This window comes from Virgibacillus proomii (genome assembly GCF_900162615.1).
In the GTDB taxonomy this organism is placed as follows: Bacteria; Bacillota; Bacilli; order Bacillales; family Amphibacillaceae; genus Virgibacillus; species Virgibacillus proomii.
Map to the genome: position 1 here is coordinate 980,416 of NZ_FUFN01000010.1, position 57,671 is coordinate 1,038,086.

General features: G+C 36.9%; 42 protein-coding genes and 1 riboswitch (2 of these 43 only partly in view). Of the genes, 34 read left to right on the forward strand and 8 right to left on the reverse strand.

Going from position 1 to position 57,671, the window contains the following annotated elements:
- The 7 genes from hutU to BN1066_RS12375 all read left to right on the forward strand — a co-directional run.
- Positions 1-899 carry the 3' portion of a urocanate hydratase gene (hutU, locus tag BN1066_RS12345; RefSeq protein ID WP_077319794.1) on the forward strand. The gene continues 760 nt to the left of window position 1, outside the view, so only the last 899 of its 1,659 coding nucleotides appear in the window; its start codon lies beyond the left edge, outside the window; the stop codon is at positions 897-899.
- Positions 900-1,071: 172 nt separating this feature from the next.
- Positions 1,072-2,028 carry a formimidoylglutamase gene (gene hutG, locus BN1066_RS12350; RefSeq protein WP_077319795.1) on the forward strand — a complete coding sequence of 319 codons (957 nt, stop codon included), beginning with the start codon at positions 1,072-1,074 and terminating at the stop codon, positions 2,026-2,028.
- Between the two features lie 30 nt (positions 2,029-2,058).
- Positions 2,059-3,357, forward strand: a complete 1,299-nt coding sequence (gene hutI, locus BN1066_RS12355) for an imidazolonepropionase (protein WP_077319796.1) — start codon at positions 2,059-2,061, stop codon at positions 3,355-3,357.
- A gap of 229 nt (positions 3,358-3,586) precedes the next feature.
- Complete coding sequence (gene hutP / locus BN1066_RS12360; RefSeq protein WP_077319797.1) at positions 3,587-4,021, forward strand: histidine utilization transcription antiterminator HutP; 435 nt, start codon at positions 3,587-3,589, stop codon at positions 4,019-4,021.
- Positions 4,022-4,435: 414 nt separating this feature from the next.
- Entirely contained in the window at positions 4,436-5,917 is a 1,482-nt protein-coding gene (gene hutH, locus BN1066_RS12365; protein WP_077319798.1) for a histidine ammonia-lyase, read from the forward strand.
- 689 nt (positions 5,918-6,606) lie between these two features.
- Positions 6,607-7,590: an NAD(P)H-dependent flavin oxidoreductase gene (locus BN1066_RS12370; protein WP_077319799.1), complete on the forward strand. Its 984-nt coding sequence runs from the start codon at positions 6,607-6,609 to the stop codon at positions 7,588-7,590.
- A 27-nt stretch (positions 7,591-7,617) separates the two neighbouring features.
- Positions 7,618-9,207 carry a long-chain-fatty-acid--CoA ligase gene (locus tag BN1066_RS12375; RefSeq protein ID WP_077319800.1) on the forward strand — a complete coding sequence of 530 codons (1,590 nt, stop codon included), beginning with the start codon at positions 7,618-7,620 and terminating at the stop codon, positions 9,205-9,207.
- A gap of 77 nt (positions 9,208-9,284) precedes the next feature.
- Here BN1066_RS12375 and gltC read toward each other — a convergent pair whose 3' ends face one another.
- A complete protein-coding gene (gene gltC, locus BN1066_RS12380; RefSeq protein ID WP_077319801.1) occupies positions 9,285-10,190 on the reverse strand; it encodes a glutamate biosynthesis transcriptional regulator GltC in 906 nt (301 codons plus the stop codon).
- A 171-nt stretch (positions 10,191-10,361) separates the two neighbouring features.
- Between gltC and gdhA the strand changes: the two genes are divergently transcribed.
- Positions 10,362-11,744 (forward strand): NADP-specific glutamate dehydrogenase, encoded by a 1,383-nt coding sequence (gdhA, locus tag BN1066_RS12385; RefSeq protein ID WP_077319802.1) that lies wholly within the window; start codon positions 10,362-10,364, stop codon positions 11,742-11,744.
- 643 nt (positions 11,745-12,387) lie between these two features.
- Complete coding sequence (locus tag BN1066_RS12390) at positions 12,388-13,566, forward strand: M20 family metallopeptidase (RefSeq protein WP_077319803.1); 1,179 nt, start codon at positions 12,388-12,390, stop codon at positions 13,564-13,566.
- 530 nt (positions 13,567-14,096) lie between these two features.
- Here BN1066_RS12390 and BN1066_RS12395 read toward each other — a convergent pair.
- Positions 14,097-14,864, reverse strand: coding sequence for a tyrosine-protein phosphatase (locus BN1066_RS12395; protein WP_077319804.1), 768 nt, complete (start codon positions 14,862-14,864; stop codon positions 14,097-14,099).
- 1,001 nt (positions 14,865-15,865) lie between these two features.
- Between BN1066_RS12395 and BN1066_RS12400 the strand changes: the two genes are divergently transcribed.
- From BN1066_RS12400 to BN1066_RS12415, 4 genes are all read left to right on the forward strand, one after another.
- The gene (locus BN1066_RS12400; RefSeq protein WP_245799779.1) at positions 15,866-17,635 is read left to right on the forward strand and encodes a sigma 54-interacting transcriptional regulator; all 1,770 of its coding nucleotides are present in this window, start codon (positions 15,866-15,868) and stop codon (positions 17,633-17,635) included.
- A gap of 1,275 nt (positions 17,636-18,910) precedes the next feature.
- Positions 18,911-20,578 carry an acyl-CoA dehydrogenase family protein gene (locus tag BN1066_RS12405; RefSeq protein ID WP_077319805.1) on the forward strand — a complete coding sequence of 556 codons (1,668 nt, stop codon included), beginning with the start codon at positions 18,911-18,913 and terminating at the stop codon, positions 20,576-20,578.
- A gap of 14 nt (positions 20,579-20,592) precedes the next feature.
- A complete protein-coding gene (locus BN1066_RS12410; RefSeq protein WP_077319806.1) occupies positions 20,593-21,489 on the forward strand; it encodes an NAD(P)-dependent oxidoreductase in 897 nt (298 codons plus the stop codon).
- The gene (locus BN1066_RS12415; RefSeq protein ID WP_077319807.1) at positions 21,486-22,946 is read left to right on the forward strand and encodes a CoA-acylating methylmalonate-semialdehyde dehydrogenase; all 1,461 of its coding nucleotides are present in this window, start codon (positions 21,486-21,488) and stop codon (positions 22,944-22,946) included. Before BN1066_RS12410 ends, BN1066_RS12415 begins: the two co-directional genes overlap by 4 nt.
- Positions 22,947-23,473: 527 nt before the next feature.
- On the opposite strand, the gene BN1066_RS19875 is transcribed toward BN1066_RS12415, so the two are convergent.
- From BN1066_RS19875 to BN1066_RS12430, 4 genes are all read right to left on the reverse strand, one after another.
- Complete coding sequence (locus BN1066_RS19875; protein WP_143695807.1) at positions 23,474-24,520, reverse strand: enoyl-CoA hydratase/isomerase family protein; 1,047 nt, start codon at positions 24,518-24,520, stop codon at positions 23,474-23,476.
- Between the two features lie 15 nt (positions 24,521-24,535).
- Positions 24,536-25,321, reverse strand: a complete 786-nt coding sequence (locus BN1066_RS19880; protein ID WP_143695809.1) for an enoyl-CoA hydratase-related protein — start codon at positions 25,319-25,321, stop codon at positions 24,536-24,538.
- Positions 25,322-25,976: 655 nt separating this feature from the next.
- Positions 25,977-26,192 (reverse strand): YkvS family protein, encoded by a 216-nt coding sequence (locus tag BN1066_RS12425; protein ID WP_077319808.1) that lies wholly within the window; start codon positions 26,190-26,192, stop codon positions 25,977-25,979.
- 29 nt (positions 26,193-26,221) lie between these two features.
- A complete protein-coding gene (locus BN1066_RS12430; protein ID WP_179104384.1) occupies positions 26,222-26,689 on the reverse strand; it encodes a MerR family transcriptional regulator in 468 nt (155 codons plus the stop codon).
- A 981-nt stretch (positions 26,690-27,670) separates the two neighbouring features.
- Here BN1066_RS12430 and BN1066_RS12435 point away from each other — a divergent pair.
- From BN1066_RS12435 to BN1066_RS12445, 3 genes are all read left to right on the forward strand, one after another.
- Complete coding sequence (locus BN1066_RS12435; RefSeq protein ID WP_077319810.1) at positions 27,671-28,576, forward strand: hydroxymethylglutaryl-CoA lyase; 906 nt, start codon at positions 27,671-27,673, stop codon at positions 28,574-28,576.
- A gap of 1,258 nt (positions 28,577-29,834) precedes the next feature.
- On the forward strand, positions 29,835-31,508 hold the full coding sequence (locus tag BN1066_RS12440; protein WP_077319811.1) for a glycoside hydrolase family 13 protein: 1,674 nt from the start codon (positions 29,835-29,837) through the stop codon (positions 31,506-31,508).
- A gap of 458 nt (positions 31,509-31,966) precedes the next feature.
- Entirely contained in the window at positions 31,967-32,512 is a 546-nt protein-coding gene (locus BN1066_RS12445; protein ID WP_281250290.1) for a helix-turn-helix domain-containing protein, read from the forward strand.
- Positions 32,513-32,709: 197 nt separating this feature from the next.
- Here BN1066_RS12445 and BN1066_RS12450 read toward each other — a convergent pair whose 3' ends face one another.
- Positions 32,710-33,255 (reverse strand): helix-turn-helix domain-containing protein, encoded by a 546-nt coding sequence (locus tag BN1066_RS12450; protein WP_077319813.1) that lies wholly within the window; start codon positions 33,253-33,255, stop codon positions 32,710-32,712.
- A 523-nt stretch (positions 33,256-33,778) separates the two neighbouring features.
- On the opposite strand from BN1066_RS12450, the gene pruA reads away from it, so the two are divergent.
- The 17 genes from pruA (at position 33,779) to BN1066_RS12535 (ending at position 54,288) form a co-directional block, all read left to right on the forward strand.
- Positions 33,779-35,326 (forward strand): L-glutamate gamma-semialdehyde dehydrogenase, encoded by a 1,548-nt coding sequence (pruA, locus tag BN1066_RS12455; RefSeq protein ID WP_077319814.1) that lies wholly within the window; start codon positions 33,779-33,781, stop codon positions 35,324-35,326.
- 372 nt (positions 35,327-35,698) lie between these two features.
- Positions 35,699-36,622 (forward strand): proline dehydrogenase family protein, encoded by a 924-nt coding sequence (locus BN1066_RS12460; protein WP_077319815.1) that lies wholly within the window; start codon positions 35,699-35,701, stop codon positions 36,620-36,622.
- Between the two features lie 32 nt (positions 36,623-36,654).
- Complete coding sequence (locus tag BN1066_RS12465) at positions 36,655-37,629, forward strand: ornithine cyclodeaminase family protein (protein ID WP_077321458.1); 975 nt, start codon at positions 36,655-36,657, stop codon at positions 37,627-37,629.
- Between the two features lie 660 nt (positions 37,630-38,289).
- Positions 38,290-38,394, forward strand: a riboswitch (SAM riboswitch).
- A 249-nt stretch (positions 38,395-38,643) separates the two neighbouring features.
- Positions 38,644-40,008: an LLM class flavin-dependent oxidoreductase gene (locus BN1066_RS12470; protein WP_077319816.1), complete on the forward strand. Its 1,365-nt coding sequence runs from the start codon at positions 38,644-38,646 to the stop codon at positions 40,006-40,008.
- A gap of 918 nt (positions 40,009-40,926) precedes the next feature.
- Complete coding sequence (locus BN1066_RS12475) at positions 40,927-41,964, forward strand: lactonase family protein (RefSeq protein ID WP_077319817.1); 1,038 nt, start codon at positions 40,927-40,929, stop codon at positions 41,962-41,964.
- Between the two features lie 621 nt (positions 41,965-42,585).
- Complete coding sequence (locus BN1066_RS12485) at positions 42,586-44,232, forward strand: thiamine pyrophosphate-binding protein (protein ID WP_077319819.1); 1,647 nt, start codon at positions 42,586-42,588, stop codon at positions 44,230-44,232.
- Positions 44,233-44,302: 70 nt separating this feature from the next.
- Complete coding sequence (locus BN1066_RS12490; RefSeq protein ID WP_077319820.1) at positions 44,303-44,683, forward strand: carboxymuconolactone decarboxylase family protein; 381 nt, start codon at positions 44,303-44,305, stop codon at positions 44,681-44,683.
- The gene (locus BN1066_RS12495) at positions 44,676-45,056 is read left to right on the forward strand and encodes a hypothetical protein (RefSeq protein ID WP_077319821.1); all 381 of its coding nucleotides are present in this window, start codon (positions 44,676-44,678) and stop codon (positions 45,054-45,056) included. Before BN1066_RS12490 ends, BN1066_RS12495 begins: the two co-directional genes overlap by 8 nt.
- Positions 45,057-45,068: 12 nt before the next feature.
- Positions 45,069-46,319, forward strand: coding sequence for a methyl-accepting chemotaxis protein (locus tag BN1066_RS12500; RefSeq protein WP_077319822.1), 1,251 nt, complete (start codon positions 45,069-45,071; stop codon positions 46,317-46,319).
- Between the two features lie 236 nt (positions 46,320-46,555).
- Positions 46,556-46,753, forward strand: a complete 198-nt coding sequence (locus BN1066_RS19890; protein WP_143695811.1) for a hypothetical protein — start codon at positions 46,556-46,558, stop codon at positions 46,751-46,753.
- Between the two features lie 437 nt (positions 46,754-47,190).
- The gene (locus BN1066_RS12505) at positions 47,191-49,302 is read left to right on the forward strand and encodes a BglG family transcription antiterminator (RefSeq protein ID WP_179104385.1); all 2,112 of its coding nucleotides are present in this window, start codon (positions 47,191-47,193) and stop codon (positions 49,300-49,302) included.
- 28 nt (positions 49,303-49,330) lie between these two features.
- Positions 49,331-49,771 carry a PTS sugar transporter subunit IIA gene (locus BN1066_RS12510; RefSeq protein ID WP_077319824.1) on the forward strand — a complete coding sequence of 147 codons (441 nt, stop codon included), beginning with the start codon at positions 49,331-49,333 and terminating at the stop codon, positions 49,769-49,771.
- 3 nt (positions 49,772-49,774) lie between these two features.
- Entirely contained in the window at positions 49,775-50,050 is a 276-nt protein-coding gene (locus BN1066_RS12515) for a PTS sugar transporter subunit IIB (RefSeq protein WP_077319825.1), read from the forward strand.
- 184 nt (positions 50,051-50,234) lie between these two features.
- A complete protein-coding gene (locus BN1066_RS12520) occupies positions 50,235-51,530 on the forward strand; it encodes a PTS ascorbate transporter subunit IIC (RefSeq protein ID WP_077319826.1) in 1,296 nt (431 codons plus the stop codon).
- 116 nt (positions 51,531-51,646) lie between these two features.
- Positions 51,647-52,639 carry a phosphotriesterase family protein gene (locus tag BN1066_RS12525; RefSeq protein ID WP_077319827.1) on the forward strand — a complete coding sequence of 331 codons (993 nt, stop codon included), beginning with the start codon at positions 51,647-51,649 and terminating at the stop codon, positions 52,637-52,639.
- 119 nt (positions 52,640-52,758) lie between these two features.
- Entirely contained in the window at positions 52,759-53,481 is a 723-nt protein-coding gene (locus tag BN1066_RS12530; RefSeq protein ID WP_077319828.1) for a creatininase family protein, read from the forward strand.
- A gap of 78 nt (positions 53,482-53,559) precedes the next feature.
- Entirely contained in the window at positions 53,560-54,288 is a 729-nt protein-coding gene (locus BN1066_RS12535; RefSeq protein WP_077319829.1) for an SIS domain-containing protein, read from the forward strand.
- Positions 54,289-55,294: 1,006 nt separating this feature from the next.
- Here the strand turns inward: BN1066_RS12535 and BN1066_RS12540 are convergent.
- Positions 55,295-56,116: a YitT family protein gene (locus BN1066_RS12540; RefSeq protein WP_179104451.1), complete on the reverse strand. Its 822-nt coding sequence runs from the start codon at positions 56,114-56,116 to the stop codon at positions 55,295-55,297.
- Between the two features lie 1,474 nt (positions 56,117-57,590).
- Between BN1066_RS12540 and BN1066_RS12545 the strand changes: the two genes are divergently transcribed.
- On the forward strand, positions 57,591-57,671 hold the start of the coding sequence (locus tag BN1066_RS12545) for an MBL fold metallo-hydrolase (RefSeq protein ID WP_077319831.1). 651 nt of this gene lie beyond the right edge of the window; 81 of the gene's 732 nt are visible here — the first part of the coding sequence; the start codon lies at positions 57,591-57,593; its stop codon lies beyond the right edge, outside the window.

The window sequence follows — 57,671 nt, forward strand, 5'->3', positions numbered from 1 at the left end:
CTGCTATCGTAACAGATCAGACAAGTGCTCATGACCCGTTAAATGGTTACGTTCCCAATGGAATGAGCTTTGAAGAGGCTCTTATATTGAGAAAAACAGACCCAAAAACTTATGAGGAAAAAGCGAAAGCGGCTATGGCTATTCATGTTCAAGCCATGCTCGATTTTCAAGCAGCTGGGGCGGAAGTTTTTGATTATGGTAACAATATTCGGGCTTATGCGAAAGAAATGGGCGTAGACAATGCCTTTGATTTTCCTGGCTTTGTACCAGCCTATATACGTCCATTATTTTGTGAAGGAAAGGGACCTTTCCGATGGGTAGCACTTTCTGGAGACCCGGAGGACATTTACCAAACAGACCGTTTAGTAACAGAGATGTTTGCAGCAGATGAATCTTTAGTTAATTGGATTGATATGGCGCAAAAAATGATCAAGTGGCAAGGACTCCCTGCGCGTATTTGCTGGTTAGGCTATGGTGACCGTCACCGTTTTGCGTTGGCAGTAAATAAACTTGTTGCTTCTGGAGTTATTAAGGCTCCAATTGTTTTCGGTCGAGATCATCTTGATTCAGGCTCTGTCGCTTCTCCAAATCGAGAAACGGAAGGGATGAAGGACGGCAGTGATGCTGTTTCGGATTGGCCGATATTAAATGCACTTGTCAATACAGCAGGAGGAGCAAGTTGGGTAAGTGTTCACCACGGAGGCGGTGTAGGAATGGGATATTCCCAGCATGCCGGACAAGTGGTTGTTGCTGATGGAACGAATGAAGCAGCAGAAAAAATAAATCGAGTTTTGATTACTGACCCTGGTATGGGAGTTGCACGTCATGTCGATGCCGGGTACGAAATTGCCGTAGAAACAGCAAAAAAGAAGGGGATTCATATTCCCATGATGGAATAGGATGTTAACTTGCTTGTTAATCATAGGCTTCTATAGTTCTGTTACATGAAATGTCCATTTGTGCAAGAATAAGGATGCATAAAAAAGATGAGGTTAAAGTTCAACACGGTATGCAGAAGGACGCCATTTGCTTTAGATAGTACATCATAATTAGAAATAAGGTGGTTTTATTATGTATACTCCAGCGAAAAAGCAATTATGGTCAGGGAGGATAGATCATGAAACGAACCCAGCTAATTTTCGATTTCATCAAGTTGTCCAACTAAAAAATATGGATGAATGGAAGGAATACAATGAGCTACAAAGGGAATTTTCTCTTATTGGTTTTGCTTCGGATGAGGGGGTTAGACGAAATAAGGGACGGCAAGGTGCAGCAAAAGCTCCAGATAAAATTCGCTCGATGTTAGCTAACTTACCTTACCACATGAATAATTTGGGATTCATAGATATTGGTAATGTAAATTGCATAAATCGGGATTTAGAAGCAGCACAAGTAGAACTCGGAAACTATATTGCCCAATTACTAAAAAAACATTGCGCTCCTGTCATTGTTGGAGGAGGTCATGAAACTTTATTTGGTCATTATTTAGGTGTACGTGAGTATATAAAGGAAGATGCTAAGTTAGGTATTATTAATATCGATGCTCATTTTGATTTGCGAGATGATGATCCTCCTTCTTCTGGTACGATGTTTAGACAAATTTTGGAACATGATAAGCAGGCAGGTTACTTATGTATAGGTATTCAGCCATGGGGAAATACAGCTGCACTTTTTCAAGACGCAGCCCAATATGGTTGTACGTATATTCTCGCTGAAAATGTAACAATGGATGACAAAACGTATCAAGTTATTGATTCATTTGCCAAGCAATATGATTATATGATGTTAACGATATGTATGGATGTGCTCGCCTCTTCTTCAGCACCAGGTGTTAGTGCTCCAAGCCCATTTGGATTGGAACCAAAAACAGTTCGTGATTTAATCCGTTTTATAACAGCCAAGCAGAATTTACTTAGCTTTGATATTTCTGAGGTAAACCCTGAATTTGACGAAAATGATAAGACAGTTAGGCTGGCCGCTTATTTAATTGCTGAAGTGATGCAGGGAATTAGTAAGCAATGGCTATGATTCATGCTAAAAATAAAGGAGCGTAAAAACATGACGAATATATTATTTATCAAACATGCAGCCCAGTTAATTACGATGCGTGGACATACAAAAAGACCGGCAAAAGGATCAGCTATGCGAGAGTTAAGTATTATGGAGGATGGTAGCATACTTTCGCATGATGGAAAAATAGTGGCTGTTGGAAAAACTGCAGAAATACAAAAAAACTATCCTGAACTGATTGAAAATGCAACCGAGATTGATGCAACTAATAAAATAGTAACACCTGGTTTAATTGATCCTCATACACATTTAGTACATGCAGGGACAAGAGAGAATGAATATGCCATGCGCTTAAATGGAAAAACGTATATGGATATTATGAATGCTGGAGGCGGCATTCATGCGACAACAAGAGCGACCCAAATGGCAGGATTTGCACAACTATATGAAGAATCAAGGCAAAGGCTGGATACATTTTTATTGCATGGGGTAACTACAATCGAAGCGAAAAGTGGTTATGGACTGACGACTGAGCATGAAATAAAACAATTAGAAGTAGCAAAAAAATTACATGAAGATCATGCAGTAGACATCGTGTCGACGTTTATGGGAGCACATGCAATCCCTGTATCGGACAAAGATGACCCTGAAGTTTTTATCGATAAGGTAATTCATGAAATGCTTCCTGAAGTAGCCAAGCGAAAACTTGCTAAATTTAACGATGTTTTTTGTGAACGAGGGGTCTTTACACCAGAGCAATCCAAACGTATTTTGGAAGCAGGCAAAAAACATGGACTGCTTCCTAAAATTCATGCTGATGAAATTGAGTCATATGGTGGGGCTGAAATTGCAGCTGAGGTTAATGCTATTTCTGCAGATCATCTGTTAAAGGCATCAGAGAAAGGAATCAAACAGATGGCAGATAAAGAGGTGATTGGTGTTTTACTTCCGGGAACTGCATTTTTCCTTATGGCTGAATATGCTCAAGCACGGAAAATGATCGATAATGGTGTTGCTGTTGCATTGTCAACCGATGCAAATCCAGGTTCGTCCCCGACGCTGTCATTACCATTTATTATGAATTTAGGCTGTTTAAACATGGGAATGACACCGGAAGAAGTCTTAATAGCTACAACGATAAATGCTGCGCATGCCATTGATTGCGCTCAAGAAGTTGGTAGTCTGGAAGTCGGGAAAAAAGCAGATATTACCATATTTAATGTTCCTAACTATTTAATTTTATCCTATCAATATGGTATGAATCATGTAGATACAGTGATTAAAAATGGTTGTGTAGTTGTAAAAAATAGACAACTAGTAGAGGAACAAAGCAAAAGTAAAGTCTAAAATAGATTGATGAAATAGAAAAGAGTTCGCAATGCTTCAAAAAACAAATATAAATTACGTATGATCGGGTATTGTTTTACTAAGAATAATGAAATTAGTCAAGCTGTATATATATGGTGTGATTGTATCCTGTAGTTCATTTGTAGATTGACGAAGATGCTTTCATATACGTATACTACAATTAGTTATTAGTTTATTAGAAAATGAATGCGGAGTAGGGGCTGAAACAATGACAAAAAGGCGGATAGGTAAGATCGCTATGTTATTTGCTATGCTTAACGAACAGGAGCGTGTAGCTTTCCCTAAACTATTTCAAGAGGTACAAATATGTGAGGGAAAGGTTGGGTCAATGGATATGCAAAAGGTTATTTCAGCTGTAGAAACTGCTGTAAAGCGCAGTGGGTTGATTAACGAAGAGATTTATCGAGAAACTCATGCACTTTATCACGCCATTTTGGAAGCGCTTGAAGGCGTGATGAGAGGACAGTGGGCAATTGGTGACATGATGCGTACAGTAGGGCTTCGCTTTGCTGTCATACGTGGAAACCCTTATTCTAATGAAGCAGAAGGTGAATGGTTAGCGGTTGCATTTTATGGAACAATTGGAGCTCCGATAAAGGGACTGGAACATGAAGCTATAGGTTTAGGCGTCAATCATATTTAAAACATTACCTATCGATATTAGTCAATAGGAGGTGATGATGGCTATTTTGCATGCCATTATTGCCTCCTTTTTATATGTTCAGGTAACAATATTAGTTTTTATATGCCGGTTATTTTTTACACTATGGAAAGTATAAAACTTTTAGGATTTATCCCGCATGTAAGGTGCCGTAAGTTTCCCACTTCAAGTCCTGAGTTCGTGCAAAGGGTCAAAGTGGGAGAAAACGGCACCTAAATGCCCGATTGGTTCAAGGGCCTTTAGGTCATACCTTTAAGGTACTAACATTCCGTGTAAAAAGCATTCCACGGAATGAAGTTTCACTTTATCGTATAAGAAAAACTACAGCTTTCGCTAAAGACTGGCGACAAGCCAAGTTTTTCTAAACGATAAATTACAATGGTAAGGGGGAGACTTATGGTTGAATTAACAGGAGCTTCTTTAACGATGCAACAAATTGCTAGAGTTTGTCTAAAAAAAGAAGGGCTAACTATTTCTCAACAAAGTATGAATCGTGTCAGAAAGAGCAGAGCCGCTGTAGAAGGAATTGTTTCAGATAAACAAACCATCTATGGAATAAATACAGGTTTTGGCAAGTTTAGTGATGTTATCATCAATAATGAAAATGTCGCAGAACTTCAGCTTCATCTTATTCGTTCACACGCATGTGGTGTAGGAGAGCCATTTTCGGAGTTGATCTCAAGAGCAATGCTGCTGTTACGGCTGAATACCCTTATTAAAGGGTATTCAGGTGTTCGTCCAGAACTTATAGAACTGTTATTGGAATTGATTAATAAACAGGTTCATCCTGTTATCCCTCAGCAAGGATCTTTAGGAGCATCAGGTGATTTAGCTCCATTAGCTCATTTAGCATTAGTAATGGTAGGGGAAGGAAAGGTGTTCGGGCCATCAGGGGAACATATAGATACAGAAAAAGTTTTCAACGAAAAGGGGATAAAGTCAATTGAATTACAAGCTAAGGAAGGGCTCGCTTTAATAAACGGAACACAGGCTATGGGTGCTGTAGGGGTTATCGGTTATTTAGAAGCAGAAAGGCTTGCCTATGACAGTGAATGGATTGCATCAATGACGATGGAGGGGCTTGAAGGAATTATTGATGCACTTCATCCTGCAGTTCATGAAGCAAGAGGATACCCACAGCAAATGGCTGTAGCAAAACGGATGATAGAATGGTTAGAAGGGAGTCAATTGGTTACACGTCAAGGAGAAAAACGGGTACAAGACGCATATGCGCTACGCTGTATCCCACAAGTACACGGAGCTATCTGGCAAGTGCTCGATTATGTTAAAGAAAAGTTAGAGATAGAGGCTAATGCAGCAACAGATAACCCGTTAATCTTGCAAGACGGAGATTTGATTATATCTAGTGGTAATTTTCATGGAGAGCCAATTGCTTTTGCAATGGATTTTTTGAAAATTGGAATGGCAGAACTTGCAAATATTTCGGAACGTAGAGTGGAAAGACTAGTAAATCCACAATTAAATGATTTACCCCCATTCTTAAGTCCGGAACCAGGGTTACAATCTGGTGCTATGATTATGCAATATGCAGCGGCATCCCTTGTATCAGAAAATAAGACACTCGCCCACCCCGCAAGTGTTGATTCTATACCTTCTTCCGGAAATCAGGAAGACCATGTAAGTATGGGTACCGTTGGTGCAAGACATGCACATTTGATTATCCAAAATACAAGGTATGTTCTAGCTATCGAATGTATATGTGCCCTACAGGCTGTGGAATATAGAGGGATAGATAAAATGTCACCAATGCTAAAAAAGAAATGGATGGAGTTCCGTGAAATCGTACCAAGTATTACAACAGATAGAGTCTTCTCAAAAGATATTCAACAAGTCTCAACGTATTTAAGTAACTATTAAATGCCCATTTAAATTTATTCGGTTGATCAATAAAAACGAATTAATCCATATGAAAACGTATTTCAAAAAGATCTATATTTCACTTGATGAAACTTGACAATTACAAAAGTAATTATTAGAATTGTCAGTAATTATACTAGGGGTTTAATATGTAAAACTGGTAAATTTAAATCGATAATCATATTATTGAAAACGCTCGCTATATAAGGCGCTTCGTTTCTTACACTATAAGAAAGTATAAAACTTAAGGCTTTTATAGTATAAGAGAAACGAAGCTTTCGCCATAAAGACTTGGCGACAAGCCTAGTTTTTCTAATCCCCAGTATAAGTTGATAGTAAGGGTCAGACCATAATACTAGTCGAAGGAGAACTTACTGACAGCAATGTTGGCAACATCTTTTTTTAGAGGAGGATGGGAAATCTCAATTCATTAACCTTATTGTCTTTGTGAAAACAGAATAGTTAAGAGTTGAGAAGGAGAGAAGTTTCTATTTATTTATCCCGCATGTAAGGTGCCGTAAGTTTCTCCCAATAAGAGTTAAAGGAACATGGAGAAGTGTGAGAAAACGGTACCTAAATGTCCGATCGGTTCAAGGGCCTTCAGGTCATACTTTTAAGGTACTAACATTCCGTGTTCCACGGACTGAAGTTTTACTTTATCTAACTTAATGTATAAAGGAGCATTGTAAATGTCAAATGAAGCTGTGCAAAAAATGAAAGAAACGATGCGTTTACCTGTAATTATGGCACCAATGTTTTTAATTTCTAATCCAAAAATGGTTACAGCAGCCTGTTCCTCTGGAATCATTGGAACATTCCCGGCATTAAATGCAAGAACAGGAGAAGTATTAGAAGAATGGATGGCACAAATCAATGCAGAGCTAGAGAAAATAAAAAGAGAAAATCCCAATAAGCAGCTTGCTCCATGGGGAATAAATTTTATTACTCATCGCTCTAACAAGCGCTATACGGAGGATTTAAAACTAATTGAAAAATATAAGCCGCCAATCGTCATTACATCTTTAGGCGATCCTAGTCCTGTGGTAAAGATAGCCCATGAATATGGCGGCATCGTATTTTCTGATGTTATTGATATTAAATTTGCTAAAAAAGCAATTGAAAAAGGAACAGACGGGTTAGTATTGGTGGCCAGTGGTGCTGGCGGACATGCAGGAATATTAAACCCGATTTCGTTTGTTCACGAAGTACGGTCTTTCTTTTCCGGACCACTTATTTTAGCTGGGGGTATGTCAAAAGGGGAGGATATTTTAGCAGCTGAAATCCTAGGGACGGATTTTGTTTATATGGGTACGAGATTTATCCCGTCCATGGAGAGTTCAGCCTCAAAAGAGTATAAACAGACGATTATTGATTCTTCTATTAAAGATATTATTTATACAGATGCTTTTAGCGGAATACATGCAAATTATTTAATTCCCAGTATTGTAAAAGCCGGGTTAGACCCAACAAACTTAGAGAAAAAGCAAGAAATTGATTTTAATAAATTAAATACAGAAGTGAAGGCTTGGAAGGATATTTGGGGAGCGGGACAAGGAATTGGACCTATTACTCATGTGCAATCAATAGAGGAGATCGTTGCTGAACTAGAGGAAGCGTATCAGCGTGCTCAGATGAAAATAGTAAAACAACAGCATGCTTTTTCAAATAATTAATATTGAACAAACAAAGGGGCAGATGGTATGCATTATCCACTTACACCAATAGATTGGAAACGTCGGGCAATGAAATATTATCCGAACAAAACGGCAGTTATCGATGAAGAAAAAACATTTACGTATAAGCAATTTGGAGAAAGAGTTGATCGACTATCAAGAGCATTAATGAAAGCAGGAATTAGAAAAGGGGATCATGTAGCAGTTATGCTTCCTAATACGCATTATATGCTGGAATGCTTTTATGGAATCTGTCAGATGGGCGCGGTAATGGTTCCAATGAATTATCGTATTTCATCAGCTGATATGGAATACATTATTAATCATAGTGATGCAAAACTACTAATTGTTGATGCGGCATTTACACCTTCCATTGAAGAGATTACTGCTAATTTAAATCTGGAGGAAATAGTTATTGTAGCGGTTCCGGGTTATGAAAGCAAGATTCAAGGAATTGATTATGAAAACTTTATCAAGCATGTCGAGCCTGCTCCATTTTCAATAATGGAAATAAATGAAAATCAGCTTATAACAATTAATTACACAAGTGGAACAACATCAAAACCTAAAGGCGTTATGCAAACACATCGCAGTAATTATTTAAATGCGGCAGATTTTATGTTTCATTTGCGTGTCCATCATGAAGATGTTTATCTACATACACTTCCATTGTTTCATGTAAATGGGTGGGGAGGTGTTTGGGCGATTACTGCTGTTGGTGGAGTTCATGTTTGTTTGCGGAAAGTAGATCCAAAAGTCATATTAAATTTATTTGAACGACATCATATTTCACTTTTATGTGGAGCACCAATAGTCATTAATATGCTAGTGAATGACCCGAAAGTAAATGAAACAAACATTAAGGTTAAATCCAGGATGGCGACTGCTGGATCACCTCCGTCAGCGGCAGTAATTCAAAAGGCTCAAGAGCTGCTGGGTCTGGATATTATCCATATTTATGGACTTACCGAAACCTCACCATTTATTCTTTATAATGAATGGAAATCGGATTTTGATCAACTATCACAGGAAGAACAAGCAACATTAAAAGCGAGACAAGGAATTGAACTTGCTTTTAATGGGGAAACAAAGGTTATTGGTCAGGATGGTCAAGAGGTAGCTTGGAATGGCGAAGAACTTGGGGAAATTGTAACTCGAGGTAATGTCGTAATGAAAGGATATTATAAAGATGAAGAGCAAACGAAAGCTGCAATGAAGGATGGGTGGTTCCACACAGGAGACTTAGCAGTTACTCATCCAGACGGCTATATTGAAATTCGTGATCGAGCAAAGGATATCATTATTTCCGGAGGAGAAAACATATCTTCAACAGAAATAGAAGGGGTGTTATATAAACATTCGGCAGTTTTGGAGACGGCTGTTATAGCAATTCCCGATGATAGATGGGGGGAGGTACCGTTAGCGATTATTGTTTTAAAGCCGGAAAGTACGGTAACAGAATCGGAAATTATAGCGTTCTGCCGGGCGAATATGGCGCATTTTAAAGCGCCAAAGGCAGTTAAATTTGTTGGGGAACTTCCGAAGACTGCTACAGGGAAATTGCAAAAGTTTCGTTTAAGGAAGATGTATTGGGATAGTGAAAAACGTGTTAACTAATGTTTAGAAGGTATCATAAATGAATGATTTTTAAAGTTGCTAAGCCTTCCGTTCATGCTAATGGGAGGCTTATTTTCTTAGTCGCTAAAATGATTTAATCTAGAAAAGAAATCCAGTAAAAATTGATGAAATATTTCTTCGGTGGGTAATAGCTTACGATGTGTAGGTGTGATTACTCCAACAGTGCGAGTGATGGTATTGTCTGACAGTGGTACGTTTACAGTGGAACGGGGAACATTATCGATCACTGTAACTTCCGGCATCAAGGCAATCCCCAGTCCAGCTGAAACTAATCCTTTTAGTGCATCTGTATCATCTCCTTCAAAACCAACCTTCGGAGTAAATCCATGTGAAGCACAGGCTTTTTCTACAATCTCTCTTAACACAAACCCCTCTGGAAGCATGATAAACGGATCATCCTTTAATTCCCTAAGCCCAATAGAAGGCTTGTTAGCTAGTGGATGATGAAGCGGTAAAAGTGCTACCATATTTTCCGTGAATAGAATTTTTCGTCTAAATTTTTCGTCTGCCTTAGGTAATGGACCTAATAATGCCAAATTGAAATCGCCATTAATTACTCCTTGGATTAAATCTGGATAGAGTGCTTGTTTTAATTGAAATTTTGCTTCAGGATAATAAATACGGAATGCGTGAATGGCAGTGGGCATCGTGTGGGAAGCCAGACTGATAGGATATGCAATTCGAATCGTTCCCTTTTTCGGATCTAAGTATTCTTCCACTTCTCTTGTTGCGTCATCAATAACGTTCATTGCTTGCTTCATTCGTTCAAAGAAGATTTTTCCTATCGGTGTTAATTTAACCCTTCTGCTTTCTCGGATAAATAAATCAGCACCTAATTCATTTTCTAAATTGGCAATTTGTCTACTAACAGAGGATTGGGCAACATGCAGTGCATTTGCGGCCTCTGTAACGTGTTCTCTTGTAGCAACTTCCATAAAATAACGTATTTGGCGAATCTCCATTTTCCCCTCTCCTTTCCTAATCATGCGTTTAACGCATTAATTCTATCGTTTCTTTATATTGATTCGATACTTTGTTTAATTATAAAATATTCTTTAATAGGAAATCCACTAAATTTTAATTGTTCGCTAAATATTTTCATTATTTAAATGACACAAAAGGGATGACGAAAAATGAAAACTGTTGAAAAAATGGAGTTTAGCTATCTGCAACAGGCAAAGGATTATGTAGATGAAGTATATGAAATGGTTAAGAAGCGTAATCCTGATCAGGTAGAGTTTCAACAAGCAGTAAAAGAAGTGTTTGATTCTCTTATACCTGTTTTAGCCAAGCATCCAAATTATATGCAACAAGCAATTCTTGAACGCATGGTAGAGCCGGAAAGAACGATTACATTTCGTGTTCCTTGGGTGGATGATAAAGGAAAGGTACGGGTAAATCGTGGCTATCGTGTGCAGTTTAGTAGTGCACTTGGCCCATATAAAGGTGGTATAAGATTCCATCCAACTGTAAATGAGAGCATTATTAAATTTTTGGGCTTTGAGCAAACATTTAAGAATTCCTTAACCGGTCAACCAATTGGCGGAGCAAAAGGTGGAGCGGATTTTGACCCAAAAGGGAAATCGGAAATGGAAATTATGCGCTTTACGCAGAGTTTCATGACAGAACTTAGCAAACATATTGGTCCAGACCTAGATGTGCCAGCTGGTGATATCGGTGTTGGTGCTAAGGAAATAGGCTATATGTTTGGTCAGTATAAAAAGTTGCGTGGAGCCTATGAAGCAGGAGTCTTAACAGGAAAAGGAATTGGATATGGCGGCAGCTTAGCTCGTAAAGAAGCAACAGGCTATGGAACTGCTTATTTTATGGATGCCATGTTCAAAGACAACGGATTAAGCTTAGATGGCTGTAAAGTGATTGTATCAGGTTCAGGAAATGTATCGATTTATGCAATGGAAAAAATGGTGGAATTAGGCGCGAATGTTATTGCCTGCAGTGACTCGGACGGATATATCTATGATGAAAATGGTATCTATTTGGAGACTGTTAAACGTTTAAAAGAAGAAGAACAAGGGAGAATTAGAGAATACATCAAAGAGCACCCTCATGCTATGTTTAAAGAAGGCTGCTCCGGCATCTGGGAAATACCATGTGATATTGCATTACCTTGCGCTACTCAGAACGAAATAGATGACAGTGCAGCAAGGCTCCTTGTTGCGAATGGTGTTAAGGCTGTTGGTGAAGGTGCAAACATGCCTACAACTCTAGAAGCTATTGAGATTTTCTTGGAAAATAATATTTTATTTGCTCCGGCAAAGGCCGTAAACGCTGGAGGAGTAGCTGTCTCTGCTTTAGAGATGGCACAAAATAGCGCGCGTTTAGCTTGGTCCTTTGAAGAGGTAGATAGTAAGCTGTATGAGATTATGAATAATATCTACACTACTTCTACCAAAGCAGCAGAAGATTATGGTCAACCTGGAAATCTAGTACTTGGTGCAAATATCGCTGGATTTATAAAAGTCGCAGATGCGATGATTGCTCAGGGCATTATTTAAGCTTGAGATTTTTTATCCCGCATTAAGGTGCCGTAAGTTTCTCACTTCAAGTCCTGAGTTCGTGCAAAGAGTCAAAGCGGGAGAAAACGGCACCTAAATGGCCCGATTGGTTCAAGGGCCTTTTAGGTCATACCCTTGTGGTACTAACATTTCTTTGGAAAAAGCATTCCAAGAAATGAAGTTTCACTTTATTGAATGATTATGGTTATTTTTGGTAAATAAATAATTTAGTGTAAACAAGGATCTCTTAAAAGGTCCTTGTTTATTTATACTATCGAGAAATTATATCCATTCTCACAATGGGATACTTTTTTTCGAAAGTAGCTTTGTCTTTTAGCTTAAGCTTCTCAAGTTGTAGCAAACTTCAATCTTCTTTCTACGATAATTTAACATCATCTCGAATCTAAAGGAAGGCCGACTAAAAGCAGATTTGCCGCTTTTAGTCGGCATACCCCTATTGCAGAGGCATGTTTCCTTTATCCCGGATGCTAGGTAATTGCATTGCTAAAATGCTCTATTGATTAAACTAGTATTTCGTGGAAGAACATGTTAGAAAAAAGTTCCACGTATGTCATTTTGCTATTTTATTTTTTTCAGATTATATTATGATATTCATTAAAATATAAAAAAGGGGACGGATTGCATGGACAAATTATTTAGTCAGTTGGATGCTGTTTATAATGAAATGGTAGAAATTCGTCGTTATCTTCACCAGTATCCGGAACTATCATTCCAAGAAACAAAGACAGCTGCCTATATTGCAGATTATCATACTGCATTGGGTCATAAAGTCAAAACAAATGTTGGTGGAAATGGAGTTTTAGCTTATTTAAAAGGAGAAAGACCAGGTCCGACGATTGCTTTACGGGCAGACTTTGATGCTTTACCAATTCAGGAAAAAACGGATGTCCCATACAAATCAAAAAATGATGGTGTTATGCACGCATGTGGTCATGATGGACATACAGCCACATTGTTAGGACTTGCTAAAGTATTAAATGGAATGCAGGAGGAATTAGTAGGAACGATTGTTTTTCTGCATCAGCATGCTGAAGAACTTCCACCTGGAGGCGCTATTTCCATGATTGAAGCTGGTTGCTTAGATGGTGTCGATGTTATCTTTGGAACACATTTACAGGCACAATTACCACTTGGAACAATTGTTTACCGAACCGGAGCTTTGCAAGCTGCAGCAGATCGATTTGATATTATGATTAAAGGTGCTGGGGGGCATGGGGCTGCTCCACATCATACAATAGATAGCATTGTGGTTGGTAGCCAACTGATTAATAGCCTTCAGCAAATTGTTAGTAGAAAAGTAGATCCGCTTGATGCAGCAGTCGTTTCTGTTTGTAATTTTATTGCTAAGAATCCATATAATGTTATTGCTGATACTGCTCAATTAACAGGAACGGTACGAACATTGAATGAAGGAACACGTAATTCCATTGAAGAAGAAATGGAACGTATTGTTAAAGGGACATGTGAAGCTTCTGGGGCTGAATATGAATTTACGTATTCTAGAGGTTATCCTACGCTCGTTAATCACCAAAGGGAAACGGAATTTGTTGCAAATGTTGCTAAGCAAGTCCCTGGTATAAAAGAAGTTATGGAAACGCCTCCAGTAATGGGTGGGGAGGATTATGCTTATTACTTACAACATGTAAAGGGGACATTTTTCTTTACTGGTGGAAAGAACCCTAGCCTAGACAAGGCATTTCCACATCACCACCCTAAATTTGATTTCGATGAACGTGCATTGTTACATGCTGCCAAAGTATTGGGAGCCGCGACATTAAAATACATGCAACAATATTCATAGCTGGAAGTTTGATAGGATCTTGAATGAGGCTTTTATCGAGTCCTTTAAGGAGGCAAGCGAGTACGAGTCATTTATTTTTTTAAAAGGTAGCTTCGTCTTGCCTAGATTAAATCGTTCGTGCTACTAGCAAACTTCAATCTTCTTCCAGTGTAAGTCAACATTGGCTCGAATCTAAAGGAAGGCGACTAAAAGCGGGCTTGCTGCTAAGACGTGGGCATACCCCAGGGGCATGTTTTCTTTATCCCGAATGGAAGGAGCCGTACTCCTCTCATTTGAAATCTTTGCTTATTATTTTGGATCTTGATGAGAGAAGCGGCTCCTAAATTCCCGATTCGTTCAGGTCGACAGGACAAGGGAAGCTTCCTGAATAAGCATTACGGTTTTCTAAGGATGCCTGCAAACTTAGCCTTTGATCTTCTATTTTAAGAGAAAAGTACTCCCTTAAATGAAGGTTCACGTTATCTCTCGTCAGAAAATCTCCGGTTTACGTCACGAACCTAGCACTTCTAACTCTCGTTTATCCTGCTAACTTATACAAGCAGGTGTGCTTTTAACATCTCTACATCGTTTTTAGTAAAACCGATTGCCTCTTTAACATACTGATCTACAGAACCAAATTGTGATTTGATTTCATCAAAAAATGCTTGTAAATATTCACGACGAGCTTCTAACATAGCTTGGATTAAAGCCTTGTCTGCCTGAATTTTTTCAACTTGCAGGTTGGTTTTCAATGCATCTATGAATTGATTGGTGAATAAATAGTCTTGAAAAATAAGTTTTTCCGGTACATCTAACATATGAAGAGTTAATGCGGCAGTAACGCCAGTTCGATCTTTTCCAGCCATACAGTGGAAAAGAATTGGGGCTTGCGGATTTTCTAGTAATGTTGTTAAGATACTTTTATAGACGGGGACATTTTTGGTTACCTTTCGATAAAGTTGAATTAAAACTTGTCCAGGATCTTCTTCTTGTTGAAAGGAGAAGTCGGCTAAATCTTTTGGACTACGAATTGCATCTCTATCAATTTCAATTAATGGCAAATGCCTGTTTGTTACTTCTGGTATTTTAGGAGTTGGATGTTTTTTAGCCTCATCCGAACCGCGAAGATCAAAGATTGTCCGTATTCCAATTTTTTTTAAGGTTATTATATCATTTTGAGTTAAATTCTGTAAGTTCCCAGAGCGAAATAATATACCACTTTTGACTTTTCGCCCTGATTTCGTTTCGTATCCCCCTAAGTCACGAAAGTTAAAACTTCCTTCTAAATCGATCGTTTGTACCAACTGTCTCTGATTCATTTTTTCTCCCTGCCTTTTACTTATTTTTGAGAATAGATATCTGTTTTTATCTCGAATCTAAGGTTCCATAAGTCTTCCACTTGGGGTATAGAGAATAGATCGTTCTTGTCTAAAAACCGATATCTGCTTCTACTTGGAGAATATCTTTTTGAGTAGTTTCGTCTAGCTTATCCTCTCAAGCGTTTGAGTCTTCATTCTACTTTTTATTAGTAAAACCCTCATTGAATGAAGTTCCCCTTTAACGTTCTTGGATATTTTCTATCTGTATTGTCCGTATGATTATGGTAAAAGTCAAGTGAATAATAAAAAGTCCAGCATCAGCTGATGATTTTGGAGTTTGCTGGTTTGTTAAGATGTCATGAAACAGTTAAGTCAACATGCGAAAACTGTAATGTCCAGGTTCTAAGTAAACATCTTCATAAATGGCGCTTCTGAAAACGCGGTAATAAATAGTAAATGTAAAATGAATGTTTACCTATTTAGGTACAACGAAGCAGTCTCCTGTATGAAGTTCTTGGAGACTCTCTAACTAGGAAAACCATATCCGTTTTTGATTTTTCATATCATTGATTTCTTGTTTACTTTTATTTTTAGTTTTTGTTTTACTATTTCCATGATTACCCTTTCGTTTTTAAACTTCCCAATACTTTAAAAAGATGTACAAATCGCGAGGCTGTTTGCGAACAAATAATAATAATGCTATAATTCAGAAAAATACTCTTTGTTTCCATTATTGAAACGGCATAGCAAATAGTAACCTAGTTTTTAATTAGTGCATCACTTACGAGGCATTCTAATGGAGTGATTAACCAAAAATGAAAAGGGTTACATAAAATGCAAATATGTGTTGGAGTCGACCAATGCTTTATTTGTAGTCCAAAAAATTATCAAACGTATTGCTGATTTAAATGTGTAACTGATGATTTACATTGACTTGAGCTTCTTCGTTTTTTGAGCTGCACTTATATGGCTGACTTAATGTGATAATGGAGGGGTATGGAGTGGAGAAAACAAATTATACTGTTGCTACATGGATGAATAAAAGCCCAATTACTATTCAACCATCAATGCGGATAAAAGATGCTTTAACTATTCTCTGTCAGTATAAAAAGAATGAACTTCCCGTTGTAGAAGAAGGACGTGTACATGGAATTTTACGTATTTATGATGTGATCGCCAGCCTTGATAAGACTTCCGGGGATAATTCCATTACCGCCATGATGAAAAGTGATTATACAACCGTTTTTGCTGATTATGTAATGGAGGATATTACTCATCTCCCCGTGTATATTGTTGACAGGCAAAGTGGAAAAATGATAGGTGAACTTTCAGAAGTAGAAATGCTAACTTTTCAAAAGTGGATCATGCAAGAATTAAATGATAAAAGCGAGGCTAGTCAATGGTATGAGCTGACATTTGATACTGCATATGAGGGATTAACGGTAGTAAATGAAAAAGGTGTTATCCAACTTTTTAATCAAGCGTATAGTCGCTATGTTGGTGTACCTAAAGAAGAGGCAGTTGGTCGATTAGCAGAAGAAGTAATTGAAAACACCAGATTACCAGTCGTGTTAAAGACAGGAGTTCCTGAACGTAGCCAAGCACATCGTCTTCAAGGTCAAAATTTGGTTGTCCATCGTATTCCTATTTGGAAGGATAATAAAGTAATTGGTGCAGCAGGAATTCTTGTCTATGAAGGTACTTCAGAAATATACCAAGCAATGAAGCGAATGGAAAAATTAGATGGTAAACACATATTAGACAGCAAGGTTACTTTACCAGATATAGAAGAAAACCAAATCCATTTTGAGGATATTTTAGGGGAAAGTCCTACAATTTCTCAGGCCAAAAAGATTGCCCGAAAGGCAGCTGACTCTAATGCGACCGTCCTTATAACTGGAGAAAGTGGTGTAGGAAAGGAACAATTTGCAAAAGCAATTCATTATGGAGGAATGACAAAAGCAGGACCATTTATCAGTGTAAATTGTGCAGCTATTCCAGATGGATTGATGGAATCTGAACTATTTGGATATACGAAAGGATCGTTTACAGGAGCTGATAAGGAGGGTAAGCCAGGGAAGTTTGAACTGGCACATAATGGAACTATTTTTCTAGATGAGATTGGTGATATGCCTTTAAATATGCAGGCAAAAATATTGCGGGTTTTACAAGATAAGAAAATAGTAAGAATTGGTGGAAATAAGTCCATATCCGTTAATTTTCGACTGATCAGTGCGACGAATAAAGATTTAAAGCAGCTGGTACGTAATGGAGATTTTCGGGAAGATCTATATTATCGGTTATACGTGATCCCTATTCATATCCCGCCACTTCGCGAGCGAAAGGAAGACCTACCTATTCTGATTGCTCATAAGCTCGAATCATTAGCTAAGATTTATGGAATGAAAGAGAAAACGATAGATCAAAAACTGTTAAAACTTATGAGAAATCATCATTGGTCGGGAAATATTCGCGAACTTATGAACGTGTTGGAACGCTTGTTTGTTTTAACAGATAGTGATCATATCTCTCTGAGGGACTTGCCAGATTTGGTGCAAGTTTCGGCTTATCAGGATACTGCGGATGTAAAACTAAATCATATAAAAAGAAAGAAGCAGCTGATGGATGAAGTCTCTAAGGAAGAAGAGGAAATTATTGAGCAAACGTTGAGACAGGTAAACGGAAATAAGTCACAAGCTGCTAGATTATTAGGTGTCTCTCGATCCACCCTTTACAATAAACTATCGCGGTATAAAAACAAAAAGGCTTAGAAGTTAAGCAAAAATATTTTAAATAGCCGGTGCATTAGAGGAAAGGGAAGATGCAAAATGAATACATCAATTAAAAAGCCGAATGTGAAACATGCAATGCTATAGCTAAGATTTGTACTTTAGGCTGGAAACAAATAGTACAAGGAAAGTTGAATGAAGAGTATCAATATAAGAATATTGTCTATTGATATAATAAAGAATAGGTTTCTTCCGACATATAATTAGGAAAGTATTTCTATATAGTATTACATAATTCACAGGTTATCGGAGTCATTGGCGGTGGATTTACAGAAGATAAAAAAGCGTAAATATTCGTTCTTTATCCCGCATGTAAGGTACCGTAAGTTTCCCACTTCAAGATCTGAGTTCGTTCAAAGGGCTAAGTGGAAGAAAACGGCACCTAAATGCCCGATTCGTTCAACTAACATTCAGTAGGAGATGGAAGAAAAATCCTACTGAATGAAGTTTCACTTTATGTAGATGAAAAATGCCGATATAAAGGAATTGGAAGCAGACTGCTGTGGGCGCTTACTACATAGCAATCATCAGGCGGCGCAGATGAACAATGGGTTTCGTACAAGAGGGCAATCAGTGGGAAATCCGTTCTTTAAAGCCAGAGGATTTAAGCATCGATTCAAGCAAACTAGGATAACCGACACAAATGAAAAACAGGTATATTTACATTATTGTCGGCAGACTTCATAATGCGTATCTAAACTTTATTCCTTTGTTTTTCTTCGCTAGAAATGCAAGTTGGTAAAAGGTTTTTCTTATATTCGATAGGGGATTTTGTTCCACATGTAACTAGCAGGAAGACTTCCTCCATGCTACGAGGTGAACCATAGGAAGGGTAAGTGGAAGATTCAACTGCAAGTCAAATGTCCGATTCTGTTCATTCTAACAAGTAGAGGGGATAAAAAGAATCATAAAGTGAATGTCAATCAGTGGATAATCGCGCCGTAATGAAAAGAACAGAAAACTGATTAGTTAAGTCACTTGCTACTTTGTAAATTGTCAATCTTCAATTGGCTAATACTTGTTTAACTGTATGGACAATTAAACAAATTCTTTCTTGCGTTTAATAGATAGTAATTCCAAATTTCAGGAGTGAAAAAACAGAAAGAGATGGATAAATTTCCTTTATCCATTTTCCTTGAGAATCAAAGGAGACCTCATGAATGAAGTGAACTAGCATGGTCTTTCACATCTATTTTGTGCAATATTAAATAGTTGGTATGATTTTTGCAATGTCATTTGTATTAAGGGGGGATAGATATGAAAAGGTTGGATAAGCGTAATAAAAGCTTTATTTTTCCTAGTAAGCAACACTTATTACAAATGGATTATTCTAATGAATTTCGTGAGGAAGAACAGCTCATTGCAAAAACGATTGAAAAATTTGTAGAAGAGCAAGTAAATCCCAACTTGGATAAGCTAGAAGCCTATGATTATGAAGTAGCGAAGGAATTATTCCGTTCCACTGGTGATCTTGGACTTTTAGGTGCTGATGTTCCGGAAGCTTATGGTGGGTTGGAAATGGGAAAACGAACTGCAGGACTTATTGCAGAAAAAATGGGGTACGGAAGTTCATTTAGTGTTTCTTTTAATATTCATACGGGAGTAGGGACATTACCTTTTGTTTATTTTGGAACAGAACAGCAAAAAAAGCGTTATCTACCGAAGTTGACTACTGGTGAATGGGTAGGTGCCTATGCGCTAACGGAACCAAATGCAGGTTCTGATGCACTTCATGCAAAAACAACTGCCAAAAAAACAAATGGCAAATGGGTATTAAACGGTGAGAAACAATGGATAACAAATGCACATATCGCAAGTGTATATGTTGTTTTTGCTAATACAACAGAAGGGATAACTACTTTTATTGTAGAAAGGGATCAACCTGGTGTTTCAATAGGACCAGAAGAAAAGAAACTAGGAATTAAAGGTTCGTCAACAGCAACGCTTATTTTAGAAGATGTTGAACTTACGGAGGAAGACATATTAGGGGAAATTGGGAAAGGTCATCGAATCGCACTAAATATACTTAATTTGGCACGTCTAAAGCTTGCTTTTGCTAATATCGGAACATCTAAGCAATCTCTGGCCATTGCTGTTCAATATGGAAAGGAGCGCAAACAATTTAATCAGGAAATTGTTCAATTTGGTATGATTCAAGAGAAACTGGCAAATATGGCTGTAGCAATTTATGGAGCAGAAAGTACTGCTTATTATACTGCCAGCATCCTAGATGGCATTAACGTAGAATCGCCATCACAGATTGTTCAAGTACTGGCTAATTATGCGATGGATTGTTCTATTAATAAAGTAAAGGCGTCAGAGACATTGGACTATTGCATTGATGAGGCTGTTCAAATTCATGGTGGCTATGGTTATATGCAAGAATATGAGGTTGAACGCATATACCGTGATTCTAGAATTAACCGAATTTTTGAGGGAACAAATGAAATTAACCGTTTGACAATTACAAAATCATTTTTAAAACAATATGTAAACGCACCTGAGCTTATAGGACAATCAGAAAAGATCAATAACGTATTTATTCGCTATTCACATCAGCTATTAAACTCCATTATGAATGCGCTTACGAAACGATTTGATTTAACAAAACTAAATCAATTTTATTTACATGGGCTTGCCAATATCCTTGAAGAGCTTTATGTCATAAAAGCTGGAGAGATTGCCGTAAATGCAGATAAGCAGCCATTAACCGTTAAGTTATTTGATGTTTTATGTGAAGAAGGCTATATGCGAATAGAAAATCAAGCGATTGTTTTGCTTTCATCGATTTATGGGTTAGAGAATAGTTCTAAGCAAGAGATGATTCAAGGGATTCGCTCTTTACCAGTGATGTATTCTAATTTATTTGAAAAAAAGCAGGAAATAGCAACTGAAATCATTGCGAAAAGTGGTTATTTTCAATGATATGGGGGGATAAAATGGCGAAAATAGGTTTTATTGGTTTAGGAAATATGGGATTTCCAATGGCAACCGGTCTTTTAAAAGAAGGGGTTGATGTTATTGGTTATGACATAAGTGAGTCGACACTTATTGCTTTTAAAAAGCAAGGAGGAGAGATTTCAACATCGATTGCAAATGTGATTGCAGCGAGTGATGTGATTATGACTAGTTTACCATCTGAGAAAGCTGTAGAAGACGTATATTTAGGAGAAGATGGGCTCATTGAAAATGGCGATCATACTAAAATTTTTATTGATACGAGCACTGTTTCTCCTAAGCTGAATCAAAAACTGGAAGAGGCTTGTCATAAACAGGCGATACCTTTTTTAGCTGCGCCAGTAAGCGGTGGTGTGATTGGCGCAGAAAAGCAAACGCTGACCGTTATGGTTGGAGGAAAACGAGAGGTTTACGAGCAAGCATTATCCATCTTCAAGATAATTGGGGAAAATATCTTTCACGTAAATGAACAAATTGATAGTGGAACAACCGTGAAAATAATTAATAACTTATTAATTGGATTTTATACTGCAGGGGTTAGTGAGGCGCTTCATATTGCGAATAAGAAAAACATAGATTTAGATGACCTTTTTTCCATGCTCAGTGTCAGCTATGGTCAAAGCCGTATTTACGAACGTAATTACAAAACATTTATCGCCAACAATAATTATAAACCAGGCTTTTCCTTAAAGCTCCTGCGGAAAGATTTAGAATTTGCGATGGATGTTGCTGAAAAAAACCAGCTCGACTTACCAATTAGCCAGAAATTACTTTCCCTATATAAAGAAGTGGAAAAGGAAGGTTTTGGAGATAAAGATATGGCGGTACTTTATGAACGCGTACAAAAACAATCAGAATTGAAGGAGGCTTCTAAATGATATCTCAAGAAGTAAAAAGGATAAAAAACTTTATTGGTAATAAGTGGGTGGAATCAACTGGAACGAAAACATTAGATGTTCCAAATCCAGCGACTGGGGAAGTCATTGCACAGGTAGTGTTATCCGAAAAAGAAGATGTTGATCAAGCAGTAGCTGCGGCAAAATCTGCATTTCCAGATTGGGCAGCTGTTCCGGTTCCTAATCGAACGCGTTTGTTGTTTACGTATCTTCAGTTACTTAACCAACATCGAGAAGAATTAGCAAAAATTATTACGCTTGAAAATGGCAAATCGTTCCGAGATGCTGATGGAGAGGTTCAACGTGGGATTGAAGTAGTAGAACTAGCAACTTCGACACCAAACTTAATGATGGGAGATGCCTTGCCCAGCATCGCCAGTGGAATTGATGGTTCGATTTGGCGCTATCCGCTAGGTGTTGTTGCTGGGATCACCCCATTTAATTTTCCAATGATGGTTCCATTGTGGATGTTCCCATTAGCGATTGCTTGTGGGAATACATTTGTGTTAAAAACATCAGAACGAACGCCGGTATTAGCAGAACGATTAGTTGAATTATTCTATCAATCTGGGTTTCCGGATGGGGTGCTTAATCTGGTTCATGGTGGAAAAGAAGTAGTTAATCGGATGTTAGAACATCCGGATATAGAAGCTATTTCATTTGTTGGATCAGAACCTGTTGCAAAGCATGTATATCAAACGGGTACAACTCATGGCAAGCGTGTTCAGGCACTTGCAGGGGCCAAAAACCATGCGATTGTTATGGATGATTGCAACATAGAAAAAACGGTACAAGGTGTAATCGGTGCTGCCTTTGGAAGCAGTGGTGAGCGTTGTATGGCTTGTTCCGTTGTAGCAGTTATAGATGAAATAGCTGATGACTTTATTAGTTTATTGACAGAAGAAACAAAACAGTTAAAAGTTGGCGATGGAATGGATGAGACAGCATTTGTTGGTCCACTTATTCGTAAGTCACATAAAGAAAGAGTAATCAGCTACATTGATAAAGGAGTAGAAGAGGGAGCGGACTTATTAGTTGATGGTCGTCATATTGAAGACGAAGTGCGAGATGGATATTATGTAGGTGCAACGATCTTTGATCATGTAACCCCGAATATGACGATTTGGCAGGATGAAATTTTTGCTCCTGTGTTGAGTATTGTACGCATTAAAGATTTAGAAGCAGGAATAGCATTAACAAATCAGTCAACGTTTGCAAATGGTGCGGTTATTTACACGTCAAGTGGTCGTCATGCACAAACATTCCGTGAACAGATCGATGCAGGCATGATAGGTGTAAACGTTAATGTTCCTGCGCCAATGGCATTTTTTGCATTTGCTGGGAATAAAGCTTCATTTTACGGTGATTTAGGTACGAATGGAAAAGATGGAGTGCAATTTTATACGAGAAAAAAGGTAGTAACCGAACGCTGGTTCTAAACAAAAAGAGACTGGGACATAACTAAAACAGTTGGTTAAAAAACGAACAATAAATCGTCCTTATGTATACGCTAGTTTTTAGCGTAGTCAACATATGTAGACTCATCGGAAATAGCTCAAGCTGAAGATCCCGCAGGAAAGCGATTTTTGCTTTCCGAGGAAGCTTAGGAGAATATGTTGACGTAGCGAGGGTAGGAATTTTTTAACACAAACAAACCGAACAATTATAAATGAATTGTTCGGTTTTTGCTATTTCGTATTTGCTTATGTCCCAGCCCCTTTTTTACAACGTTCATTTTAGAAAAACTTGGCTTGTCGCCAAGACTTTAGCGAAAGCTATCGTTTTTCATATAGGATAAAGTGAAACTTCATTCCGTGGAATGCTTTTTACACGGAATGTTAGTTGAACGAATCGGGCATTTAGGAGCCGTTTTCTCCGACTTAGCCCCTTTGTACGAACTCAGGACTTGAAGTGGGAAACTTACGGCACCTTACATGCGGGATAAACCCTAAAATTTTATACTTTTCTATAGTATAAAAAAGGATTTAATAAGTGAATCTGGAACATCAGCCAATTGCTGATACTTGTAAACTGGTTGTTTATCTTTATCAATGACTACTGATCGAACACCTTCATAAAAGTCATCCGACTTTAAAAAGTTGCGGGCAATAATGAAGTCGGTATCCAAGCATGCTCTAAATGATTTATTTTTGCCTTTAATTAGCTGGGCTAATGTCACTTTTAAGGAAACAGGTGATTTCTCCAATATGGTTTCTTTTGTTTTTTGAGCAAATTCACTATGGTCAGAAGCAAGAGATTCAATAATTTGCTCAACCGTTTCATGGGAAAAATGTTTATCGATTAGTGCCTGATTAACTTGTAAAATCCCGTTATCATCATGTTCACTTGTATATTTCTTAAGTAATTCGTCAAGTTTTTGATGAACGTTTGACTCTTCTGTCCAATTCATGCTTTTGAGTTCAGCCTGAAATGGTTCAAATTGACTGCTATTCATATAAACATCTGCTGCCTTTGCGTATAGAACATCGCTAGCGGTTATAATGCTCGATGTAAGTGCTAAATAACGTCCAGTGAAACCAGGAGCCTGATTTAGGAAATAGGCTGCTCCGACATCGGGGAAAAAACCGATATTCATTTCCGGCATTGCCCATTTTGTCTTTTCAGTGACGATGCGATGACTAGCACCATAGGATAGTCCTACACCTCCACCCATCACAATACCATCTAAATAGGCAATGATTGGCTTTGAGAAGTTTGCTATAAACGCGTCAGTATCATATTCTTTTTTAAAAAATTCCATCGCTTTGTTAAATGCATCTGGATTTTCTTTTGCTTGATATAATGTTTTTATATCGCCTCCAGCACAGAATCCCTTTGGTCCTTCTCCTTTTAGAATAATAACGGAGACAGAAGGATCTTGTTCCCATTCTTTTAGTTTATTATGGATAGGGGAAAGCATGTCATAGGTCAATGAATTAATAGCTTTTGGTCTGTTTAACTTAATGGTGGCAATACCCTGGTTGTGAACCGAAAATAATACGTTTGTCATCAATATGCCTCCTATGTACTATTTATGACGAAACTGGGGCTTACGTTTTTCGACGAAAGCCTGCACGCCTTCTTTTGCATCAGATGTTAAAAATAACTCGCCAAATATTTCATTTTCTCTTTTTAATCCATCAGAAATAGATTGATAGTATCCTTGAACAACACTCTCTACGGCACGGGTAATACTTTGCATACTATTTCCTTCAATAAATGAGCTGGCAATGGTAATAGCTGTAGACATGAGCTCATCAGCGGAAACGGTTAGCTGAACAATGCCAAGTTCAAATGCCTTTTGACTGTCAATATGTTTACCTGTCAGAATTAATTCTAATGCTGTAGCAATACTAGTTATACGGGATAAGCGCTGTGTGCCGCCAAACGAAGGGACAAGTCCGAGTTTAACTTCTGGAAGACCGAGTGTAGCCTTGTCGGAAGCGATTCGATAATGACACCCCATTGCAACTTCCAATCCGCCACCTAATGCCGGTCCGTTAATGGCGGCGATGACCGGTTTTGTCATTGCTTCTAACTCATTGCATAAATTTTGTCCTGCTTTAGACATCTCAAATCCTTTATTATAATCACCCATAGCAGGAACAAATTCCTTAATATTCGCTCCAGCAGCAAAAAATCTTCCTGCACCGGTTAGGATAATCGCATGTACTTCTGAGTTATCTTGTAACTGTTTGAGTACTTCTCTCATTTCTGTAATCATTGCTGAAGATAATGCATTCGCTGGTGGAGAATCCATTGTTAATATAGCTACATTTTTTTTGTAAGTAAGCGTGAGGTGATTCAACTCCATAAGACAATCCTCCTTGACGTTTATAGTTAGTCTACTTTCATTAATGCAAATAAGATGCCAAAGTAAATTACTGTAATAGATATGTGAAACTTTGAACAATTTTTCATTCCCGTTGAGCTTAAACTGAACTAATTAGGGGTTCTTTCCATCGCTCAGTTCCATATCTTGTTTAATTTATGAGTGTTGTGAGATGGAAAAAATCGGGAAATAAAAAAACATCATGTATAACTGTCTATACAATTATACATGATGTTGGCATCCTTCAACAATAAGGAATAGCTCATTACATCTCCACTATTTATTTTTGGAGATTTTTATATGGATTATGTGTTGTGAATTGCTTATAGGCTGTTCCAAAAGCCCAACTATTCTATAGCTGGCAAAGCCTCCGAGAATTTGGATACCCAGCTGTGCTTGTGTTTCGCGCACAGCAGGACAAGAAAAGCTTCGGAAGCGACACATCGCACGAAGAAAAAGCGCATTTCTTTTTTGAGGACAAGAAAAGCTTCGGAAGCGACACATCGCAATTTTTCAAGAATCAGGAACAACCCAATAGCAACATCGAAATTTTCAAGACAAGGAACAAATTTTTCAACGACATTGCGATCTTAGCAACTTTGTCCCTTTTTATCCACTTTTTGAAACGTATTTATAGTTATGAATATTTTTCAACGATACGATAATTTTTATGGGCTACGACAGTAGTAGGAAAACTATGGTTTAATTTAGATGAGTTACGAGATTTTGAGATGTCTACAATAGTACTTCTTTTGCAATGAGATGGCAAAACCTCTCCTTGAAGTAACACATTTTCTTTCTTAAATTCTATTATATCTCCTGGTTTAGCTTTTTTTGAATCAGGTTTAAACATATTTATTCCTCCTTAAGAAATCTGTGCACTCAGTTAATTTCATCATTTTTTTGGTTTCTTTGTAGCCATTCCATTTGTTTTTTCATTTTATTTATTTCTTGAATTTGTTCAGATTGTTTTTGTTTTAGTACTTGAAATGATTGTTCTAATTTAGCGATATTAGCTACTGTTAATCCTAAGGTTTGCATAATTGTACGAATGTTTTCGTTATAATATTCCTGATCTACTTCTTCTTTGTGAGTGTCCTTCGTACTGCATTCTACTATGATTGGAAAATGTCCATTAGCCAACCGCTCTGCAATATCATGCTGCTTGTAATGCTTGCTTTTACAAACCTTAATAAATTTTAAAACATCAATAGCCTCGGGAAGATAATAATTGTCTTCCTCATCTTGTACTTTTGGTACATACATATTGAATTCTTTAATCCAAGCAGCCGCGGTGGATGGTGGAATACCAACGATATGTGATAACCCCTGAAGGTTAAGTAATTCCACTTCTTTCACCTATCTTTCTGTGGTAGTCTAAAATACAATTTCTACCTGTACTAGGAACTACACTATTATCTTAACTAATTAACATGGGAATAGTATGTGAAAAATGTGGAATAAATAAGTAATTTAGATCCTGAATTCTACTAATTTAAAGAAAATTATTCCGACATAACGAGGTGGACTTCCTGATTTTTCGTAGATATTTATTCTGTATGTAATTGGCGGTAAGATCTGCCTTTCCATGCTACGAGGAGAACCCTAGGAGGATAAGTGGAGAATTCAACTGCAATTTAATGTCCGATACCGTTGAGAGCATTTAGGTCATACCCTTGCATAACAATCTGGGGGATAAAAGAAAACCACTATTAAAGATTCACTTTACGTTATAAACATGTTTTCTGAGATTTAGAATTATCGGAATTCCTTGTCTTTCTCATGTTAAATCAAAACATTTATGACTTTAAAGGAAGTATTTATGGCACATGCATCGGTAAATTGGAATGGATAACATCATAACCATCTGTAACTGCTTTAAAGATATTGCATTGTAACAAAAAACATCGTCTACAAAAAACTCCCCATCTTAATGGCTCCCCGTTTAACTATACAATCTTGTAATATCTAAAAGGGCGTTCATTCAGGTTACTACAAAGATGAATTCGGAAACGACAGATTCTAACGATCGTCTTATGGTTGACTATATCCGAATTTTTATAATATACTTAATTCAACAATGTTGAATTGGGTGAAACTAAATGGAATGCGGTAAGTATCTTATTTAATTAGTAAAATAGGACGTTTAAAACAAAAGCAGGATAAGAAGTTCGATGAATCTTACCTTTGCTTAAATGAGTAAACAAAATCGGAGTAGTTATCATATTTATATTGAAAGCGCATTCCTAAAAGAAAGCAGCGGAGAATTTGTTCCGTTGTATTTTCTATTAATTAGCATCTGTTCATATGAATTGAAAAGGAGGAAACGATATGCATTATCCAAGCTTTATTCATTTAAAAGAAGTAGGCCCGAGAGATGGGTTGCAAAATGAAAGTATTTTTATTGATACAGATGATAAGGTAAAATGGATTGATATGCTATCAGATTCCGGGGTCGGTGAAATTGAATATTCTTCGTTTGTTCACCCGAAATGGATTCCTGCACTTAAAGATGCTCAAGAAGTTGGTAAAAAAATTAAACGAAATCCTAATGTTCGTTATTCTGCACTTGTACCAAATCTGAAAGGGCTAGAGCGTGCTTTAGAAGCTGGAATAGATGGGGCATCTGTATTTATGTCGGTAAGTGAGACACATAATCGGAAAAACATTAATAAATCAGTTGATGAAACGTATCCTATTTTAAGAGAAGTGATCAGTGAAGCTAAGTCGGTTGATAAATTTGTTACTGGATATGTATCGACTGTTTTTGATTGTCCTTATGAGGGAAGGATTAACCCGGAACAAGTTATTCGTGTTTGTGATGAGCTATTTGCAGTTGGGGTTGATTTTATTTCGTTGGGGGATACGATCGGGTCTGCAGTTCCCTCTCAAGTAGAAGCACTATTAGAACCTGTTTTAATCCGCTATGATTCGGATAAAATTATTATGCACTTTCATGATACAAGGGGAATGGCAATTGCAAATATATTAACGAGCTTAAATTATGGAATAACCCGTTTTGATAGCGCAGTTGGCGGATTAGGCGGTTGTCCATATGCAAAAGGTGCAGCAGGAAATGTAGCTACTAATGATGTACTGTATTTATTGCACGGTTTGGGGATTAAAACAGGGGTGCAAGAAGATAAGATGCAGCAAGCTGCTTTGTGTATTCAAGATAAGCTCGGCAAGCAGCTTCCTAGTAAAGCACTTGCTTATCACTATAAAAAAACAGTATAAAGTTAGATCAAAAGGTATGAAGTCGTGAAAACAATACGATTTTATCCTTTTTCCATTGTAAAGATAATTCCGTTTCTGCCCAGTGGATGTCTTTTTTGTACTATAGGAAAGTATAAAATTTTTATGGTTTATCCCGCATGTAAGTTGCCGTAAGACTCCCACTTCAAAATCTTGAGTTGATGCAAAAGGTCTAAGTGGGAGAAAACGGCACCTAAATGCCCGATTCGTTTAAGGGCCTTTAGGTCATACCCCCTGAGGTACTAACATTCAGTAGGAGATGGAAGAAAACTCCTACTGAATGAAGTTTCACTTTATCGTATAAGAAAAACGATAGCTTTCGCCATAAAGACTTGCGACAAGCTAAGTCTTTCTAAAAAGTAGCTTCGTCGTCTAGCTAAAGCGCTTATGCTGTTAGCAAAGTTCGATCTCCTTCCTATGAAGTCAACCTCCACCTCTCTCGTATCTTGAATGCAAGATCTGTATTTCTTCTACTTCAAACATCAATCCATTTCATGTCCTTCATATAAGCGCAACTAGGCAGTAACTGACCAAGGGCTTAACGAGTATGTTTTTTCCTGAGAGGGAAGCTGAATGATAAACAAATTTTGATTGGCTTAATAATAAGTGTTGACCTATCTTACATTCTACTATATGATTGTAATGCAATCGTTTGCGCAAAGAGGCTCGTTAGTTTTTAATTTGTTGGAAATAAAAAAACACATATAAGTAACTAGGATCATATTTAAACTACTATATACTTATGGAAAAGCAGCTTTGTAAAATATAGAAAACGATTGCACTAATTATTACCTTGCAGGAAGTAAGTCAATCTATTGCAGCAGATAATGTAGATGGGAATTTAAAGACAGATAATATATATTTTTTCTTCAGGAAAAATCACAGGAATTAGGATCCACTTATGAATTTATATGGGCTTATTCTTATATTGCTTACGATCATGTTGAAGAAGGAATTGCACTATTAATAAGACTCATTTTACGGCAGTCCATGTGAGAATAGAGATCTTTGGTAGACTCGGAAAGCTGTACGGATGACAATTATTTTTAAAAGAAAAATAGCGAGCCTTTATTCCTGTCATATAGGATGGTGAAGGGATGACGAAGAGCCTTTTCAAATACAAATGGATAGTCGCAATTAATAATTAAGCGAATTGTTAATTTATTAAATCTGCATATAGTTAACGAATAAAACAGCATACCTAATTAACTAGAAATAATATAGGAAGAAGGTCATAGATATGAAACAAGTATGGTGGAAAGAAGCTGTAGCCTATCAAATTTATCCTCGCAGTTTTATGGATTCAAATGGTGATGGAATTGGTGATATTAATGGGGTTATTTCTAAGCTGGATTATTTAAAAGATCTTGGTGTTGATTTAATCTGGTTAAGCCCGGTTTATCAATCACCTAATGACGATAATGGCTACGACATAAGTGATTATCGAGCAATCATGCCTGAATTTGGAACGATGGAAAATTTCGATTTACTTTTGGAAGAGGTTCATTGTCGTGGGATGAAACTGATTATGGACCTAGTAATCAATCATACGTCTGATGAACATCCATGGTTCATCGAATCTCGTTCGTCACGAGATAATCCGTATCGAGATTACTATATTTGGCATGAAGGTAAAAATGGAAAAGAGCCAAATAATTGGGCTTCCATATTCGGCGGATCAGCATGGGAATATGATGAACAAACACACGCGTATTATTTGCATGTTTTTTCCAAGAAACAGCCCGACTTAAACTGGGAAAATTCAAATGTCCGTAAAAGTTTATACGATATGATTAATTGGTGGTTGGATAAAGGGATTGATGGATTTCGTATTGATGCTATTTCTCATATTAAAAAGGTGCCAGGATTTCCAGATGTGCCAAATCCGGAAAATAAAAAATATGCTCCTTCCTTTGAAGGTCATATGAATCGTGAAGGAATTCATGAGTTTTTAGCAGAATTAAAACAAGAAACATTTGCTAAGTATGATATTGTAACCGTTGGTGAAGCGAACGGTGTAACGGTAGACGATGCTCATTTATGGGTTGGTGAGCAAGAGGGTAAATTTAATATGGTTTTTCAATTTGAACATCTCGACCTTTGGGGAAAAAGTATTTCCGGTGGATTGGATATTCATGCATTAAAAAGGACATTAACCAAGTGGCAAAAAGGCCTTGAGCGAAATGGATGGAATGCGCTGTTTTTGGAAAATCATGATCAGCCTCGTTCGGTATCAACCTGGGGAAATGATCAAGCTTATCGCAGAGAATCAGCAAAATGTTTAGCTACTCTTTATTTTCTGATGCAAGGAACGCCGTTTATATATCAAGGTCAGGAAATTGGGATGACCAATGTTCAGTTTGATTCCATTGAGGATTACAACGATGTTTCCTGCAAAAATCTGTATGCAGACGAGCGGGAAAATGGAAAAAGTCATGAAGAGATCATGAAAATCATTTGGAAAAATGGACGAGATAACTCTAGGACACCAATGCAATGGAATGATAAAGAAAATGCAGGCTTTACGTCAGGAAAACCTTGGCTAAAAGTAAATCCTAATTATAAGGAAGTGAATGTCGAACGTGAACTAGCTAATCCAAACTCCATTTATCATTATTATCGTCAGTTAATCCAGTTAAGAAAAGAGCTCCCAGTACTTATTTATGGCAGTTATGATCTTATTTTAGAAGATCATGATCAAATCTATGCGTATGTAAGGACGCTTGAAGATCAAAAAGTAATAGTGATTACAAATCTATTCCATGAGGAAGCGGAGTTCATTTTACCGAAAAACGTAACGCTAACTGATAGCAAGTTACTTATTAGTAATTATCCAGCACCGTCTTCGGGGGATATGAATAAGGTTTCTCTAAGACCTTATGAAGCAAGAGTTTACCAACTGTTAAATAACTAATTCTATATTTACAGGGCTAGAATGTATTAAAACGATATGTATTCTAGCTTTTTCTCGAACTTACTTGTAACAGGTATTCATTTAGGAGTGTATTCATTTTTCCCAATATTGATTTGACGTTGGTTCGCTTCTATTTTATGATTAAATATATTTATCTTTAATAGAGGGAGGGCGGGAAAGTACTACCCGCCATGGATGAAATGCAGGTGAAGCGATGAACAACTGATTCCATCCATTGTCTTCTTTCTCTTAATTACCAGTTGTATAAAGAGCACTTACCTTTAATGTTTTAAGAACAAGTGCAACTAGTCGATTGTTTGCATCAGTTACATAACACTAGTAAACATTTTCTTCTTGCATTTAATTGTATGCAAAACTGATACAATAAGTATTCGGTTCTGGTTGAAGTTAGGTATTTATTATAGTGGAAGGGGAGAATAACAATAAATCTGAACAATATTGGAGCAAAAATTAAGCAAATGCGTCTACGAGCAAAAAAAACACAACAGCAAGTGGCAGATGAATGCGGTATATCAAAAAGTTTATTATCAAAGATTGAAAATGGACAAACTGCTTCAGCGATAGCCACATTATCAAAGATTAGTGAGGCATTACATGTTCCATTATCATGGGTACTTGATGATCAGGAAGAACGTGATCTAGTCATCCTTTCCCATACAAAGCGTCAGTTTAAGGTAGGCGATGACAATATGGGGTATTCATATGAATTGTTGGCGAACCGTTCTAGATTTAGTGGGATTGAACCAACGATTGTCCATGTGACACCGCGTGATATGAATATAAGACATGAGGCTTACACGCATTCACAGGATGAGTTTATTTATATATTAGAAGGGGCAATTTATTTACGCTATGAAGGTAAGCAGCACTATATGGAAAAAGGAGATAGTGCTTATTTTAAAGGAGGTAAACCTCATCTGTTTGTTCCTGTTGATAATGAGCCTGCTAAAGTACTAACAGTTTTTATTGACAGCCATTTATAAAAGGGTGATCTAGTCTCAAGTAGTAATATTAGAAGACGAGAGACATAGCCAAAGCAAACAGATGATTGTTCTTTATCTATACCAATTTTATATATTCATTATAAAATCTGATTTAATATCCATTGTTTACCTTTACGCTTCCGCTAAAACTCGTTGTTACATGTAACATAAGACCGCACAACCAGTACTGTGTGGTCTTATTCTGTTGTAGAAATACATAAAAACTTAATCGGTTTATCTGTTCTGTTATACCAATAATGTGGCTTGGATGAATCCAGGAAAACACAATCATGTGGATGTAACACTTCTAGTTGATGGTCTACCTCAATCGTTAATGTTCCTTCTAACACGTATAAAAACTCCTGCCCTTTATGAGAAAAATTATTGCCGCGATTTGCGTCAGGATCGAGAATTATAAGATTAGGAATAAAAGCTGGATTTTCCATCCTGCCAGATAAATTTTTATAAATAAAGCGATTTTCTGTTGCATTCAATGTATCTACAATATTTCGCGTAATGACAGAGCGGGAAGATTTCGGTTGATTAAAAAAATAGCTAGGGTGAACCTCTAAGGCATCGGAAATTTTTTTAAATGACTCCAAAGTAGCTGATGTTTTAGAATGTTCTAATTGGGATAAAAAACTGATAGATAATCCCGTTTTCTCGGAAATGTTTTTTAATGTTAAGTTCTTTTGCTTGCGCAGCTGTTTGATTCTTACTCCAAGATTCCATGATGTTTCCATTTATCCCTCTCCTTTCTGGGTAGTTTTTTGACTGTCTGGAAAACGAGATCCGTTTTTACATGCCACATATCCTTTTTTGCAATTCCTTCTTCGTCGTCCAGCGTAAGCGCTCGAGCGACTAGCAAACTTCGCTAACCCGAGGCTTACACTTTTTGCTCAAAAAATTATATGGGTTGAAAAAACAACATAAGAAAAATCCGTTAGTTCCATTAGGCATTCTTATCCCTTTTTGAATAACCTCTAAGCAATTAGTTGACGAAAAAGCAAAAACTGTCTTATAATTTAGTTAACCACAATTTAAGTAATACTTAAATTATTTTAAGAAAAATAATTTAAAAATTATTACCGTTCTAAGTATATATATCAATATACTCCAATTGAGAAGAAAACAAATAATAATATAATCGAAAAAGGATTATGGTGGTAATTAAATAATGCAGTATAACTTTGAATCGTTAAAGTGCTGATCTTATTGAAAACGCTTCCTTTTTGGGGTGTTCAATTATAATAAGGGGGTTTTTACATGGTAGTACCATACAAACATGAGCCATTTACTGATTTTACAGTGGAAGAAAATAAGCAAAAAATGCTTTCTGCCCTTAAAAAAGTGGAGAAAGAGCTTGGTAAGGAATATCCACTTATTATTGGCGGGGAACGAGTTACAACCGAAGAGAAAATCGTATCTGTAAATCCGGCTAATAAGAATGAGGTAGTTGGCTATGTCTCTAAGGCGAATCAGGAATTAGCAGAAAAAGCAATACAAGTAGCGGATAAAACTTTTACCACTTGGAGAAAATCGGATCCAAAATTCCGAGCAGATTTGCTATTTCGCGCAGCAGCAATTATTCGCCGAAGGAAGTACGAATTTACTGCGCACCTAATAAAGGAAGGCGGTAAGCCATGGAAGGAAGCAGATGCAGATACTGCTGAAGCAATTGACTTCTTAGAGTATTACGGAAGGCAAATGTTGAAGTTGAAGGATGGAGTAAAAATAAATAGCCGTCCAATTGAGCATAACCAATATCATTATATCCCACTAGGCGTTGGTGTCGTTATTTCACCATGGAACTTTTTATTTGCTATTATGGCTGGCACCACTGTTGCTGCTATGGTTACAGGAAATACAGTATTGCTTAAGCCTGCCAGTGCAACACCGGTTATTGCTTATAAATTTATGGAAGTATTAGAAGAAGCAGGACTTCCCAAAGGAGTAATCAATTATATTCCTGGTTCGGGAAAAGAGGTTGGTGATTATTTAGTCGATCATCCGCGTACACGTTTTATAAGCTTTACCGGTTCTCGTGAGGTTGGTACCCGTATCTTTGAACGTGCTGCTAAAGTTCAAGAGGGACAGATTTGGTTAAAGCGCACCATTATTGAAATGGGCGGAAAAGATACGATTATCGTTGATAAAGAAGCGGATCTGGAATTAGCTGCTCAATCCGTTGTTCAGTCTGCTTTCGGTTTTTCAGGTCAAAAATGTTCTGCATGTTCACGGGTGGTTATTCATGAGGATGTTTATGAAGAAGTTAAAAATCGCATCGTTGAATTAACAAATGAATTGTCGGTTGGCGATCCACATGATAATACACACTTTATGGGTCCGGTTATCGATCAAGCAGCATACGATAAAATAATGGATTATATTGAAATTGGTAAGCAAGAAGGTGAGTTATTAATCGGTGGAGACGGTGATGATAGTAAGGGCTGGATGATTCATCCAACCGTGTTTGCTGATGTAAATCCAAAAGCGCGAATAATGCAGGAGGAGATATTTGGACCGGTGGTTGCTTTAACTAAAGCAAAGGATTTCACAGAGGCTATAGATATTGCTAATAACACGGAGTATGGTTTAACCGGTGCAGTTATTACAAATAATCGTGAACATGTGGAACAGGCAAGAGAAGATTTCCATGTCGGAAACCTATACTTTAATCGAGGCTGTACAGCGGCAATCGTAGGCTATCAGCCATTTGGCGGCTTTAACATGTCTGGAACCGATTCAAAAGCCGGTGGACCAGACTATTTAATTCAGCATATGCAAGGAAAAACAACTTCTGAAATGTTTTAACTAATATAGAGACTTCGTATTTCCCTCCATAGTTGGCAACATCAACTATAGGGGGCCCTTTTTTATTTCATTTCCTACACCGATTTTCGTGTTTAGGAGAAGATATCCGTTTCTTCATGGATAACTTTTTTGAAAAGTAGCTTCGTCTAGCTTGCGTGCTCAATGCCTAGTAAACTTGGATTTCCTTCCTATGATAAATCAACATCGTCTCGAATCTAAAGGAAGGCCGACTAAAGGAGGGCTTGATGCTCAGGCGTTGGCATCCCCCTGTTTTTAGTAATATGTTTTCTTTGTTACGTCGCTGACCGAGCGCTTCTAGGATTTTGTTCTGTCTAAGACAGAATTTCGAGATGGTTGGGAGGGAAGATAAATATGGAACAATTAATGCGAAATTTCTTTTTGTTTTTATCAAACAATAAAGCGTTAACAAAAGCAGCCAAAAAATATGGATTCCGATTTGGAGCATCTCGCTTTGTAGCAGGTGTAAATATTCATGAAGCTGCCAAAAAAATAAAGGAATTGAATGAAAAGGGCTTTGTTATAACGGTTGATCATTTAGGCGAATTTATCGATAATGAAACGGAAGCTAGACAGTCAGCACAGGAATGTATCCGTGCTATTCAGGTCATTGCTCATCAACAATTAAATGCAGAGTTGTCGTTAAAGCTAACATCATTAGGAATGGATATTTCTTACGAGCTTGTTATGGAAAACATGCGCAATATAATGCAGACGGCGAAAGAACATCAAGTGATTGTAACGCTGGATATGGAAGATTATGGGCGGTTGGAGCAGACGTTAGATATTTTTACTACTTTAAAACAGGAATTCGATAATGTCGGTACGGTTTTACAAGCTTATTTATATCGAGTAGAAAAAGATTTAGAGGCATTGAATAAATATAAACCGTATTTGCGTTTAGTTAAAGGAGCATACAAAGAATCCGAGGAGGTTGCTTTTCCTAATAAAGCCGATGTCGATAAAAATTACAAAAAAATAATCAAACAAAACTTATTGTATGGTAATTATACGGCAATAGCAACACATGATGATGAAATAATCGAATATACAAAGGAACTAGAACAAACCTATCATCTATCACGGGATCAATTCGAATTTCAAATGCTTTATGGGATTCGGAATGACCTGCAGGACAGATTATTAAAAGAAGGCTACAAAGTTAGAATCTACCTGCCTTATGGTGAAGATTGGTTTGGCTATAATATGCGACGTTTAGCAGAGCGTCCTGCCAATGTTATGTTTGTTTTAAGAGGAGTTTTAAAAAAATCAAAATGAATGACTTTTGAATGCCAGAAAAGGAGCGTTCCATGTTAATTATTTCAAAAACGGAAATTCAAGCTCACTATTCGATAAGTGATGCGATAAAAGATATAAAACTAGGATTAGATGCAAAAAAGTCTGGAAAGATAGTAAACCCCCATCGTACGGTGATTAGTCTACCGAAATATCAAGCCTCCAGCTTGTATATGCCAAGTGCAGATCTATCATCAGATATTGCATCGATAAAAGTCGTGAGCATTTTCCCCGAAAACCCTAAACAAGGTAAAAAAACGACGCAGGGCGTCCTTTTACTGACAGATGCTGCAACCGGTGAGCATATTTGTATGATGGATGCTTCTTATTTAACGCGTTTACGCACAGGGGCATTAAGTGCGATTGCTACAGACAAACTCGCACGTGCTAATGCCAAAATACTAGGTATAATTGGTACTGGGGCAATGGCTTTTGAACAAGTGATGGGTGTACTTGCTGTACGAGAACTTGAAAAAATAGTTTTATATAATCGGACATTGGAAAAAGCTGTACGCTTTAAAACAAATCTTTTAGCTTCGGGAGTAGATATACCTGTTAGAGTCGTTAATCGCTCGAAAGAAATAGTGCAAGTAGCTGATATTATAATATGCAGTACACGATCGCATGAACCTGTATTTGCTGGAAAGGATCTTCAACCAGGAACGCATATAAATGGGATTGGTTCATTTTTACCTTCGATGAGAGAGGTTGATCTTGTAACTATTAAACGTGCTACTCAGATTGTTGTTGATGATCTTTCTAGTGCAAAAGAAGAAGCAGGAGAATTAATTTACGCTGAAAAGCAAAGCGATTTTAACTTTTGGGATATAGTAGGGGAACTAATGGATTATGAATTATTATCTCGTTCTTCTGATGATGAAATTACCTTTTTTAAATCGGTGGGGTCCGCATATTTTGATTTAGTCGTCGCTACAGGCATTTATAAAAAGGCAATTTTATTAAGTTGTGGTCAAATAGTTGAAATATAATTCACAAAAATATGACTTGACAGATTATTTTGTTTTAAGTATTATTAGTTGTAATATTCTATAACAGCAAAAAATGAAAATCTATTTTTGCGTTTTAGTAATAAAAAATATCTGGTACAGAGAAATGCGGCACTCGATTTTAATTGGTGATCCGCATAAAAATTAAAGAAAGAATTAAACGGATACACTTCCTAAATCGAACTTCTAGCTCCAATGTGACAAATCAAGAAGGATAGGTTTTTTAATTTTGAAACATTTACGTTTCAATTATCCTTTATACGGGCTGTCATTTTAATTGTATATTTTATTTTGTCATTTTGTCATATAGGAAAAAACAAAAAGTAATCCTAATAAAGAGGTTCGGTGACTTATTCCTAAACTCTGACATTATCGTACAGGATCGATATAAAACAATTATTTTAAGTTTTTAACTTATTTTCAACTTCCACATAATTGTCTCTAACTCAGCTGTATATCAGTATATAAACATATTCTGCAGAAAAGAGGTTCGTTTTTAGATTAAAATTAATTCAAAGTTAAGTTTATTGTTAACAGTATATTATATAGATGGTAATTAGTTTTGATATAATAATGATAGCTCAATAGGATGGAATCATCAAAATGGAGTATTACCCGAAAATGTTATTTATAAATAATTTTATCTTATCTCGAGTCGGGGGAGGAACCTGGTCCTGTGATCCCGCAGCAACCGTTACTTGTAACAAGGTGCTAATTCCAGCAAGCTTTTTGCTTGAAAGATGAGAAGTGTTGTATGGTTATGTATGCCTCTTCCTCATCGGAAGGGGCATTTTTAGTTAGAAGCCAACTCAATGCCAAAAAATTTTTATGTCTAATTTTTAATCCGACGAAGTGGTTGCTTGAATAGATCCTAGTATTAACGAGACGGTTTAACCAAATAGTACTATAAAACCAACTAAAACGATGTGGATAATTTAATTTAAGTTAATGAAGGGTGCTCCCTTGGAAAATATCAATTATGGAGGAGATTAAAAGATGACAAAGCAAATTCATTTAAATGGGTTTATTCAAAACTCACCATCACCGCATTCTATTGGGCTATGGAAACATGACAAAGATTTAGGAAGGAAACATAATACTTTATCGTACTGGACAGAAGTAGCGAAAATATTAGAAAAAGGAAAATTTGATGCTCTATTTATTGCCGATGTATTAGGTACGTATAGCACGTATGAAAATAGCCATCGTGCAGCAACAACGCATGCAGTTCAGCTTCCGGCACATGATCCGCTTGTACCCATTTCCGCTATGGCCGCTGTGACGAAGCACTTAGGATTTGCTGCGACTATTTCTACTACTTATGCACAGCCTTATTCATTAGCAAGGCAGCTTTCTACATTGGATCACTTAACCAATGGAAGGATTGCTTGGAATGTCGTGACCTCATATTTGGAAAGTGAAGCAAAAAACCTTGGGCTTAAAGACCGCTTACCAAAAGAGCTTCGGTATCAACGAGCAGATGAATTTTTGGAAGTGGTGTATAAGCTCTGGGAGCATAGTTGGGAGGAACATTCCGTTGTTTATGACAAGAACAATGATCAATTTGCTGATCCGAATAAAGTGCATCTGATTAATCACAAGGGTAGATATTTCAATGTTCCTGGTCCGCATTTAGTAGAGCCATCTCCGCAACGAACTCCGGTTATTTTTCAAGCTGGTGCCTCACCAAAAGGAAGGGATTTTGCTGCTACGCATGCGGAAGCAGTATTTACGAAAAACCATTCCTTAAAAGCTGTAAAAGAATACACCATTGATTTACGAGCGCGAGCAAAAAAGAAAGGTAGAAATCCAAAAAATATAAAGATTTTTTTAATGATACTTCCAATTGTTGGTCGAACGGAAGAAGAAGCGTACCGAAAGTATCAGCAATTAACAGAACACGTCAGTTATGAGGGAACTGCAGCTTTATTGTCGGGACATACAGGAATAGATTTCGCCCAATATGACCCTGATCAATATATTGAAAATATGGAAACAGATGCTGTACAAGGTAATTTAGATATGTACACAAAAGATCCAAATAAGAAATGGACACTAAAAGAGGCGGTAAAAAATCATGGACTTGGTAATGGTACTGTAAAATTTATTGGGACACCTGAACAAATCGCTGATGAAATGCAAGTTTGGGCAACAGAAGGGGATATAGATGGCTTCAATATTGCGCAATTTTACTCCCCTGGAACTTTTTCTGAATTTGTTGATTATGTTGTACCCGTCTTACAAGAACGGGGTATTTTCAGAAGAAACTATGAAGCAGTTACTTTAAGGGAACATTTATTTGGAAAAGGTCACGTAAATATATCGGATGAACATCCTGCCCGTAACGGTTTAACCGTTTAATACGTTCTTCTAATAAGTGAGGAGGGGAGAATGGATGAGTTCTATTACAACCTATATTTGGATTGGTTTTACTGTTTTTCTTTCCGTTATGTTTATTTCTTGGCTTGGTTAGTGCAAAGAAAACAAAGCACACCCGTGATTTTGTGATCGGAAGTGGTCTTGGCCCATATAATTCTTGGAATCTTCCTTTTCGGCAACCTATTTAAGTGCTGCTACTTTTTAGGATATCCGGGATGGTCGTATGATTGGTGATTTATGGCTTTTTTTATGATCATCCCGCATGTAAGGTGCCGTAAGACTCCCACTTCAAAAATCTTGAGTTGATACAAAAGGTCTAAGTGGGAGAAAACGGCACCTAAATGCCCGATTCGTTTAAGGCCTTTAGGTTATACCCTTATGGTACTAACATTCAGTACGAGATGAAAGAAAACTCCTACTGAATGAAGTTTCACTTTATCGTATAAGATAAACTACAGCTTTCGTTAAAGATTTGGCGGCAAGCCAGTTTTTTTAAGTAATCATTGGAGGAGGACCGATTGTTGTTATCATGGTCGTAAGAAAGGTGAGAAAACTCAATCAGTAACAACAGTCGCTTTCTCCTCCAGATTGGCTCGTTGATTTCTATAATAGTTATATTTTACGAGTTGGTTCAGGGATTATTTTATTATTTAATGTGTTTTACATTGCAGGACTAGAGAGACTACTTGAATAAGCATCGCGGTTTTTTCAAGAACAAAAAGGGCTCCGATGGCAATACATCACGGTTTTTCAAGGATAAGGAAAGCTACTTGAAGATATCACGAAAGAAAAATTGTACAGCTTGAGCACTCCGTGTCTGCTTTTTGTTTCAGGTTTACTTTTTATTGATTTACAATTAGACTTTATGTATACATTTCTTTCAAAAGGAAGGATATTATCATGAAAAAAAATTATATTGGTTATGCTGGAACCTATACCCGAAAAATAAGTAAAGGAATCTATCGGTTTGCACTCGATCCAAAAGCACGAAAGTTAACAGCAGTTAAAGCTGTTGCTGAAGTAGGAAGTCCTACGTATTTAACGATAAGTGAGGATAATCGTTATTTGTTCTCTATTGGGCAAGATGGAGAATTAGGTGGGGTACAAGCCTATAAGATTAATGGGGAAGCTGGTGAATTGGTTAAGTTAGACGAGCAACTAACGGAAGGAAAGCCTCCATGTCACTTATCTTTCCATCAAGATAAATTAGTAACCGGTAATTATCATAAGGGAGAAGTCGGTCTATACTCTTTCACAGCTAAGGAAACATTAGAAGTAGATTCCTTTATACAACATACAGGTAGTGGTCCTCATGAACGGCAAGAAAAATCGCATGTTCATTATGCAGGATTTACGCCAGACCGTAACTATGTCATTATCTGTGATTTAGGAACAGATGAACTGGTTACGTATCGTATCGATACCAACAAACTTGTGCGTCATAAAACTCTAAAAGTAAAATCGGGGAGTGGTCCACGTCATATTGAATTTCACCCAAATGGTAAAACGGCATATGTGCTCACAGAACTAAGCTCGGAAGTGATTGTTTTCGATTATGATACGGAAAATGGAAGTTTTTCTGAAAAACAAACGATTCTTGCCAAACCAGCAGATTTTGCTGAAACGAACGATGCCAGTGCTATTCACATTTCTTCGGATGGGAAGTTTTTATACACGGGAAATCGTGGCCATAATAGTATTGCACTGTTTCAAATTGATCAGAAAACCGATAAGCTTTCCTTTATCGAGTTTACAGCTACTGGCGGGGAATGGCCGCGTGATTTTGTGTTAGATCCTACAGAGTCTTTCATTATTGCAGCTAATCAGCATAGTGGTAATTTAGTTTTATTTGAACGGAATCAACAGACAGGTAAGCTAACTCAGTTAGACTCTGTGGTAGAGGTTCCGGAAGTAGTCTGTGTGAAATTTTTAAATTAATATTTTGCATAAGTAATTAGAATAACCAGCTAATTCGTCTTTTATCCCGCATGTAAGGTGCCGTAAGACTCCCGCTTCAAGATCCTTGAGTTGATACAAAAGGTCTAAGTGGGAGAAAACGGCACCTAAATGCCCGATTCGTTCAAGGGCCTTTAGGTCATACCCTTGTGGTACTAACATTCAGTAGGAGATGGAAGAAAACTCCTACTGAATGAAGGTTCATTTTATAATGGAATTAGACATTGCAAGTACAACGAAATATACTCTCTGAAAAGCAAGCTAATATCTCTCGTAGATAAAGGTTTGCTTTTTTGCATGTTAAAAATGTTAGATCTATAGATTAAGTTGATACATGTATATGTAAAAGGTTTGGAATAAAAAAGTTTTCTAGATAAAAGCAAAAAATCGTTCTATTACATCATGTTTAAAACGCTAGCTTGGAGAGCTTTATTTTATCTGTGCACATCAGTGTATAGGAAGGATTTTCCCGGCTTTTCACAAATTCAAGTGAAACAGCAAAGCTGAATCCAATAATTTGAAGAATTGGTTAAAAGATACCTGACATATGCCGATATAAAGAAAGCTGAAGTTAATAATTCTTCTAGGAGGGATACTAAAGATATGGCAACAGTTGCAGCACATATTGTAGAAATGATTAGGGAACAAGGCTGTCAGTTCGCATTTGGAGTTCCGGGAAAGCCTATTGTACCACTTATCTTGGAAATGGAAAAGCAGGGAATTGACTTTGTTTTAGCGCGCCATGAATGCGGTGCTGGTTATATGGCGACAGGTTATGCCATGCAAAATGATAGTCTGAGTATCGCTATTGGTACATCTGGCCCAGGCGGAACTAATCTTATTACGGCAGCGGCACAAGCAAAGGCTTATCACGCACCGGTTTTGTTTATCACTGGTCATCCACCATTGACGGATGTAGGTAAACCAGTTGGACAAGATTCGAGTATGTTCGGTACTGATTTAACAGAAATGTTTCGTCCGGTTACTTTGTTTAGTGCAAAGGTAGAAGATGCTAGCTTGTTAAAAAATTATGTACAGCATGCTTTAGAAAAAGCGCTGACTGGGGCAAAAGGACCTGTTCATTTGTCTATTCCACTCAATGTGCTTATTGATAAGACAGAGTCATTCACCTTACCTTCTAAATGGAGTAACGATATTCCTGTATCAGGAAATTTAGAACAAGCTTCACAAATTTTGTATGCTGCACAACGACCAGTTTTATTGTTAGGGAAAGGAGTTCACATAGCCAAGGCGTATCGACAGGTACTAGAGTTTGTTGAGAAATGGAACATCCCAGTCATGACGACGCCAGGAGGTAAAGGCACATTTCCTACGAAACATAGACTGTCACTAGGTGCATATGGACTAGGCGGTACAGCAGCGGCTTCTGCTTATATGGAAGAAGGAGTCGATGTTATGGTTGTTATCGGCTCTAAGTTAAGTGATATGTCGATAGCAGGTTTGCAACCAGACCATTATCCAAAAACAATCATTCATTTTGATCCATTTGCAGATTTTGTTGGAAAATCAATTCCAGTGGAAACTTTATTTGTTCAAGGTGATGCGAAGGTAAATCTTCATCAGTTGAATTTAAATTATTTTTCCAAGCGAGAAGCACCAGATCTTCAAACATATTGGCAAAAAGAAATGCTAGAAAGAGAGAACGAGCAAATTAAACATGCTAATTATCAAAAAATATCTACAGCAGCGGTTATGAAATGCTTAAGAGGGCTCTTACCAGAGGAAACCATCGTATTTGGAGATGACGGGAGCCATACTTTTCATGCAATTAAGCATTTTGATATTGTGAATCCTGGTACATTCTTTTTTGACGATGTATTTGGTGCAATGGGACATGGTCTTAATTTTGCAATTGGGGCGAAAATAGCTAAACCAGAAACGCCGATTGTAAGCTTTACAGGTGATGGCTGTATGATGATGCATGGAACAGAAATATCTACCGCCGTGAATCAACAAGCTCATATGATTTTCTTTGTTTTTAATAATGGAATGCTTGATATGGTAGATAAAGGAATGCTCTATAACTTAGGTAGGTCAGTAGGGACAAGATATACGACCGAAATGAATGCAGCAAAATTTGCTGAATCATTAGGTGCAACTGGTTATCGTTGTATGACAATGGAAGAAGTTATTGCTGCAACAAAAACGGCATTAAAGCATCCACAAACTGCGGTAATTGAAATCATAGTAGAAAAAGAGGAAGTACCGCCTACATTAAAACGAGGGTAATAAACTCTCTGAAGATCTGATTTTCAATTAGTAATCAAGCATTACTTAAACTAAGACGGGAGAGAAGAAATTGGATAAGCAGGAACGAGGATGGAAGCAAATTGAAGAATTGGCTGGATCAAAAGGAATAGCAGCGATGAAAGAGGTAGAAAGGTTTTCACCACGTTTAGCTAAACTTGCTTTGGAATTCGGTTATAGTGACGTTTATCAAGATGATCATCTTGATTTAAAACAGCGTTCTCTTATAACGTTGGCGTCTTTAATTACACAAGGCGATGCAGGGAGAGGCTTACAGTATCATTTTCATGCGGCTTTACGAGTTGGAGTTAGTAAGGCTGAAATTCTTGAATTAATCAATCATTGTAGTGCTTATGCAGGATTTCCTAAAGCGATTCATGCTTTGCATATTTTTAAAACAGTAGTAGAAGAAAAGGAGAATACGAATGGCTAAATATGAAATAAAAGTTTATAAGGATGTTCTTTATTTTAATTATTTTGAGATGGCTGAAACTGTAGCTGAAGCTAAGGAGCATGCTGCTGAAGCAAAACGTGCTTTACAACAACCGGGTATTAAAAAATTTCTCAACGATAATAGTAACATTAAAGGTGTGGCTAAGCCGGAAGTTAATGAAGTGTGGGGAGAATTAATGAAATGGGTAAGCAGTAATATCGAGAAAAACGCTACTGTTGCACCAAATGTAGCACTGAAAATGCAATTAAATCGCTTGTCCAGAAGTGCTGGAACATATGATACCATTAGAGCATTTACGAACTTGCAGGAAGCCTTGGTATTTATGGGTATTCCGGAATTTAAAATAGATTAAGGATGGAGTAATATGAAAAAAACAGCGAAAACCTTAACTATCCAACAAATATTATTGCTTTATATAATACTTTTCACATTTGTTATTGTTTTACTGCCTGTTTTAACATTTCTTACATTTATTGTCTTAGACATTCCTTTACAGTCTATCTTTGTATGGTCTTTCATTGGTATCATTATACTATTAGCGCTGTTTCTTGCATACTTATTTGGAAATTTTTTGTTTTCACCTCTAAAAAATAAAGAAGGGGTAGACACAAGCCAGTTGGAAGTGGCTTCTTCAAACCATCCTCTCTACCGATGGGTCATGAATCAACTTCCAGTAGCTCAGCAAGATAATAAAACAGATGGTACTGAAGTTTTAGCGTTGGCTGAGCAAACAGCTACAGTTTCTAATCAGCTCATGTCTACAACCGAAGAGACGAGTAAAGCAACAGCAGAAATATCTGCTTCGATTCAGGAATTAGCTTCTGGAGCAGATGCTCAGGCACAGTCAATTCAAACAATTAATGAATCTTCATCCCAAGTATTTTTCAGTTTAACGGAAATTGATGAAAGTACCAAGTTTGTAGCAGAGACTTCTAAAACAGCGATAACGAATGCAAAAAATGGGAATGAAGTAGTTGCTAATGTAGCGAAACAAATGGATCTGATTGGTGAACAAGTAGAACGTTCGATTGAAGTGGTTAATGAATTAAATGAGAAAACAAATCAGGTTGGCGAAATATTGTCACTGATAACGGATATTTCAAATCAAACAAATTTACTTTCGCTTAATGCTGCTATTGAGGCTGCTCGTGCCGGAGAACACGGGAAAGGTTTTTCGGTAGTTGCAGATGAAGTTCGTAAGCTTGCAGAACAAACAAATGATGCTACTGCGAAAACACAACAGCTCATTCAAGAAATTCAATCTGGCACCAATGAAGTGATAGATGTTATTAAGGAAAGTGGAAAATCAATTAAACAAGGCGTTTCAAGAAATGGAGAGATGGGAAAGGTATTTAATGATATTTACCAAGATGTTGACGTAATCGATGAATTTATTCATGATTTATCAGCGGCAATGCATGAAGTCAAAGACAGTATGAATGATGTTTCTTCTTCTATTAATCATGTATCTGATGTTACAGTTGAATCAAGCGGCAACTTGCAAAATATCGTTGCTGTTATCGAGGAATTAAATGCTTCGATGCAAGAAGTATCAGCGTCAGCTACATTGCTTGCAGATATAGCCAATCAGCTTAATGATAAGGTAGTAGATTAAATGATTCATGTAAGCAATATTTTTTAACGACAGAAAAATATGTACGTTTTAAAAATTGCTGAAAAATCCATTGTTTCATTAGGAACAATGGATTTTTCATATGCACTTTCATGGGCGAAAACTTGGTGGTGAAAGTCCACTACAGGCTTGGCAGTAGGAACTGTTAACGGAAGGCAAGGTGGCTATCGTGAGGTATATTTTTCTTATGTCAAAAATCTGTTTATGATGTTGTGATCATGGTGAGAAAAACGGCTCTTAAATCCCCCGATTCGTTCAGTCAACAGGACAAGGAAAGCTTCTTGATTAAGCATCGCACGCAGAAAAAGCGTTCTTCTTTTTTAAGGACAGAGTTGCTCAGCAGCAATACACCGCACGCAGAAAAAGCGCTCTTCTTTTTTAAGGACAAAAAGGACTACGACAGCGACGCATCGTGATTTTTCAAGGACGCCTGCGAACTTAGCCTTTAATCTTCTGTTTCAAGAGAAGAGTATTCCTTGAATGAAGTTTTACTTTCCTCTTCTGAAGCTCTACCGTTTGTACGGCTATGCGAGCACTTTTAACTTTTGTTCGTAAAGTGGCTGTTCAATTCAAGTTTATTCAAAACGACATTATTTACTTAGTTAGAGATATACGTAATTGAAAGTACAGGTCGTTAGCTACTTTTACCAATATTGTTTGGATCCGAAAAGAAAGCTGTCGATTAGTTTTGTATAAGTTCTATACAAATTCATGATCTGGGGGATCTTATTTAAGGATGACCCAATTTTGCACAAATGGCTGTGATCAATTTGGTCTTATTATAATAACTACTATTGGCTATAATAAATGTAAGACATACTACTTACTTCATTTTGATGGCAGGAGGATAATTATGAATCAACGTAGTATGGCAGTATTAAAAAAACTAGCAGTTCATGATGGATATATTTCTATCGCCCAGCTCTCTGATATGTTTAATGTTTCCAGAAGGTCGATTTATAACGATATCGGAAGAATCAATGATTGGCTTCAGGAACAGGGCTTGACTTCGATTCAACAAGTAAGGTCAGAAGGAATATATCTGGATGACAGTACGAAAAAAGCTATTGCGAAAGGCTATACACTTTTAGAAGATGATTACTATGAATATACAAAGGAAGAGCGCAAGGCATGGATTTATTTGCATATAACCTGTGGTGTGCGCGCCTATTTTGTAGAAGATTTACAAGAGCTTTTTCAAGTGAGTAGAAATACAATTCTAGATGATGTAAGAATATTAAAAAATGAAATCGAGAGTCATCAATTAAATATGTATACAGAACGAGGCAGAGGGTATCATATTATTGGAAATGAAACCGATGTCAGAAAAGTATTAATCCAATATTTGTCAATTATCACCCCGATAGATAGCTGGTATAGCATTTTGCATGATGAACGTAAAGGTAAAACGGACCTGCCTCAAACGTATTCCATTTTTAATCGTAATTGGCTTCACCAGATTCATCGTAATTTAATCGCATATGAAAAACAATTTAATATTGAAATTATTGATGATGTTTTAAATAGTTTAGTTATTTGGTTTCACTTTTTTATGAAACGTATGCAACAAGGATCCACTATTGATGTTGATCCAATTGAAAAAGAAGTAATTGAATCAACGGACACTTTCTTAGGTGCTAAGATGTTATGCCAGGAACTTTTTAAGGTACTGCCAGGAGAGCATAACAATGAAGAAGAGGTTTACTACTTTGCTAAATATTTACTTAGTGCGAAAGTAAATTATGACTTAAATCCATATGAAGAAAATAGTGTGATGCAATCTTTGGTTGGTGTAGTTGAGAAGATGGTGGCAGACTTTCAGCTATATGCTGCTGTTGAATTTGATGAGCCGAAGAAAATTATTGAAAATTTACTGTTGCATCTAAAGCCCGCTTATTACCGAATCAAATATGGTATTAAACTAGAAAATACGTTACGTGATTCTGTTAAGAAAACGTATCCAGAAGTGTTTCACATTACAAAACTGGTAATGAAGCATTTTGAAGAGTTGATTGAACAACCAATTGATGAGAATGAAGTAGCATTCATTGCGACACATTTTGGTGGATGGCTTCGTAAAGAAGGAGTGGTGCTTGACAATAGACAAAAGAGATTATTAATCGTTTGCACTAACGGTTTGGGAACGTCAAAGTTGTTAGAAAGTCAGCTGTTAGGGTTGTTTTCCAATATTCAAATTAGTGGAGTAACTTCTCTACGTGAATATCAGCAAATGGATTTAGCAGTCGATTTTATTGTCTCAACGATACCCCTACCTGATCGTGGTATACCAGTATTTGTCGTCAGCCCTGTATTAAGTAATGATGATAAGGAACAGCTATTAAAAAAAGTAAATAGTATGTTTGCGACGAATAAGAAGCAAGACTATTCCGTGGAAGCATTAATTGATATGGTAAAACGCTATGCTACCATCCATAACGAAGATGCTTTGCAACAAGAGATAAAAAGGTATCTTTATACCCCTGGTCATGTAGTAAGTAGCGGAAGGAAAAGAAACTTAAAGGAGTTGTTGCCTTCACATCGGATTAGACTAATCGATCATGTGGATACATGGCAAAAAGCTATAAAGCTTGCTGCTCAACCATTAATTGATGATAAAACGATTGAGCCTCGCTATGTAGATAAAATGTTGAGAGCGATTTATCAAAATGGACCTTATATCGTTATTTCTGAGCGATTTGCCTTACCCCATGCCGGCCCTAATGATGGTGTAAAGAAAACAGGAATGAGTATGCTTTGTTTACAACAGCCGGTTGACTTATTGGGAAAAAATGTTTCCATCTTTGTTGTTTTAGCATCAAAAGATAATGAACAGCATTTAAAGGCTTTAGCACAGCTGACAAAGCTCTTTTCTAATAAAAATAATAAACAACTCGTGATGGACGCACACGATAAACATGATATTTATAAACTAATTAAAGCGTACTCCTATAACGAACTGGAATAACATAGAGAAAGACAGGTGTTTGTAAATCATGAATTTTTTGGAAAAAAATTTAATAAAACTTGGCGTAGAAGTGAATAATGCAGAAGAAGCAATTACTGCTGCCGGTCAATTACTGTTAGATGAAGAATTGATTAAGCCTTCTTATATAGAAGCTATGAAACAAGCTTATCAGAAAAATGGCCCTTATTTTGTATTAGCTCCTCAAATAGCTATCCCTCATGCTCGACCTGAGGATGGGGTTAATGAAGCAGCTGTTTCCCTTGTTCAATTGAAAGAACCAATTTCATTTGGACATGCCATCAATGATCCAGTTCGTCTTGTATTTGGACTAGGTGCAGCTTCCAGTTCTGATCACCTGACATTGCTTAGAAGATTAACAACTTTATTGAATGATACAAATAATATTGATCAATTATTACAAGCAACTACTGTTGATGATATAAAAAAAGTTATAGAAATGGAGAGATGACAAATGTTAAAAATATTAACTGTTTGTGGGTTAGGTCAAGGGACAAGCCTCATATTGAAAATGAATGTGGAACAAGTTCTTGGTGATATGGGGATTCAAGCGGATGTAGAACATACAGATGTATCAGCAGCTTCTAGTATGGATGCTGATTATATCATCACAAGTAATGAGCTTGCAGAAAGTTTGCAAGGGCATAAGGCAAAAGTTGTCATTGTTAACAACTACTTTGACATGGATGAAATTAATGAAGCACTGAAAGAAAATATTGAAGCCTCTTAACAGAGATTTAATATAAAGTGAAACTTCATTCCGTGAAATGCTTTTTACATGGAATGTTAGTTAAACCAATCGGGCATTTAGGTGCCGTTATCTCCCACTTAGCCCCCTTTGTACCAACTCAGGACTTGAAGTGGGAAACTTACGGCACCTTACATGCGGGATAAAAATATAGGAGGAATGATCAATGGATATTATTATTTGGATTGCCACGAATGTTTTTGGAGAAGCTGCAATACTATTAGGATTTATCGTCTTACTAGGATTATTACTTCAAAAAAAATCGGCAAGTCAAACGATTAGTGGTACTTTTAAGGCTGTAATCGGATTTTTAATTATTAGTGCTGGATCTGGAATTATTGTAAACGCATTAACCGTATTTGAACCGCTCTGGAAAGAGGTATTTAATTTGTCAGCTGAGCCACTCGGTAAGTTCATGGGACAAGAAGGATTTAATGCAAAATTTGGTAGTGCAGTAACATTAGCAATGACATTAGGGTTTGTGATTAACGTCCTATTGGCTCGTTTTACGAAACTAAAATATATCTATTTAACTGGGCATATGATGTTTTGGACAACTACGATATTCGCTGGGGTTGTTGTACAAGCAGCCGGGGATGTTTCATTTACGAAACTTGTTATTTTCTTAGCTATTTTTATGGGGTTATACTGGACAATTCAGCCAGCGTTAACGCAACCTTTTATGAGGAAAATTACTGGTAATGATAATATTGCACTTGGACACACATCTGCTTCCGTCGCTTTATTAGGGGCATTAGCTGGAAAGGTACTTGGAAACAAAGAAAATGATTCAGAAAAAATAAAACTCCCAAAAGGATTGGAATTTTTAAGAGATTCAAATGTAATCACTGCACTGACAATGGGGTTATTATTCTTGATTGGTGCCATCATTATCTCATTTAAGGATACTCCGGGAGCTCAGGAATTAGTTGCTGCAGCAGGGGATAAGAATTTTATTATCTATTCTATTATTCAGTCTTTCACATTTGCTGCTGGAATAGCTGTCGTTTTACTGGGAGTTCGGATGTTTATTGGTGAGATGGTACCCGCTTTTAGAGGAATTGCTACCAAGATTGTGCCTGGAGCAAAGCCTGCTTTAGATAGCCCGGTTGTTTTCCCTTATGCACCAAATGCAGTTATTCTAGGATTTTTAGGTGCGTTTGCTGGGGCACTAATCTGGCTCGTAGTGCTTGGAAATACAGTTGGTTACGTATTTGTACCTACGATGATTGTTCTATTCTTCCATTCGGCAACAGCCGGTGTCTTTGGAAACGCAACCGGAGGTGTTCGCGGTGCACTAATCGCTGGGTTTATTACTTCAACAGTAGTAGCATGGGGACAATTTTTTATGGTGAAAATGCTAATATCTGACACAATTCCTGATACAGCCATGTGGGCTGCTGACTCGGATATGTTTATCCTAGGACCGCTTGTTCGTTTATTAGCACAGCTATTCTTCTAAATAAAACTTGCTTAAACGTTGAAGGAAGGTCTTAAAACGGTAACGGGGAACAGACATCTGTTCCTTCTTCCTGTTATCTAAGCAAATTAAAAATTACTAATAAGGAGTGAATAAAAATGAGTTTTATTCGGACGTTTCATGGTGACATTGATCCTAAGACATTAGGAGTCACCTATTCACATGAACATATTGTATGCCGGCCGCCATTTTGGGCTGAAAGAGGAGAAGATGATTTACTGCTTGATGATAAAGAAAAGTCTAAGCTGGATGTGTTAGATTTTAAGCAGCTTGGCGGACAAGCAATCGTTGATGCTACTGCAGTTGATTATGGTAGAGATGTCATGGCTGTAAAAGAAATAGCAGAAGAAACAGGTATCACAATTATTGGAACAGCTGGTTTTAATAAAAGCTTTCTCTGGGGAGCAAAAGTACCAGCACATATAAAAGAGGTTATTGGTGATTATGCTACTTTTTACGAATGGATTGAAGCTAAATCCATTAATGAACTTGCTGATTTTGTAATCAGAGAGGTAGAAGAAGGATTGGAAGGTACAAATACGCCTGGAGGACAGGTAAAGTTTGGCACTGGCTATAATCGGATTACTCCTTTAGAAGAAAAAACGATACGAGCAGTTGCAAGAGCACACCATGAGACGAAAGCGCCCGTTCATTCGCATACAGAGGCAGGTACGATGGCACTGGAGCAAATAGAAATACTAAAATCTGAAGGCGTTAATTTAGAATATGTTAGCTTCGGTCATATGGATCGAAATCCAGACCCTTACTACCATGAGAAGGTTGCACAAACAGGAGCATTTGTTTCTTTTGATGGAATAGCCAAAATAAAATATGCACCAGAGAGTACTCGAATTCATTGTATTTTCGAATTAGTGAAAAAAGGTTATGAAAAGCAAATTCTTATTAGTGGCGATACAGCTCGAAAAACATATTACAAACATTATGATTATGGCTTAGGTCTAGAAAATATTTTAGGTAAATGGGTTCCACGCTTCATGGAAGAAGCTGATCAATCAGGTTTTTCAGGAAAACAATTAGTAGATCGTTTTTTTGTAGAAAACCCAGCTAGATGCTTTACGTTTAAAAGTTAATCTACAAACAGTAACGGAGGGATTCATTCGTCGTTACAATGTTTTTAGATCTTAAATAAAATCGATAAGACAAACAATAGTGCTAGCTATGTTTTCAAAAAAAGAAGAAGGTGTAAATAATGGAGTTTCAATATGAAAATTCCTTTGAAATAGAGGAAAAATTGAAAACAACAAAGATTGCCGTTTTGCCAGTTGGTGCGGTTGAAGCACATGGCCCTCATTTGCCATTAGGAACAGATAATTTATTGGCTGAACGTGTTGCAAAACGATTAGCAGAACGAATTGATTGTTTTGTTTTGCCTACACTGCCATATGGACAAGTATGGAGTTTACGTAATTTTCCTGGAAGTATTAATGTATCGAATGAATCACTAATTTCCATGATAGTCGATATTGGAGAGAGTTTATATCGACAAGGCTTTAAGACGTTTGCGATGGTAAACGGTCATCTAGGTAATCAGCCGGCGTTAAAGGATGCTGCACGGGTCTTATTTACGACTTGTCCTGAAATGAAAGTATTTTATTTCTTTTATCCAGGGATGAATAAAGCTGCTAAAGAGGTTCGAGAAACAAAATCAGCGCATGCCACGTATTTTCATGCTTGCGAAATTGAAACATCGTACATGCTTTATTTAGCACCTGAATATGTAGATATGAGTAAAGCTTTGAACGATATTCCGGTTATACCAAACGATGCAGATGTCACTCCTACTCCATGGGAAAATTTCACAACAACAGCAGTATTAGGAGATGCCACGTTAGCAACTAAAGATAAGGGAAAATATATTATCGATCTTGCTTTAGATAACATGCTAATGATGCTAAAAGCTAGTGAAAATTAAACAAAAACCTATGATTACAATAGAGCAGAATTGACAAACTGTTTACGTCTTTTAATTATATAGAGGGAGGAAAACATATTGATCCAACAATACTTTCAAAAAATTTCAGAGCTGTTGGCAGTAGTTGAAAAAGAAGAAATGGAAGTGATGGAAAAAGCGGCAAAGAAGGTTGCTAAAGCCATCGAATCAGACGGAGTTATTCATTTATTTGGTTGTGGTCATTCGCATATTTTAACAGAAGAAGTGTATTATCGGGCTGGTGGGCTTGTTCCGATGCATCCAATTCTACATGAACCATTAATGCTTCACGAGGGGGCTGTTCGTTCATCCACGTTGGAAAGACAAAATAATTATGCAGCAAACTTTATGGAAGAACAAGGTATTGAAGCAGGCGATATTGTATTTGTTATTTCGACTTCAGGACGGAATCCTGTACCAGTAGATGTGGCAAACTATGCGAAACAGCAAGGAGCTTATGTCATTGGCATTACTTCGATTACTTATTCTTCTAGTCAACCGTCTCGTCACACTAGTGGAAAGCATTTATTCGATGCAGTCGATTTAGTGATTGATAATCACGCACCTGTAGGTGATGCATTACTATCTCATGAAAAAGTTAAAGTACCTTTTGCACCAAGTTCAACTGTAATCGGTGCAGCAATATTAAATGCATTGTTTGCCAAAGCAATTGAAGAAATGGCAGAACAAGACGTTGAACCTCCCATTTTCCTAAGTGGAAATATAGAAGGTGCAGACGAGCATAATCAGCAATTGGTCAAAAAGTATAGCAAGCGGGTCAAATTATAATGTATGTTTTAAGAAGAGGATAAAAGGACTAAGATGCCATGTTTTTGAAAAATTGCAATTTATCGTTGTTTAGGAAGTAAATTCGTTTGTACCTTTTGAGTAACTTTTTTGGGAAAGTATTTACGTCTAGCTTAAGCACTCGTAAAACATCTTTTTATGAGAAGTTAATATCGAAATCATTTAAAGAAGGCCGACTAAAAGCGGGCTTGCCGTAAAGCGCCGGTATACACCTAAGGCAGGGGTATGCTTCCCTTATTCCAAATAAGGAACTGTATTTTTTATTTTAAAATCTGCATAGGATGATGCGAATATGATGGAAAAAAAGATTCCTAAATTTCCGATTCGTTTGAGTCAATAGGGAAAGCGGAAGCTACGCCAGCGACACATCGCGGTTTTTCAAGGAGAAGTCCTACTTGTTCGCTTCTAACGCCAATACTAACATGACCGCCTTGAAATTCGAGGAGGAAAATGTCGGTATACATTAATGAATAGATTCCATAAGCCAGTAAGGATGCTTAACGGGACGACAAGTGTTTGGCACAGCTGATCATCTTATTATAGTAAAACGCTCACCACATCAAATGTAGTGAGCGTTTTAAAAGACCGATTTATTGTTAAATAAGAGTAAGACTTTATTTAGAAAAATTCCGGAAAGTTTTCACTTATATGTTCTCCAATTATTCTATTATTTTTTCCACTTTTTAAAAGACAGTTTAAAGCCAAGATTTTTATTTGAGTTTTCTTGGTTAAGAACTAGACATCTAGCTCGTTTTGCTTCGTTAACCTTTAGCCGTTAAGCAAACTTTATTTATCCATGGAGAGGAGAGGCCTCATCTGTTATTTTTATGCTGGGAAGTGTCCCTATTATCCGTATGAGCAATAAATGGGCTGTTGTAAGATTCTTAACGCAATCTTCTTTCTTCCACTGTTTTAAAATAACAGGCTGTTCTATGTACAATGAAAGTTAAATCTTATATGACGGATCCATTGGTCAAGAGTTTTTCGGCTATTTTCCCTTATACCCTCTTCGGTTTATTTCCTGTACACTATGGACAGTTACATAGGCATTTTTGTCGACATTTTCAATAATACGCCTTAATTGGACAATTTCTTGTTTATTAATAACGATATAAAGGATTTCTTTATTTGTTTTAGTATAACCACCCTTACCTTCTAATACAGTAAGGCCCTGAGACATATGGTTTGTCACTTGTTCTAATACGTGTTCAGGATGTTTTGAAATAATCAGTACAGCAGTTCGTTCGTTAGCACCTTCTACGATAATATCAATTGCTTTAGCACCTATATACACAGAAATTAATGTATACATCGCTTTTTCTTGACCTATGACAAAAGCAGAAAGTCCGATTACAGCTATATCCATTATTAGCATTCCTTTACCGAAACTCCAACCGATAAACTGGTTTAATAAGCGCACGATGATAGCTGTTCCACCAGAAGTTCCTCCCGCTTTGAAAATTAATCCCAAACCAATTCCAACTGTTAGTCCTGCAAATAATGCTGCCAGCAAGGTGTCACCATTTCCTGCTTCTCCAATATTTTTAGTGAGGTGTAAAAATAGAGAAGAAAAAACAATGGAAATAATCGTATATATAATGACTCTTTTATTAAAATAATGGTAACCAATTGCTAATAAAATGGCATTTATAATAAAATTCACAACTCCAGTAGACCAGTCAAATAGGTAGTACGTTACGATGGATATGCCAATAACACCACCTTCTGACAAGTTGTTAGGAATCGCGAAATAATTAATTCCGAATGCAAAAATAAAAGAGCCGATAATAATGATCATGCTCTCTTTCATCCATTTACTCAACACCACTCACTCCTTCCATTCATTAGCATTTTAACAGGGATTTTTCCAAATAAAAAGGGTTATTCTAGTCAAGTTTAACGCTAAAATCATGAGATAGCGATAAAAAGGATCAATAGATGCCCCCCATTGATAGAAAATAGTTGCTTGTACCTCTTGTTTAAAAAGGTTCTGAGAGAGAGATTTTATAAATGAAGTATAGTTCTAATTTATAAGGGGATTACCCTATAAATTAAAATAAGGTAACGAAAACTGCTAAAATATGTTATACTACTCAAAAAAAGCATGTAATAATTTTAGGAATATTTTGGATAAAGGGAATTTAATTTTCTAGGAATTTATAAAATTAGTTCATTGTAAGATAGTCTATTCACATCCAGATTCAGCGCCTAGCTCTTTGAGGTTGCTTCACTCCTGCAGCAGTGCTCAAGCTTCCTCGTCGGAGTATCGGTGTGTCGGGACTGCACAAGGCGTTCTAGCTTGTATTCCACTAAAGGAAAGTATAAAATTTTAGGCTTTATCCCGCATCTAAGGTTCCGTAAGACTACACTTCAAGGAGAAAAGCGCAAGGTTGAATGAAGTTTCAGTATATGTAAGAGATTATCAACTTCTCGGGTTAAAATGAGTTCTACTTATAAAAAATCGAATATTTTGCCAAAAAGCAATTGCTAGTAGATCTTATCGTTATTCAAACTTACTTTTCTTAAAAGTAAACTATTTCCATCTATAGTTAAACGGATTAGGAGATTTGGAAAGATTAAACTTGTATTTTCCTAAAATCACGAACATAAAAAAATAGTAATTTTCAGAAGTAGTGTTTTTGTTTAACGTAGGTAGTTAGCTTCCCATATCACGGGAATAAATACATTTTATAAATTAAACGATAAGAATTCATTCTTATAGGATTGGTCAAAACACTAATAAAGGATGTGAAACATTATACAATAATTTAGGTTGTTGATTAAAAAACGTAGATGTATTTCAACTAAATGTTGAGAGAGTGATCATTAATAACAAATTCCTTATCAGTAGCGAATAAATAATTGTATGCGGACACATCTAGGGTTATTAATGATAAAAAGTAAACAAACCATGCTAGAATATGATCAGGTGTTACATCAAAACTAGAGAAGATGGAAAGAAATATTTAATGGAAGGGGTTTGTTGAAAGGAACACGAACTATATCTTACTAAAATGGAGATCGATGTTTATTTCATTTTTAAATGAGATCATTTAGTAACGCGGGTTCACGAATGGTTCTTTCAAGATAATGAGAGTAGTTCTATATACGTGTTTCATCTACTTGGAAACAAGGAGATATACTTTTTTGGATTCTTTTAAGCAAGCTATTTGTTAATATAAATTACCAATAAAAGATTTATCTTATTAGGGTGGTGATCGGATTAAAAAAGTCAATAACTAGAATATGATGATGAGTTTTACTTTACAGTTAGGAGGTTTAGAGTGAAAATACATACGATTGGCTATTGGGGGGCATATCCAAAGGCAAATGAAGCAACGTCGTGTTACCTCATAGAAGATTCA

Excerpts from the sequence above, each read along its gene's own strand:
- BN1066_RS12395 (WP_077319804.1), bottom strand. The coding sequence starts at position 14,864 with ATGAATCAGAGACAGTTGGTACAAACGATCGATTTAGAAGGAAGTTTT.
- BN1066_RS12375 (WP_077319800.1), top strand. The coding sequence starts at position 7,618 with ATGCATTATCCACTTACACCAATAGATTGGAAACGTCGGGCAATGAAA.
- BN1066_RS12410 (WP_077319806.1), top strand. The coding sequence starts at position 20,593 with ATGGCGAAAATAGGTTTTATTGGTTTAGGAAATATGGGATTTCCAATG.
- BN1066_RS12475 (WP_077319817.1), top strand. The coding sequence starts at position 40,927 with ATGAAAAAAAATTATATTGGTTATGCTGGAACCTATACCCGAAAAATA.
- BN1066_RS12515 (WP_077319825.1), top strand. The coding sequence starts at position 49,775 with ATGTTAAAAATATTAACTGTTTGTGGGTTAGGTCAAGGGACAAGCCTC.
- BN1066_RS12520 (WP_077319826.1), top strand. The coding sequence starts at position 50,235 with ATGGATATTATTATTTGGATTGCCACGAATGTTTTTGGAGAAGCTGCA.
- gdhA (WP_077319802.1), top strand. The coding sequence starts at position 10,362 with ATGAAAACTGTTGAAAAAATGGAGTTTAGCTATCTGCAACAGGCAAAG.
- BN1066_RS12415 (WP_077319807.1), top strand. The coding sequence starts at position 21,486 with ATGATATCTCAAGAAGTAAAAAGGATAAAAAACTTTATTGGTAATAAG.
- BN1066_RS12470 (WP_077319816.1), top strand. The coding sequence starts at position 38,644 with ATGACAAAGCAAATTCATTTAAATGGGTTTATTCAAAACTCACCATCA.
- BN1066_RS12500 (WP_077319822.1), top strand. The coding sequence starts at position 45,069 with ATGAAAAAAACAGCGAAAACCTTAACTATCCAACAAATATTATTGCTT.
- BN1066_RS12540 (WP_179104451.1), bottom strand. The coding sequence starts at position 56,116 with ATGAAAGAGAGCATGATCATTATTATCGGCTCTTTTATTTTTGCATTC.
- hutG (WP_077319795.1), top strand. The coding sequence starts at position 1,072 with ATGTATACTCCAGCGAAAAAGCAATTATGGTCAGGGAGGATAGATCAT.
- hutP (WP_077319797.1), top strand. The coding sequence starts at position 3,587 with ATGACAAAAAGGCGGATAGGTAAGATCGCTATGTTATTTGCTATGCTT.
- gltC (WP_077319801.1), bottom strand. The coding sequence starts at position 10,190 with ATGGAGATTCGCCAAATACGTTATTTTATGGAAGTTGCTACAAGAGAA.
- BN1066_RS12370 (WP_077319799.1), top strand. The coding sequence starts at position 6,607 with ATGTCAAATGAAGCTGTGCAAAAAATGAAAGAAACGATGCGTTTACCT.
- BN1066_RS12390 (WP_077319803.1), top strand. The coding sequence starts at position 12,388 with ATGGACAAATTATTTAGTCAGTTGGATGCTGTTTATAATGAAATGGTA.
- BN1066_RS12510 (WP_077319824.1), top strand. The coding sequence starts at position 49,331 with ATGAATTTTTTGGAAAAAAATTTAATAAAACTTGGCGTAGAAGTGAAT.
- BN1066_RS12440 (WP_077319811.1), top strand. The coding sequence starts at position 29,835 with ATGAAACAAGTATGGTGGAAAGAAGCTGTAGCCTATCAAATTTATCCT.
- BN1066_RS12405 (WP_077319805.1), top strand. The coding sequence starts at position 18,911 with ATGAAAAGGTTGGATAAGCGTAATAAAAGCTTTATTTTTCCTAGTAAG.
- BN1066_RS19890 (WP_143695811.1), top strand. The coding sequence starts at position 46,556 with ATGGTGAGAAAAACGGCTCTTAAATCCCCCGATTCGTTCAGTCAACAG.
- BN1066_RS12460 (WP_077319815.1), top strand. The coding sequence starts at position 35,699 with ATGGAACAATTAATGCGAAATTTCTTTTTGTTTTTATCAAACAATAAA.
- hutH (WP_077319798.1), top strand. The coding sequence starts at position 4,436 with ATGGTTGAATTAACAGGAGCTTCTTTAACGATGCAACAAATTGCTAGA.
- BN1066_RS12435 (WP_077319810.1), top strand. The coding sequence starts at position 27,671 with ATGCATTATCCAAGCTTTATTCATTTAAAAGAAGTAGGCCCGAGAGAT.
- BN1066_RS19880 (WP_143695809.1), bottom strand. The coding sequence starts at position 25,321 with ATGGAGTTGAATCACCTCACGCTTACTTACAAAAAAAATGTAGCTATA.
- pruA (WP_077319814.1), top strand. The coding sequence starts at position 33,779 with ATGGTAGTACCATACAAACATGAGCCATTTACTGATTTTACAGTGGAA.
- BN1066_RS12530 (WP_077319828.1), top strand. The coding sequence starts at position 52,759 with ATGGAGTTTCAATATGAAAATTCCTTTGAAATAGAGGAAAAATTGAAA.
- BN1066_RS12465 (WP_077321458.1), top strand. The coding sequence starts at position 36,655 with ATGTTAATTATTTCAAAAACGGAAATTCAAGCTCACTATTCGATAAGT.
- BN1066_RS12525 (WP_077319827.1), top strand. The coding sequence starts at position 51,647 with ATGAGTTTTATTCGGACGTTTCATGGTGACATTGATCCTAAGACATTA.
- BN1066_RS12485 (WP_077319819.1), top strand. The coding sequence starts at position 42,586 with ATGGCAACAGTTGCAGCACATATTGTAGAAATGATTAGGGAACAAGGC.
- BN1066_RS12505 (WP_179104385.1), top strand. The coding sequence starts at position 47,191 with ATGAATCAACGTAGTATGGCAGTATTAAAAAAACTAGCAGTTCATGAT.
- BN1066_RS12450 (WP_077319813.1), bottom strand. The coding sequence starts at position 33,255 with ATGGAAACATCATGGAATCTTGGAGTAAGAATCAAACAGCTGCGCAAG.
- BN1066_RS12425 (WP_077319808.1), bottom strand. The coding sequence starts at position 26,192 with ATGTTTAAACCTGATTCAAAAAAAGCTAAACCAGGAGATATAATAGAA.
- hutI (WP_077319796.1), top strand. The coding sequence starts at position 2,059 with ATGACGAATATATTATTTATCAAACATGCAGCCCAGTTAATTACGATG.
- BN1066_RS12495 (WP_077319821.1), top strand. The coding sequence starts at position 44,676 with ATGGCTAAATATGAAATAAAAGTTTATAAGGATGTTCTTTATTTTAAT.